This is a genomic window from Sphingomonas sp. AC522 (assembly GCF_979258125.1).
Genome location: NZ_OZ409836.1, coordinates 1,505,747 through 1,563,417 on the forward strand (window position 1 = coordinate 1,505,747; position 57,671 = coordinate 1,563,417).

The window sequence follows — 57,671 nt, forward strand, 5'->3', positions numbered from 1 at the left end:
AGCCGGGTGTTCGACCTGGGCGGGGAATGGCATGCGGGCGACCTGACGGTACGGGCGGAGGCCTCGCTGTCGACGTCCAAATCGGACTTCCCGAATTTCTCGACGACGCTGGATTTCATCAATCCAAGGGGGCCGCAGCCGGCCATCGGCAGGAGCATCGACAATGGCGTTCCGCTCGAGTTCGACCTGCGAGGTGGCACGCTGCAATTCGGCATCGACCAGTCTAGCCCGTTCGCGCCGACCACGGCTGAGCTGCTCAATCCGGCCAATTACGACCTGCAACAGGTCGCCCAGGGCGCCAACGCGACCGACAATAAGGAGAAAGCGGCGCGGCTCGACCTCTCTTATGATTTTTCCAACATCGTACCGTTCATCGCTTCGATCGACGCGGGCTATCGCTGGAACCGGACCTCGGCGGTCAACAGCGTCTTCTCGAACAATGTCAGCCTGACCAACACCACGACTTCTTGGAACCGACCCTCCGGCAACCTCTTCTCCGATATCCTGATCGCCGGTCCGAACAACTTCAATTCGGCGGACGGGCGCCGGCTGTTCTTCCCCGATTTCCTGCTGATCGACGGCGGCCGTGCGTTCCAGGATCCGGCGGGCGTGCTCAGTACGCTCAACGCTGCGATCGCGGCGAGCAATGCTGCCCGGACGACAGGCCCGGCAGTTGCACCGCTGACCACGCCGACCGAATCCTTCGCGGGCTTCTTCGGGATCCAAGAGACAACCAACGCCGCTTATTTCCAGGCGAATATCGATGGCGAGATCGGCAGCGTCCGGGTGCGTGGCAATGCCGGCGTGCGCTGGCTGAGTACCAAGCTTGCTTCGACCGGCAACAACATCGCCAATGGCGCGGTGACCGGGCAGAGCGTGACGAGCAGCGCGTATAATTTCTGGCTGCCGCGCTTCAGCCTGGTCGTGGAGCCGGCCGAAAAGGTCTTGGTCCGCGCGGGCGTGGCGCGGGACATTCGCCGGCCCAATTTCGACACGCTGTCCACCTCATTCTCGTTCGGCACAGGCGCGAACACGCCGGTTGCGGTCGGCAATCCTGGGCTGGTGCCCGAGGCGGTGTGGTCGTTCGATCTTTCGAGCGAATATTATTTCGCGCGATCGAGCCTGGTGAGCATCGGCATCTTCCACAAATCGCGGACGAACCTGTTTGCCGCGCGGCAGGAGGATCCGGCGCCCAATCTGGATTCGAGCGGCAACCTCAATATCGATATCACGCCGCCTTGCGAGAATGGCGGCATCTACAATCCCGTGGCCAATCGCAACATCAACAATCCGGTGCAGGGCGTCGGCATCTGCGTGCCTTTGCTCTCGACCTTCAACGTCGGCGGTACGACGACGCAGACTGGCATCGAGATCGCGTTCCAGCATGATCTGTCGGCATATGAAGACGCGCTCGGCTTCGCTTCGGGCTTTGGGTTTATCGGCAATTTCACCTACCAGAAGACCGGTGGATCGGCGCGTGAATATCGTGCGGCCGATGGCCCGCGGACGGTCTTCACGGCCCTGGGCAAGCCCAATTCCCAGGACCTGATCTCGCTGACCAACCTGTCGAAATTCTCGTACAACGCGACTTTGTTCTACGACAAATTCGGGCTGAACGCGCGAGCGCGTTATACCTGGCGCTCAAGCTTCGTTTCGAACGATCCGTTCTTCTTCGGCCTGCCGCTGATCAACGGCGCCCGGGGCCAGTTGAACGCCAGCATCAATTACGACATCACTAGGAACATCAATATCGGTGTCGAGGGCATCAATCTCCTCCGCGAGGACCAGAACCAATATTGCGTCAACGACAAGGCGCTGTTGTGCTTCCAGGGCCTTACCGATCGCCGGATCACGGCGGGGATCAGCGTGAAGTTCTAATCTGCCTGAAGACTAAGCCGCCCCGACGCAAGTCGCGCTTTACGGACCTTGCGTCGGGACGGCCTCGGGAATTGATTCCTATGATTACCAGTTCCCCGCCAGGGGCTTCGACCTGACCCCGCATAGCTGAGCTACCGGCACCTTGTGCCGTGGGCGCGGACTTGTCTCCGCTTCTGCCTGATCATCCGGAACCTATCCCGCAAAGGGCGGTTTTCGGATAAAGTAGCCGATATCAGGAGCTTAACTTAGGTAAGTCTGGCGGGCCGCGGCCTTCGCCGAGGCGCGCCGTGTCGCGGTGGCGCCCGCGCAACATCGAGGAAAAAGCATGCTGGCGATGGACTATCGCGGACCGTATCGCGTCCGCCTCTCGGAAAAGCCGATGCCGGAGATCCTGCATCCCCAAGACGCGATCGTGCGCGTGACGCGATCGTGCATCTGCGGATCGGACCTGCATCTCTATCACGGCATGGTGCCGGACACGCGGGTGGGCATGACCTTCGGCCACGAATTCTGCGGGATCGTCGAGGAAGTCGGCGAAAAGGTTCGCAACCTCAAGCCCGGCGATCATGTCCTGGTGCCATTCAACATCGCCTGCGGCCAGTGTCATTTCTGCCAGCAGGGGCTGTTCGGCAATTGCCACGAGTCCAACGCGCAGGCGACCGCTGTGGGCGGCATCTTCGGCTATTCGCACACGGCGGGCGGCTATGATGGCGGGCAGGCCGAATATGTCCGCGTGCCCTATGCCGATGTCGGGCCGACGATCATTCCCGACTGGATGGACCCCGACGATGCCGTGCTGCTGACCGACGTGGTCCCCACCGGATACCAGGCGGCGGAGATGGGCGGCATCCAGAAGGGCGATACCGTCGTGGTGTTCGGCGCCGGGCCGGTCGGGCTGATGGCGGCACGCTGTGCCTGGCTGTTCGGCGCGGGGCGCGTGATCGTGTTCGATCTGATCGACTATCGGCTTGAATTCGCGCGAACCTACTGCCCGGCGGAAGTCTATAATTTCCAGGAAGTCGACGATGTCGTGGTCTTCCTCAAGAAGACCACCGACGGCCTCGGCGCCGATGTGTGCATCGATGCTGTTGGCGGCGATGCCAAGGGCAATTTCCTCCATACGTTGTTCGGCACCAAGCTGAAGCTGGAGGCGGGATCGGCGATCCCGCTGCATTGGGCGATCAACGGCGTGAAGAAGGGGGGGATCGTCTCGGTCGTCGGCGTCTATGGCCCCACAGGCAACATGGTCCCGATGGGCAATGTCGTGAACAAGGGGCTGACAATCCGGGCCAACCAGGCCTCGGTCAAAAGGCTGCTGCCGCGCCTGATCGAGCATGTCCGCGTTGGTAATATCAATCCGAAGGCGATGATCACACACAAGGTGCCGCTCGCCGACGTGGCGGACGCCTATCACATCTTCGCCGCAAAGCTGGACGGCTGCATCAAGCCGGTGCTGGTGCCCAATGGCTGATCAGGAGGCCCGCATGAACCTTCCCGTAAAGACCCGCAGCCCGCATCTGGTCGATACCTCGGCGATCCCCGGTTGGGGCGTGGATGCCGACCGGGAGAACGATCCGACCTGGCCGATGCGCGACCAGACACAGGATCGCGGGCTGAGCAAGGACTGGGACCGGCCCGTGGTGCAGCGGCCCGACGTCGAGATACTCCAGTCGATCGAGCATATCCGCCAGCCCGCAGTGGTCGGCACTTCGACGCCGCCGCGCGGCGTGAGCGGCGTGCTGCGCCGCCTGGCCTTTCGCTGGAGCGAATCCAATTGGCTGCACTGGCTGATGCTGCTCGGCGCAGACCGGATCAACGTGGTCGAGGGCGTGGTCAGCGACCTGGCGCATGCTCGCATTCCGAACATCCCCGCCGAAATGGGCATCCGTTCCGAGCTCACGCACAACAAGGCGGGCTTCGCGAAGAAGGTCGCGGTCGTTGGCTTGGTCTCCGCCGTTGCGGTCGGCCTGCTGATGCGCCGGAACAATGCCAAGACGGACGCGGAAACCTGAATACGTCCGCATCGCGCAAAGAGTTCGACCTGGCACTCGTGCTGAGCGGCGGCAACGCGCTCGGCGCGTATCAGGCGGGCGCATATGAAGCATTGCACGCGCACGGGCTGGAGCCCGATTGGATCGCGGGCGCTTCTGTCGGCGCTATCAACGGCGCGTTGATATGCGGCAATCCTGCCGAGCAGCGGCTCGAATGCCTTCGAGAGTTGTGGACGCCGTCGTCGGATCGCGGAGAGGCGGCGATGCAGTCGCCTGCGATTATGGAAGAAGCGCGGCGCACCGCCGCAGTCGCGTGGAACATGGTGGGCGGGCGGCCGGATCTGTTCGTGCCGCGCAATTTGCTGGGGCCGTGGTGGAATCCGTTCGGCAATCCCGAGCCTTCGAGCCTTTATGATGCGACGCCGCTGCGTGCGACGCTCGAGCGGCTGATCGACTTCGACCTGCTCAATCGCGGAGCCCAGCGTTATTCGGCGACCGCGGTGGATGTGGAGACTGGCGAGGACGTGGTGTTCGACACGCAGGCGCAGCGGGTGGGCGCCGATCACATCCGCGCGAGTGCGGCGCTGCTTCCGGCTTTCTCACCCGTCGAAGTGAATGGGCGGCTGCTCGGGGATGCCGGCATTTCGGCCAATTTGCCGCTCGACAGCGTGCTGGGCGGCATATCCGAACGGCCGCTTCTGTGCATCGCCATCGACTTGCTGCCACTGCGCGCGCCGCGGCCGCAGACGCTGGGCGAGACCGTGACGCGGATGCAGGATCTGCTTTTCGCGACGCAAAGCCGGCGCGCGATCGCGGCATGGCAGGCGATTTTCGGCGAGCGTGCCGCGCGGGGCGGTTCCGCGTCGGTCACGCTGATTCATATCGCCTATTCTGACCATAGCCGCGAAGTGAGCGGCAAGGCCTTCGACTTTTCCCCGCAAACTTCCGCTGCGCGCTGGGAGTGCGGGCGGCGGGATCTCGCCGCGGCGCTGGCGCAGATCGATGCGGGCGACGTGCCGCTGGGGGGAGCGGGACTTTCGGTTCTGGCGCCGTCGCAGGCGGGCCCATTGGAGAAAGTGCATTGGCCGCTCGCGCCCGTCCAAGGCTGAACAATCCGGCACTATCGTCGCAGTTTGAGATAAACCTTCGTAATTGTACAAATAAATGAGATGACGCCTTCGTGCGCGTGCCCTAGAGGGCGCATAACCCGGGGGTGGGGCGCGTATCTTGTTTTGGGTAATGGCGGGACAGGATTCCGCCGCACAATCACAGCATGTTCAGACCGTGCCGACAGCCAAGCTGCCGACCGCCGAGGCGCGTCCGCTCGACATCGATTTCTCGCAGGACCCTGTGCTGGCGCTCCGCCGCCACCAGACCGACCGCGCGGGTTTCGAGGAACTGGTGGGCGCGACCGTGCGGCGGCATCCTGCTGCGATCGAGGCCGAGGCGCTTGAGGATGTCGCCGCTGTCCGCGTGCGGCAGGAACGCGCAGGGCTGTTGCCCTCGCTTGACGCGTCGGTGACCAGCTACCGGGTGCTTTCACGCGACTTCTCGAACGATCCGGACAATATCATCGAGCGTTCGCGCGCCAAGCAGCGCACCGATGCGAACCTGTCGCTTTCGCAGACGGTGCTCGATTTCGGGGCCACGACCAAGCGAATCGGCGCCGCCAAGGACCGCCGCGAGGCCGCGACCGCCGATACCGAATCCACCGAGGAGCGCGTCGCGCTCGACACGATCAGCGCCTGGTATCGCGTGTTTGGGATGCGCGCATTGGTGCGGCTGGCCGATGCCTTTGCCGCCAGCCAGCGCGATTTGCGCCAGGGCGTCGAACAGCGGGTGAAGGAAGGCGCTTCGGCCGAGGCCGATCTGGCGCGCGTCGACAGCTATATCGCCGATGCCGATCGCCAGCTCGCCGGGTTTCGCCGCGCGCTCGCCGATGCCGAGGCCCGGTTTCGCGAGCTGACCGGGATCGAAGCACCCGCGACGCTCGAACGCGCGCCGGTGCCCGACATATTGGTCTCGACGCGCGAAGAAGCGATCGAGGCCGCGCGCGACGTTCCCGACGTTCGCAGCGCGCAGGCGAGCGCACGCGCGGCACGCGGCGATACCGATGCGGTCAAGGCGAGCAAGCTTCCCAATGTCTCGGCGGGGATAGATGCCGGGCGTTATGGCGTGATCGAGAACGACCGCGATTATGACGTGCGCTTCCGCGTGACGATGCGGCAGCGGCTATTTGGCGGCACCGAGACGCGGACGGACGAATATCGTGCGCGCGCCCGCGCTGCCGATGCGCGATCGGATCGGGTGCGCGAGGAAGCGGCCCGCGATGCGGCGATCGCCTGGTCCGACGTCCAGGCGCTCGAACGCCAGCTCAGCGCGCTGGAGAATGCATATACCGCGGCGCGGCGTTCGCGCGATGTGATCGTCGAGCGCTTCCGCGCCTCGCGCGGGTCGTTGATCGACGTGCTGGACGCGCAGGGCGCCTATTTCGCCAGCGCAAGCAGCTACATCCAGGGCCTGACCGAGCTCGACGTCTCTCGTTACATCCTACTCGCGCGGACCGGAAAGCTATCGGCGGAAATCGGGCTCGAACCAAAGGAAAGCGCAAAGTGAGCGCGGATGAGCATGTGAAAATGCCGCGGCCGCGGCTGGCCGAGTGGCTGACCGCGCCGATGCGGCGCAACCGCGCGACCTATTGGAAAGTCGCGCTCGCCGCGGTTTTCATCAACGTCTTCAACCTGCTGACGTCGATCTTCTCAATGGTAGTGTATGATCGCGTGGTTCCGAACAATGCGATCAGCTCGCTTGTCGGCCTGTCGATTGGCATCGGGCTGATCATCGTCTTCGATTTCGTACTCAAGCTGCTGCGCGCCTATTTCGTCGATCTGGCGGGGGCGGATATCGATCGCGACGTGGGCGGGCATGTCTTCGCGCGGATGATCGCGATGCGGCTCGAACTGAAGAAGGGTTCGACCGGTTCGCTCTCCAGCCTGATGCGCGAGCTGGAGGGGCTGCGCGAATTCTTTGCCTCGGCGACGATGGTCGCGATTGTCGACGTGCCGTTCATCCTGATCACGCTGCTCGTCGTGTGGTTGATTGGCGGGGTGGTGGTGTTGGTGCCGATCGTGCTGGCGGTCCTCGTCATCCTGGTGGCGCTGTTCACCCATCCGGCGCTCGAGCGCCTTTCGGCGCGCACGCTGGGTGAAGGCATGGCCAAGCAATCGGTGCTGGTCGAGACGATCGGCAGCCTGGAAGTGGTCAAGGCGAGCGGGGCGGGGCCGATGCTGACGCGGCGCTGGCTGGGCGCGGTGAGCCAGCAATCCGACAGCTCGATGCGCCAGCGACTTATTGCATCCATCGGCATGACTTTCGCGGGATCTGCGGGGACGCTTTCCTATGCACTGGTGGTGGTCGTCGGCGTGTTCGAGATCGCCGCGGGCAACATGACTACCGGCGGGCTGATCGCCTGCTCGATCCTGGCCAGCCGGGCGATCGCGCCGCTGGCGCAGATCACGCAATTGCTGACGCGGATGACGGCGACGCGCACTGCCTATCGCCAGATCGACGAAATGATGGAGCATCCGATCGAGGGTCCGGCGAGCGGTGGGCTGCAGCTGGCCCGGGTCGAGGGCACGGTCGAGTTCCGCAACGTCAGCTTCCGCTATCCCGGCGCGCCCGAAAAGGTGCTCGACGGGATCAGCTTCCGGATCGAGCCCGGCGAGCATGTCGCAATCCTCGGCCGCGTCGGTTCGGGCAAGTCATCCTGTGCGCGGCTGCTGCTTGGGCTCTACCCGCCCGAGGACGGGCTGGTGATGATCGACGGCACCGACCTGCGCCAGTTCGAGCCGGCGAGCCTGCGCGCCGCAATGGGCGCGGCGATGCAGGAGAGCACTTTGTTCACCGGCAGCGTCCGCGAGAATATCGTGCTGGGCCGCGAGCATGTCGATGACGAGGAAATGCTGCGTGTCGCCGATCTTTCGGGCGCGCATCAGTTTCTCGGCCAGATCGCCAATGGCTATGATCTGCGCCTGTCCGACCGCGGCGAAGGACTTTCGGGCGGGCAGCGCCAAGCGATCGCGATCGCACGCGCGCTGGCGGGCCGGCCCCAGATCGTGCTCCTCGACGAGCCGACCAGCGCCATGGATCAGCAGACCGAAACGATGCTGATCGAGCGTCTATCGACCGAACTCAAGGACCGTACCCTCGTGCTGATCACGCATCGCCCCCAGCTCGTTCAGCTCGTCTCGCGCATCATCCTGCTCGACAAGGGCCGTGTCGTGGCAGACGGGCCGCGCGACGAAGTGATGGCGCGCCTCCAGCGCCCGCGGGCGGTGGCCTGAGATGGAGCATAACCGTCTCGAGGAGCTGACCGCCCGGGTTCGCCCGTCGACTGCGTCCAATGTCATGCTGTGGACGATCGTCGGCTTTGTCGTGATCTTCTTCGTCTGGGCTTCGCTCACCCAACTCGACCGCACCGTCCGCGCGATGGGCAAGGTGATGCCGAGCGCGCAGCTGCAGGTGGTGTCGAACCTCGAAGGCGGCATCGTCCAGGATATATTGGTCAAGGCAGGGCAGCAGGTGCCGAGCGGTGCCGAGCTGATCCGGCTGGACCCGACCCAGATGGGATCGGAGCTGGGCAGCGGCGAAGCGACCAGCAATGCGCTCCAGATCAAGATTGCGCGGCTCACCGCCGAGATCATGGGACGCGATCCGGTCTATCCGGCAGCGGCCAACCCGCAGACGCTCCAGCAGATCGAGATCGAGCGGGCGCTGCATCTCTCGCGGATGGGCGAGCTTGCCCGGGCCAGCGAAGCCGCGGCCGCGCGCACGCGCCAGGCCGAGCAGGCGGTGGCCGAGGCGGCGGCGAGCTATCAGGCGCGCGTAGCGGTGCGCGATTCACGCGTCTCGCAGCTGGCGACGATCCGCTCGCTGGTCGATCGCGGGATCGAGCCGCGCATGGCACTCATCCAGGCGCAGGGCGATGCCGATGCAGCGCGTGCCGATGCTGCCAGTGCCAACGAGTCGATCGGGCGGGCACGGGCGCAGGTTGCCGAGGCACGCGCACAGCTGGCGGTGACGCGGCAGGATTGGCGCGCCAAGGCGGCGGACGAACTGGCGACTGCGCAGGCCGAGCTTTCGGCGCGAAGCCAGACGCTTCCGGCGCTCGCCAATCGCGTCGAGCGCACCGTTATCCGTGCGCCGATGAAGGGGCGGGTCAACCGCGTCCTGATCGCGACGCGGGGAAGCGCCGTGCAGCCGGGGCAGCCCCTGGTCGAGATCGTTCCCGACGACAAGAGCCTGCTGGTCGAGGTTCATGTCCGCACGCAGGACGTTGCCGCGGTGCATATGGGGCAGCGCGCGAGCGTGGCCATCACTGCCTATGACCGCTCGGTCTATGGCACGCTGAGCGGGCGCGTGACGCAAATCTCGCCCGACGCGGTGACGCAGGAGCGGACCGGCGAGAGCTTCTATATCGTCCAGGTGCGGACCGACACGAGCGGGCTGCGCATGGCTGATGGCAGCACGCGCCCGATCAGCGCCGGCATGGGCGCCGAGGTTGATCTGCTTGGCGAAAAGCGCAGCGTTCTGGCGTACATCCTGACGCCGATCACCCGGCTCGGCGAGACGGCTCTGCGCGAGCACTAAGCGCTTGGATTGCTACCCTCGTAGCGGGCCGCGACTCGACTGCACGATTTTGCACAGATGAAGAGACGCATCCCATTTTGGGACCGGATCGATCAGAGCAATTACGGTTAAGCACTTATTTTCCCAACAGTAACGATCTTCCGAAAGCGCCGCTTGCGGGGGTTTTCGTCCAATTTGGGCATTTGCGCCGCTGGCTTGAGCGATGCTCGCCAGAAGATGCAGATAGTAATTGGTTTCAACACCAATAGCTCTGTGCGCACCAAATTATGACGGTGTTGTCAGTAAACGCACTAAGAAATCGCACATGATTTAAATCATAGGCTGGTAACCAGGCTTCTTTATTGTTGAAGACGAGGCAGTATTAGAGAATTGTAAGGAAACATGTCTGATATTTATTTTTACAGAAACACATTAGACTTGATTGACCCTGCGCGGCCTATCGCATTACAAGGCGACCACATTTTTGGGTGGGGTAAATCATGGCTACGTACAACGGCACCAACGGTGACGACGTAATCAACGCGTCTGCTGGCAACAACACGATCAATGCGGGCAACGGCAACAACCGGGTGACCACGACGGGGACGGGCAAGCAGAAGGTCACGGCCGGTACGGGCAACGACACCATCACCACGGGCGACGGCGACGATTCCATCAATGCTGGCGCCGGCAACAATGTGATCAACGCCGGGGGCGGCAAGAACGACATCACCACGCTGGGCGGCAACGACACGATCACCAGCGGATCGGGCGATGACGACATCGATGCGGGCGACGGGCGCAACCTGATCGACGCAGGCAATGGCGCAAACTGCGTCACGACGGGTTCGGGCGACGACCAGGTCAAGACGGGTACCGGCAACGACCAGATCTATGCCGGCGAGGGTCACAACCTAATCAACGCGGGCGACGGCACCAACACCGTCACTGCCGGTGCAGGCAACGACACGATCACCACCGGATCGGGCAACGACCAGATCAATGCCGGCAACGGCAACAACATCATCGACGCGGGCGCGGGCAACAACATCGTCAATGCCGGCACCGGCGACGACTGGATCCGCACCACTGCGGGCAATGACACGATCAACGCCGGCGATGGCCGCAACGACATCGACGCGGGCAACGGCACCAACATCGTCAACACTGGCAAGGGCGACGACACGATCGTCACCGGATCGGGCAAGGACACGATCAACGCGGGCGACGGCCGCAACGACATCGACGCGGGTGCAGGCGACAACCGCGTCAACACCGGCCGCGGCGATGACGACATCACCACCGGCGGCGGCAACGACGTGATCAATGCCGGCGACGGCATCAACATCATCCGCGCAGGCGATGGCGACAACGACATCACTTCGGGTTCGGGCGCCGACACGATCACCTCGGGCTCGGGCGACGACCAGATTCACGCCGGCGAAGGCGCCAACGTGATCAACGCCGGCGACGGCTGCAACGAAGTCACTACCGGTGCCGGCAACGATCAGATCACGACTGGTTCGGGCAACGACGCGATCTATGCCGGCGAAGGCAATAACGTCGTCAACGCGGGCAACGGCCACAATGCCGTCTATACCGGCGCGGGCAACGATCAGATCACGACCGGCTCGGGCAATGATGCGATCTACGCAGGCGAAGGCAATAACGTCATCAGCGCCGGCGACGGCATCAACCTGATCTATTCGGGCTCGGGCAACGACCGCATCATCACCGGCTCGGGCAGCGACATCGTCTATGCCGGCAATGGCGACGATTTCGTCGATCTCGGCGGCGGGAGCGACCTGGTCTATCTCGATGGCGGCAACGATACGTACCGCTATGTGATGAGCCAGCACACCAACACGATCGACGTGGCTTGGGGTGGCAGCGGCACCGACACGCTCCAGCTCGTGCTGACCGACGCCCAGGCGCGCGACACGCGCGTGCTCTCGGACATCCAGCGCTTCAACACCGATTCGGACGGCAATGGCCTGTGGGGCTGGATCTTCGGCTTCCAGTTCACGGCGTTCAACCTCTCGGTCCGCGACTTCGAGAATATCGACGTCATCGCGCCGGTCGATGCCATCAACGACGCCGCGACGGTGAACGAGGATTCGCAGGTCACGGTCAATGTGCTCGCGAACGATCTTGACCTTGGCGAGGCGAACAACAGCCAGCTTCGCGTGATCAGCTATGACGCAGCCGGCGTTCCCGGCACGCTGACGCTTGCCAACAACCAGTTCACCTTCGTCCCAGGCGCGGCCTATCAGTATCTGGCTGTCGGCCAGAGCACGACTGTCAGCTTCACCTACACAATCGGCGACAATGAAGGCTTCACCGATACCGCGACCGTCACGCTGACGATCGTCGGCAGCAATGACGGCCCCGTCGCCGTCGCCGATGTCGCCGCCATCACCGAGAACCAGGCCGTCACGGTCGACGTGCTTGCCAACGACACCGATGTCGACGCCAACCACGTCTTCACGCTGGTTTCGGCCGGCGCCCCTGCGGGCAAGGGCCTGGCCACCGTCGTCAACAACAAGCTGGTCTTCACGCCCGGCACTGCCTTCGATCACCTCGCGGCAGGCGCAACCGAAACCGTCGTCGTTACCTACACGATGAAGGACGATCAGGGCGCGACTTCGACTTCGACGCTGACGGTCACGGTTACCGGCACCAATGACGGTCCGGTCGCCGTTGCCGACGTTGCCGCGACCACTGAGAACGCAACGATCACCGTGAACGTGCTCGCGAACGATACCGACCTTGACGACGGCGCCGTGCTCACCCTGACCGGTGCTGCGGCTCCGGCCGGCAAGGGCTCGGCTTCGGTGGTCGGCAACAAGCTGGTCTTCACGCCCGGCACTGCATTCGATCATCTCGCCGCCGGTGCGATCGAAAAGGTCGTCGTCACCTATACGATGAAGGACGATCAGGGCGCGACTGCGACCTCGGCCCTTACGATAACCATTACGGGCACCAATGACGGCCCGGTTGCTGTCGCCGACTTCGCTGCGACCACCGAAAACGCTGCGATCACTGTGGATGTGCTCGCCAACGACACCGATCTCGACGATGGCCATGTCTTCACGCTGACCGGCGCAACCGCTCCGGCAGGCAAGGGCTCGGCTGCGGTTGTTGCCAACCAGCTGGTCTTCACGCCCGGCACTGCGTTCGATCATCTCGCCGCCGGCGCGACCGAAGTGGTCACGCTCAGCTATACGATGAAGGACGACCAGGGCGCGCAATCCGTGTCGACGGTCACTGTCACGATCACCGGCACCAATGATGGGCCCGTCGCAGTCGCCGACACTGCCGCGACGACCGAGAATGCGGCGATCACCGTTGACGTGCTCGCCAACGATACCGATCTCGATGACGGCCACGTGTTCACGCTGACCGGCGCAACCGCTCCGGTGGGCAAGGGCTCGGCTGCGGTTGTTGGCAACCAGCTGGTCTTCACGCCCGGCACTGCGTTCGATCATCTCGCCGCCGGCGCGACTGAAGTGGTCACGCTCAGCTACACGATGAAGGACGACCAAGGGGCGGAATCCGCCTCGACCGTGACTGTCACGATCACCGGCACCAATGACGGCCCGGTCGCAGTCGCCGACAGCGCCGCGACGACCGAGAATACTGCGATCACCGTCGATGTGCTCTCCAACGACACCGATCTCGACGATGGCCATGTCTTCACGCTGACCTCGGTCGCTGCCCCTGCGGGCAAGGGCGTCGCCTCGATCGTGGGCAACAAGCTGGTCTTCACGCCCGGCACTGCATTCGATCATCTCGCCGCCGGGGCCACCGAGGTGGTGACCGTGAGCTATGCGATGCGCGACGACCAGGGCGCTGTTTCGACTTCGACGCTGACCATCACGATCACCGGCACCAATGACGCGCCGGTCGCGGTGGCGGATGTGGCTGTGGCGATCGAGGACGGCGCAGTCGTCACCGGGTCGGTTGCGGCCAATGACAGCGACGTGGACGATGGAGCGACGCACAGCTTCGCGCTCGACGCACCGGTTGCGGGCCTGACGCTGAATGCGGACGGCAGCTACAGCTTCGATCCTTCGAACCCTGCCTATCAGGCGCTGGCCGCCGGCGAAGCGCTCGCCGTGGTCGCGCATTATACAGTCACCGACGATCAGGGCGCGACTGCGCAGGCGACGCTGACGATTTCGCTGACCGGCACCAACGACGCGCCGGTTGTAACCTCGACCGCTGGCGATGCCGCGGGCGCAGTGCGCGAAGCCGGCACGAACGACGCCGGGAATCCGTCTGCCGCAGGCCAGCTGGCCTCGTCGGATGTCGACCATGGCGCAACCGCGACCTGGTCGGGCTCAGCGAATGGCGCCTATGGTAGCTTCGCGATCAACGCTGTGGGTGCGTGGACGTACACGCTCGACAATGCGCGCGGCTCAACCGATGCGCTGGCGGCTGGCGAGACGATCACCGAGACCTTCCTCGCGACGATCACCGACGATCAGGGCGCGACTTCCACGCAGACCGTCACCATCACCGTAACGGGCACCAACGACGCACCGATCGCGGTTGCTGACGCGGCCGCCGGCACCGAGAACCAGGTGCTGACGATCGACGTGCTCGCCAATGACACCGACGTGGATCACGGCGCGAGCTTCACGCTCGTTTCGGCGGCCGCGCCTTCGGACAAGGGCGGTGCCGCGGTTGCGAACAACCAATTGGTCTTCACGCCCGGCATGAGCTTCGATCATCTGGCGGCGGGCGCGACCGAAACCGTCACGCTGACCTACACGATGCGCGACGAGCAGGGCGCGGAATCCGCCTCGACCGTGACTGTCACGATCACCGGCACCAATGACGGCCCGGTTGCGGTCGCCGACGTTGCTGCGACGACCGAAAACGCCGCAATCACGGTGGACGTGCTCGCGAACGATACCGATCTTGATGACGGCGCGGTCTTCACGCTGACTTCGGCAACTGCGCCTGCGGGCAAGGGTGCGGCTTCGGTGGTGAACAACCAGCTGGTCTTCACGCCGGGCATCGACTTCGATCATCTCGCCCTGGGCGCCACCGAGGTGGTGACCGTCGCCTATGCGATGACTGACGAACATGGCTCGGAATCCGTCTCGACGCTGACGATCACGATTACCGGCACCAACGACGGTCCGGTGGCTGTGGCGGACACCGCGGCAGGGACCGAGAACCAGAACTCTTACGATCAATGTTCTCGCGAACGATACCGATCTGGATGACGGCCACGTCTTCACGCTGACGGGCGCCGCTGCGCCGAACGGCAAGGGTCTCGCCGCGGTCGTCAACAACCGCCTGGTGTTTGCACCGGGCACCGATTTTGATCATCTGGCTGCGGGTGTCACCGAGACCGTAGTGCTCACCTACGTCATGACCGACGAGCATGGCGCGCAATCGGCCAGCACGGTCACCGTGACCGTCACCGGCACCAACGACGCGCCGGTCGCCGGCTTCGACGCCGCTGCCACCACCGAGAATGCTGCGATCACGATCAATGTGCTCGCCAACGATACCGATGTGGACGATGGCGCGGTGCTCACCGTCACCGGCGCACTGGTCCAGCCGGGCCAGGGCAGCGTTGCCGTGGTCGCCAATCAGCTGGTGTTCACGCCGGGTGCTGACTTCGACCATCTCGCTTTGGGCGACACCGCGGCGGTCATCGCATTCTACAGCATCAAGGACGACAAGGGCGGCCAGTCGGCTGCTACCGTGACGATCACCGTAACCGGCACCAACGACGCGCCGATTGCAGTCGCGGATACGGCAGCGGGCACCGAGAACCAAGTGCTGACCGTAGACGTGCTCGCCAACGATACCGATGTGGATGACAACCACGCCTTCACGCTGACCGCCGCCACTGCGCCTGCGGGCAAGGGCGCTGCTTCGGTGGCGAACAACCAGCTGGTGTTCACGCCGGGCACCGACTTCGACCATCTCGCCGCGGGCGCGACCGAAGTCGTCACGCTCAGCTACACGATGCAGGACGAGCATGGTGCGGCTTCGAGCTCGACGGTCACCGTCACGATCACGGGCACCAACGATGCGCCGGTTGCCGTCGCAGATACGGCAGCGACGACCGAGAATGCTTCGGTCACCGTCGACGTGCTGGCGAACGACACCGACGTTGATGACGGCCATGTCTTCACGCTGACTTCGGCGACTGCGCCTGCGGGCAAGGGCGCGGCTTCGGTGGTGAACAACAGCCTCGTCTTCACGCCGGGCACCGACTTCGATCATCTCGCTCTCGGCGCCACCGAAGTGGTGACCGTCGCTTATGCGATGCGCGACGAACATGGCTCGGAATCCGTCTCGACCGTCACGATCACGATTACCGGCACCAACGATGCGCCGGTAGCCGTGGCGGACACCGCTGCAGGGACCGAGAACCAGAACTCTGACGATCAACGTTCTCGCGAACGATACCGATGTGGATGACGGTCACGTCTTCACCCTGGTCGGCGCCGCCGCGCCTAGCGACAAGGGCCTCGCCGCGGTCGTCAACAACCGCCTGGTCTTCGCACCCGGCACCGACTTCGATCATCTCGCAGCAGGCGCAACCGAGACTGTCGTGCTCAGCTATGTGATGCGCGATGAGCACGGTGCGACTTCGGCCAGCACGGTTACCGTGACGGTCACCGGCACCAATGATGCGCCGGTCGCGGGCTTCGACGCTGCGAACACCACCGAGAACGCCTCGATCACGATCGATGTCCTCGCCAACGACACCGACGTGGACGATGGCGCAGTGCTCACCGTCACCGGCGCACTGGTCCAGCCGGGCCAGGGCAGCGTTGCCGTGGTCGCCAATCAGCTCGTGTTCACGCCAGGCGCGGATTTCGATCATCTCGCCGTCGGCGACACCGCTACGGTGATCGCATTCTACAGCATCAAGGACGAGAAGGGCGGTCAATCGGCGGCGACTGTGACGATCACCGTCACCGGCACCAATGACGGCCCGGTCGCAATTGCCGACACGGCAGCGGGCTATGAGAACCAGACACTCACCGTCGACGTGCTCGCCAACGACACCGATGTCGACGACAACCACGCCTTCACGCTGACTGCGGTCGGCGCGCCCGCGGGCAAGGGCTCGGTCTCGATCGTCAACAACCAGCTAGTCTTCAACCCCGGCACGTCGTTCGATCACCTGCGCGTCGGCGCAATCGAAGTGGTCGAGCTGACCTACACGATGCAGGACGAGCACGGCGCGACTTCTACTTCGACGGTCACCGTGACGATCACCGGCACCAACGATGCGCCGGTCGCCGTCGCGGATGTGGCTGCAGCAACCGAAGACACGGTCATCACCGGCACGGTTGCCGCGAACGATACCGATGTGGACGATTTCTCTAGCCGCACCTTTGCGCTCAATTCGCCGGTCGCTGGCCTGACGCTCAACAGCGACGGCACTTACAGCTTCGATGCGGGCAACGCCGCGTATCAGAACCTCGCACAGGGCGCGACGCGCGTCGTGACGGCGTTCTATACCGTCACCGACAATAATGGCCTCACCGATGCGACTTCGCTGACGATCACCGTCACCGGCACCAACGATGCCCCTGTGGCGGTCGCGGACGTCAATGCAGTGCTCGAGGACAGCAGTGTCAGCGGCAATCTGCGTACCAACGACGTGGACGTCGATACCGGCGCAGTGCTGACCTACAGCCTCAACGCACCGGTCGCCGGCCTGACTCTCAACGCCAATGGCACCTACAGCTTCAGCGCAGCAAATACCGCCTATCAGGCGCTGGCGCTCAATGAAGTCCAGATCGTGACCGCGGGCTACACCGTCACCGATCAGTTCGGCGCGACCTCGCAGTCGACGCTGACTATCACCGTCACCGGCCGCAACGATGCGCCGGTCGCGGTGGTCGATACCGCGACTGCCATCGAGGACGGCGCAATCGTCACCGGCAATGTCGGTGCCAATGACAGCGACGTCGATCATGGCGCAGTGCTGACCTATCAGGGTACCAACACCGTCGCCGGCCTGACGATCAATTCGGACGGCAGCTACAGCTTCGATCCGTCGGTCGCGGCTTATCAGAACCTCGGCGCAGGCGCGACGCGGGTGGTCACTGGCACGTACCGCGTGACCGATCAGAATGGTGCGATCGCCAATTCGCAGATCAACATCACTGTCACCGGCACCAATGACGCGCCCGTGGTGGGCAATGTCACGCTGCTCGCCAATCGCCTTGGCAATGGCGGCTTCGATGCCACGCCGAACTTCGCGGGCTGGACTGTCAACACCGGCTCGACCGGCACCGTCGGCGGGTTCACCAGCACCGCGACGATCGACCGCACCGGCAACGTGATCCCGGGCGACACTGCAGTGGCGGTGCTCAACTACAGCGCGACCACTTCGTCCTTCGGCACCGGCTATGGCCCGAGCATCAAGAGCGACGCCTTCGCGGGCAATGCCGGCGATACGGTGAGCTTCACCTACAAGCTCTCGGCAGGCGGCGACCAGGCGGTCGGCCGTGCCTATATCCGTGATGCGACGACCGGCGCGATCGTCCAGACGATCTTCAACTATCAGGTGCCCTTCGTCGGCTCGACCGGGGTCCAGACGGTCAATGTCGTGCTGGCCTCCAGCGGCAGCTACACGATCGACTTCCAGGTCGGTTCGTATGACGCGACCGGCGGCACCGCGATCGGCGCCCGCCTCGACATCGGCTTTGCCGGCATCCTGGCGAACGGGATTTCTGAAGACCAGGCGTTTACCTTCAGCAATGGCCGCAGCCTGCTGCTCGCCAACTCGACCGATGTCGACGTCGGCGACACGCTGACCGTCGCGCCGTTCACCACCACCAGCATGATGGGTGCAGTGGTGACCCTCGCGGCAGACGGTTCGCTGGTCGTCGATCCGCGCGGCTCGCTGCAGATCCAGGCGCTCAAGCAAGGCGAAAGCGCGACCGACAGCTTCACCTTCACCGTCTCCGACGGCAAGGGCGGCTTCACCACCGGTACTGCCAACGTTACGGTGACCGGCGCCAATGACGGTCCGGTCGCCAATGCCGATACCGCGACGACCAATGAGAACCAGGCCGTCACGGTCAACGCGCTGGCGAACGACACCGATGTCGATCACGACGCCGTCCTCACGCTCGTCTCGGCCGGCGTCACGCCGGGCAAGGGCAGTGTGGCAGTCGTCGGCAACCAGATCGTCTTCACCCCCGGCGCGGCATTCGATAACCTGGCGGCAGGTGCTTCCGAGGCCGTCGTCGTCACTTATGTGATCAAGGACGAGTTCGGCGCGACTTCAACGTCGATTGCGACGATCACCGTCATCGGCACCAACGACGCGCCGGTTGCCGTTGCAGACTTCGCGGCAGTCAGTGAAGATGCGACGATCACCGGTACCGTTGCCGCTAACGACACCGATGTGGACGACGGCGCGACCCGCACCTTCGCACTCAATGCACCGGTTGCCGGGCTGACGCTCAATGCCGACGGCAGCTACAGCTTCAACGCCGGCAACGCCGCCTATCAGCATCTCGCGCAGGGCGCGACGCAGCAGGTGACGGCGAACTACACCGTCACCGACGACAAGGGCGCCACCGCGACCTCGACGCTCACCATCACGGTCACCGGCACCAACGATGCTCCGGTTGCGCTGGCGGACACGAAGGCCGTCACGGAAGATATGACGGTCAACGGGTCGGTTGCGACCAATGACAGCGATGTGGATGACGGCGCGGCGCTCAGCTACGCGCTTAACGCGCCGGTTGCAGGCCTGAGCCTCAACAATGACGGCAGCTACAGCTTCAACGCAGGTAACGCCGCCTATCAGCACCTCGCGCAGGGCGCGACGCAGGTTGTCACGGCGAACTACACAGTTACCGACCAGCAGGGCACGAGCGCGACATCGACGCTGACGATCACGGTCACGGGCACCAATGATGGCCCGGTTGCCAATCCGGACACCGCCTCGAGCACTCCGGGTACGGGTGGGACGGTCACCGGCACTGGCGAAGCGACGCCAGTCGGTGATGATTTCCTGATCAGCACGGTGAACTATGGCGACGACAATCAGCCGTCTGTCACCAAGCTTGCCGATGGGGGCTTCGTCGTCACATGGCAGAATTATGATTACAATAACGGCCAGCAGACCATCCATGCGCAGCTGTTCAGCTCGGCAGGCACGAAGGTTGGCAGCGAGGTCGTTACCAATGGTGGCCAATATAGCTACGAGCCCGAAGTCGCGTCGCTTTCGACCGGCGGCTTCGTGATCGCTTGGTCGGGTTCCGACCCTTATACCGGCCAGCAGGTTATCCAGGCGCAGAGCTTCGACAGCTTGGGCCAGGAACTCGGCAACGCCGTCACCCTCGCGCCGCCTTCTGGCTATTATTATTACTATGAATCGCAGCAACAGCCGTCGATCACGGGCCTAGCCGGGGGGGGCTTCGTCGCGACCTGGTATGATTATGAGTATTACGGTTACAGCGGCGATCCGGATTCGATCCACGCTGTAATCTACGACGCTGCCGGCAATGCGGTCGGCGGCGAAATCCAGGTCAATACGACCACTACTTACACGCAGTACGAGCCGGCGATTACGGCACTGGCGGATGGCGGTTTTGTCGTAGTCTGGCGGGACGATAGCGGCCAGTCGCAAGGCAATCAGACCTATAGCGACATCCGCAGCCAGCGTTTCGATGCCAGCGGGAATGCGGTCGGTGGCGAGATGCTCGTCAACACCACCACCTATTACTCGCAGTATGAGCCCAGCGTGACGACGCTCAGCAACGGCGGATATGTCGTGCTGTGGAACGATGATTCGAATACCCAGAATTCGAACGTCAGCGGCCAGCTGTTCGATGCGAATGGCGCCAAGGTCGGCGGCGAATTCCTCGCCAACGCGACGACCGCCGAATATCAGGGCAGGTCTTCGGTAGCTGGGCTGCCCGGCGGCGGCTTCGTCGTCGCATGGCAGGACAACAGCTCTTATGCTCAGGCCAATTATACCCGCGGCGCCGATGTGCGCGCCCAGGTCTTCGATGCTGCCGGCAACAAGGTCGGCGGCGAGTTCCTGGTCAACACCGAGACGCTGTACGATCAGTATGATCCGTCGGTCAGTGCTGTCGGCAACGGTCAGTTCGTCATCACCTGGACCGGCAACGGCCAGGTGTTCGGCGACGGTGTCGGCAACTCCATCATCGGCCGCCTGTTCACGGTCGGCGTGACCGGCGACGATTCGGCCTCGACCGTGATCGATGTACTCGCCAACGACACCGACGTTGACGACGGCGCCGTGCTGACCGTGACCTCGGCGGCAGTTGCCGCCAACCATGGCAGCGTCTCGATCGTCGACAACAAGGTCTCGTTCAATCCCGGCACCGACTTTGCGCATCTGGCGCAGGGCGTTACGGAAACCGTCACGATCGTCTATTCGATCAAGGACGAGCATGGGGCGACTTCGAATTCGGTCGCAACGGTCACTGTCACCGGCAAGAATGATGGCCCGGTCGCAATCGCAGATACCAAGGCGGCTGCGGAAGACGCAGTGGTCACTGGCTCGGTCGCGACCAACGACAGCGACGTAGATGACGGCGCAATTCTGACTTACACGCTCGATACGCCGGTCGCGGGTCTCACGCTCAATGCCAATGGCAGCTACAGCTTCAACGCCGGGAACGCGGCGTATCAGTCGCTGGCGCAGGGCCAGATTCAGACCATTACGGCAAACTACACCGTCATCGACGAGTTTGGTGCGACCGCGTTCTCCACGCTGACCATCACGCTGACCGGAACCAACGATGCGCCGGTCGCAGTGGCCGATGTGCGCGCACTGAACGAGGATTCACTCCTCAGCGGCTCCGTTGCGACCAACGATAGCGACGTGGATGCAGGCGCGGTCCTGACCTATGCTCTTGTTTCGCCGGTTGCCGGCCTGACGTTTAGCGGCACCGGCGCCTACACCTTCAACGCAGCTCATTCCGCCTATCAGTCGCTGGCCGCCGGCCAGACGCAGGTCGTGACCGCGAACTATCTCGTTACCGATCAATATGGCGCGACTGCGGGTGCGACGCTGAAGATCACGGTCACCGGTGCCAACGATGCCCCGGTTGCCGTCGCGGACATCGCTTCGACCACCGAGAATTCCGCGGTCACGGTCAATGTGCTGGCGAACGACACCGACGTCGACGCCGGACACTATTATGTGCTGCTCACGGCGGCGGCCCCGGCCGGCAAGGGGGTGGCTTCGGTTCTGTTCAACGAGCTCGTCTTCACACCCGGAACCGATTTCGATCACCTCGCCGCTGGCGCGACCGAAAAGGTTGTCGTCAGCTATGCGATGCGAGACGAATTCGGCGCGACGTCGAACGCGACTGCGACCATCACCGTGACCGGCACCAACGATGCGCCGGTGGCAGTGGCGGACAGCAAGGCCGCGACCGAGGACACCATCGTCACCGGTTCGGTTGCGACCAACGACAGCGATGTCGATGACGGCGCGGTCCTGACCTACACCCTCAATGCACCGGTTGCGGGCCTGACGCTCAACAGCAATGGCAACTACAGCTTCAATGCCGGCAATGCGGCCTATCAGTCGCTCGCAGCGGGACAGGTGCAGGTCGTCAACGCGAGCTACAAGGTCACCGATCAGTTCGGCGCGACCTCGACCTCGACCCTGAGCATCACGGTGACGGGCACCAACGACGCACCAACCCTCAGCGCCAGCGCAAATGGCTCGGGCGCGGCCAGCTTCTATGCCGGCGAAGGCAATGTGCTCGACTCGAACGGCAACAATAACGGCACCAGCACCGGCGTCGCTTATTCCGCCGGCCATGATGGGCAGGGGTTCAACTTCACCGGAAACAACTACTTCACGATCGCCAACCAGCTGACGTCGAACTTCACGATTTCGGGCTGGATCCGCACCACGCAGACCTCGCCCACGGGCAGCGAATTCTACCAAGGTGCGGGCATCGTCTTTGGGGACGTGCCGTACGAAGCAAACGATCTCGCCGTGGTCTTCCTCAACAACCGCATCGCCTTCGGCACCGGCGGCGGCGGCGCGCACACGGTGATCTCGACTTCCGCGGTCAACACCGGTGAGTGGGTGAACTTCGCTGCGGTACGCAGCGGATCGGTCATCAGCGTCTATATCAATGGCGTTCTCGAAGCATCGATGGACACCGGCTATTCGGGCCTGCTCAACTCTCCGGCATCTTTCACGGTTGGCGCGAACACCCCCGGCGGTGCTTATCTCGTCGGCCAGATGGACGGTCTCGCCATCTACAACTATGCCCAGTCCGCAGCAGAGATTGCGCAAGCGCAGTCCCTAAGCACGGCGACCTTGCTCGAGCAGTCGGGCGTAACCGGTTCGACGGCTACCGACACCGCACAGGTTTCGATCGCTCTCAAGGATGTCGATCTGACCGACACGCACACCGTGGCGGTTTCCTCGCCGACGCTGACGCTGTCGGGGGGCGCGACCGCTCCTCCCGGCCTGTCCGCCGCGCTGCTGAACGCGGTGAGCACCACGCTCACCGACAGCACGGGCACCGGCGCCGGCTCGGTCAAGGCGACGTTCGCCGCACAGGATCAGCTGTTCGACTTCCTGGCCGCGGGCCAGTCGTTGACGGTCGCCTATTCGCTGACGGTTAGTGACGGTAAGGGCGGTACGTCCACCCAGCCGGTCAACTTCATCGTCACAGGCACCAACGACCGTCCGGTCGCGGTAGCGGACACCAGCGCCGCTACCGAAGACACGACGATCACGGGCTCGGTCGCGGCAAACGACAGCGATGTCGATACCGGCGCGGTCCTGACCTACACCCTCAACACACCGGTCGCGGGCCTGACGCTGAACAGCGACGGCACCTATAGCTTCAACGCCGGCATCGCCGCCTATCAGTCGCTGGCGCAGGGCCAGACGCAGGATGTCGTCGCCAATTACACGGTCACAGACGACAAGGGCGCGACCGCCACGACGGCGCTGACGATCACCGTTACTGGCACCAACGATGCGCCGGTGGTCACTTCGGCCGCAGCAGCGGCGCAGGGCTCGGTGGTCGAAGCGGGCGCGCTCAACAATGGCGGCACGCCTTCGGCAACCGGCACGCTCACGTCGAGCGACGTCGATCAGAATGCGACCGCTGCGTGGAGCGGCAATGCCGCCGGCGTTTATGGCAGCTTCGCGATCAACGCCGCGGGCGTGTGGACCTACACGCTCGACAACGATGCCGCCGCGACGCAGGCGCTGAGCGAAGGTCAGATCGTCACCGAGAGCTTCACCGCAACGGTCAGCGACGGCCTTGGCGGGACCGCGAGCCAGCTCATCTCGATCCAGGTGACGGGCGCAGTCGATAACCGTGCTCCGACGGCGGAGGCAGTCTCGGTCACGACCACCGAAGATACGGTGTCGCTGATGGGTCAATTCACGGCCACAGATCCCGATGCTGGCGACACGCTGATCTACGAAGTGCTCAGCCAGCCGACGCTTGGTACGGTGATCAACAACGGTAACGGCACCTTCGGCTTCCAGCCGGGTGCGGCGTTCCAGAGCCTCGCCGCCGGCGAGACTTCGGTACAGACCTTCACCTATCGCGCAGTCGATCAGGTCGGCGGCGCATCGGCACCGGCCACGGTTACCATCACCGTCACCGGCAGCAACGATACGCCGGTGATCACATCGTCGGCAGCGCTCGGCAATGCGGTCGAGGCGGGTAACCTGGACGACGGCACGGCGGTTGCGGGCAACGCGCTAAGCGGCTCCTTCGCTGCCAGCGACATGGACAATAACGCCACCCAGACTTGGAGCACGGTCGGCAGCACCGCGGGCACTTACGGCAATTTCGCACTGGGTGCGGATGGACAGTGGGCCTACACGCTCGACAACGCCAAGGCGGCAACGCAGGCGCTGGCCGAAGGCCAGACCGGCACCGAGAGCTTCACGGTGCGCGTCACCGACGATCAGGGTGCATCCGTCAACCAGATTGTGACGCTGAACGTGATCGGCACCAACGACTCACCGGTCGCGGTCGCGGACATCATTGCCGGCGGCACCGGCGCAGCGACGGCGCTGACCGGCGAAATTCTGGTCAATACCGCCACCAACAGCCAGCAATATTTGAGCGCGGTCACGGCATTGTCGAACGGCAATTTCGTAGTCACTTGGGCGGACGCCAGCCTTGTGGGCGGCGACGCCTCGGGCTTGGGTATCAAGGCGCAGCTGTTCGACGCGGCAGGCTTGAAGATCGGCGGCGAGTTCATGGTCAATACCCAGACCACCAGCACCCAATATCAGCCGCAGATCAGTTCGCTGGCGAATGGCGGGTTCGTAGTGAGCTGGAGCGACTCGAGCACGATCGGAGGCGATGTCTCCGGCTACGGCATCAAGGCGCAGATGTATTCGGCTGCGGGCGCGAAGGTCGGTGTTGAGTTCCTGGTCAACACGAACACCACGAACAGCCAGTACGAGTCGTCGATCACCGGCCTTTCCACCGGCGGCTTCGTTGTCACCTGGACCGACGCCAGCCTTGCCGGCGGCGACGCGAGCGGCAGTGCCGTCAAGGCGCAGATCTACGATGCCGCGGGCGTCAAGGTCGGCTCTGAGTTCCTGGTCAACACGATCACGGCGGGCGCGCAGGCCACAGCGACCACGACCGCATTGGCGAGCGGCAATTTCGTGGTGACCTGGGCCGACTCCAGCCTGACCGCACCGGACACCAGCAGCCAGGCGATACGGGCGCAGATCTTTACTGCCACGGGCGCGAAGGTGGGCAGCGAGTTCCTGGTCAACACCGCGATCTTCAACACGCAGAATCAGCCCGCGATCACTGCGCTTGCCTCGGGTGGATTTGCGATCACCTGGAGCGACGCGTCCGCCACTGCGCCCGATACGAGCAGCTACGGCGTGCGCGCCGCGGTGTACGACGCGGCCGGCACCAAAATAGTGAGCGACTTCCTGGTCAATGCCAACACTGCCAATGTTCAGATACAGCCCGCGATCACCGCAGTTGCCGGTGGCGGGTTCATGATCACCTGGCAGGACAGTAGCGCGATCGGCGGTGATACCAGCAGTTATGGCGTGAAGGCACAGGTCTTCACCGCTGCCGGCGTCAAGGTAGGCAACGAATTCCTGATCAACACCGCGGTCACGAACGATCAAAGCGATTCCGCGATCACGACACTCGCCGGCGGCAGCACCGTCGTGGTCTGGACCGATAACAGCTTTCAGGGTGGCGACGCCTCGTCGAGCGGCATCAAGATGCGTCTCTACTCGACCGGTCAGCAGACTAGCGAGAATAGCGTCGTCACTGCCGATGTGCTCGCCAACGATACCGACGTGGACACCGGCAAGGTGCTGACATTGATCAGCGCTACCACGCCGGCGGGCCATGGCACCGCCAGCATCGTCGCGGGCAAGCTGGTGTTCAATCCGGGCACCGACTTCGATCACCTCGCACAGGGCGCGACCGAGACGGTGGTGGTCAGCTACACGATCAGCGACGAGAAGGGCGCAACCGCGACCGGAACCGCGACCCTGACCGTGATCGGCACCAATGACGTGCCGGTCATCACCTCGCCTGCTTCGGCAGCGACGGGTGCGGTCGCCGAAGACGGCACCGCAACGGCTACCGGCACACTCACGAGCAGCGATCTGGATGACGGCGCCACCGCGACCTGGGGCATGGTCTCGAACTCGACCGGCACCTATGGCAGCCTGACGATCAACGCCGCGGGCGTGTGGAGCTACACGCTCAACAATGCTTCCGCAGTGGTGCAGGGCCTCGATGGCGGTGAAACCGTGGTCGACAGCTTCACGGTCAAGGTTACCGATGACAAGGGCGGGGTCACCAACCAGGTGATTGCAGTCAACGTCACCGGCGCCAACGATGGGCCGGTCGTGTCGGGTGCGGCTGCCCTGCCGGGCAACTTCACGCTCGTGGCGAACCGCCTGACCAATGGCGACTTCTCCGCGACGCCCGACCTGACCGGCTGGACGGTCAACACGACTTCGACGGGCACCACGGGCGTCAGCACGTCCAACGTCGTCATCAACCGGGCGGGCACGATCATTCCGGGTGACGCCGCCGTGGCGCAGTTCAACTACTCGGCAAGCGTCACTTATGGCGGCGCGGCGCCGTATCAGAGCGGGTTCGGCCCCTCGATCAAGAGTCAGGCTTTCGTTGGGAATGCCGGCGACACGATCAGGTTCGTCTACGTCCTGGCCTCTGGGGGGGATCAGGCGATCGGCACCGGCTATATTCGCGATGCATCGACGGGAGCGATCGTTCAGACCATCTTCAATTATCAGGTGCCGGTCGTCGGCACGACCGGGGTCCAGACGGTCGAGCTGACGCTGGCGAACTCGGGCAATTATACGATCGAGTTCCGGGTTGGCTCTTACGACGCGACCAATGGCGGCGCGATCGGCGCAACGCTCTATATCGGCACTGCCCAGATCACTTCGACCGGCATTTCGGAAGATGTGGCCTATGCCAACGTCAATGGCCGCACGCTGCTGCTTGCGAACGCAACCGACGCCGATGGCGACACGCTGGTCATCGCGCCGTTCACCACCACGACCGCCAATGGCGCCGCGGTAAGCTATCTGGCGAACGGCACGCTGACGATCGATCCGCGCTTTGCTCCGCTTGCGCAGGCGCTGTCCGATGGCGAGAAGCTGACCGACAGCTTCACCTATACCATCTCGGATGGGCATGGCGGCTCGGTCACGGCTTCGGCGACTTACACGTTGGTGGGCATCAACGATGCGCCGGTCGCAGTCGCGGACTTCGCCAACACCGGCCAGAGCCAGTCAGTGACGGTCAATGTGCTGGCGAACGACTATGACGTGGATCACAGCTCGGTGATGACGCTCAGCGCAGTCGGCGCGCCGGCAGGCAAGGGGACGGTCTCGATCGTCAACAACCAGCTGGTGTTCAATCCGGGTTCGGCATTCGCAGGCCTAGGCGCAGGCCAGTCGGAAGACGTGGTGGTCAGCTACACGGTGAAGGACCAGTTCAACCTGACCTCCACCTCGACTGCGACGATCCATGTGACAGGCCCTGCGGCGGCAGGCTTCGCGGCCGGTGGCAGCGAAGATCACCTTGCGGTGATGTCAATCTACGACGACAGCATGGTGACGACGGACGACGGCAGCGTTGGCGTGGCGAGCAACCAGTCGGGCGGGGGCAGTGCAGCGACGCTCGAGGAGAACCTCGCCTCGGTGTCGATCGCGACACTGTTCAATGCGGACGAAGCACCGAGCCTCAACCTGCCTTCGGTGGAAGCACCGGCAGCGGGCGATCTCGGCCGGCCGACGCTGGACGGTACGCGCATCCAGTCGGCTGCCGGCGTCGACACGCTGCACGGTACCGATGGCGACGATGTGTTCGTCTTCCACGCCGGCACGGCGGACGGCGATCATGTCCTCGACTTCTCGGGCCTCGCCTCGGGTGGCGGCGACAAGATCGAGTTCATCGGTTTTGGCGAGGAAGCGATATTCACCCAGATCGACGGCACGCATTGGCAGCTCGATTATAATGGTGGCGCGCAGCACGAAGTGATCACCTTCGAGAATGCGGTGCCGATCAACACGCAGGATTTCACCTTCGTTTGATATAGGTTAGGGGTCGTTCTTAGCCGAACGGCCCCTGTTAATCCCGACACTGGAAAGCATCTGGAGAAGTCCTTGCCGATGCCCAATCCTGATCGAGAACTCACCCGTTGATCGAGAGCGGCACCCACACGCCCGGCATTCCTCCGGAGGTCTTCGAAGGCCCGCCGGGCTCGGGCTTGCGCCTGGAGCGGCCCGATCCGCGCGTCGCCGATTTCGTCAGCGAATATTACGTCCACGACTCCGAAGGGCCGGGGGTGATTGGCGCGATCGAATGGTCCATGCCCGGATCGGCCAATCTACGCTTCTATTTCGGCGATCGGCCCTACAATGTGTGGATGGGTCCGCGCGCGTTCACGCCCGTGCCGGTGGCCGCACTCTACGGCCCGACCAGCCGCGCCTCACGCTTCGAAGTGTTCGGCGGGGCGACGGTGGGGATGAGCCTCACGGCGCTGGGCTGGGCGCGGCTGATGCGCAAGCCCGCGCAGCAATATTGCGACCGGATCGTGCCGGTTGCGGAGGCGATACCCGGCGATTTCGGCCAACGCCTGTTCGATACGCTAGCGGCATCCGACAAGGGTCCGGAAGTGAAGGGCGTGCTCGACGCGTTCTTCCTGGAAAATCTGGGCGTGCCCAATCCCGATGAGCCGATGATCGCACGCATCATGGCGCTGATCGTCGATGAGACCGTGGATGGGCTCACGGAGATTGCCGAGCGGGTCGAGCTGACGCCGCAGCAGTTGCGGACGCTGTCGCTGCGCTATTTCGGCTTCCCGCCCAAGCGGCTGCTGCGGCGCGCGCGCTTCCTGCGCTCGCTGCTGCGCATGTATGCCGCCGGGGGCGAGGCGGATTACAGCCTGCGCGCGCACAGCTATTTCGATGTGTCGCACTTCCTGCGCGATGCCGACGAGTTTTTGGGGACCACGCCGCGGCGGTTCATGGGCATGCAGGCGCCGTATCTGCGCCACGTCATCCGCGCGCGGACCGCCATGTTTGGCGTGCCGGCGCAGGCGCTGATCCCGATCGGGGCGGATCTGCCGGAAACGGACGACGGCTAGGCTGCGCCCTGCCGGCCCCGCGGTGCGGCCGCCACGACGAAGGCGATGGCCGTGCCGATGCAGAGCTGGAACGGGAAGGCGAGGTGGCGGAACGCCTCGGGCAGGCCGATCATCGTCGCGATCGCGGGCTGGAGCAGCAGCACGGTCACGAAGCCGGCGATCAGCGAGGCGATCACCGATCCGCTGGTGCCGCGGGGCGTGAAAATCGCAGTCAGATACACGCCGAGCAGTCCGGCATAGGCGAAGACCATCACGCTGAGCGCAAATTCGAGCAGGCCCATCTTGGCATAATGCTGCCAATAGAAGGACAGGACGGCGACGATCAGCATCGCGACCCCGATCACCCCCATGCCGGCGCGTCCCGCCTGAACATAATGATGTTCGGGCGCCGATCCGCGCTTCTCGCGCCAGGGGCGGTAGAAATCCTCGATCAGCACCGAGCTCATCGCATTGAGCGCCGAATTGGTGGTCGCGACCGCCGCGGCCATGATCCCGGCGGTGACCAGCCCGCGCAGCCCCGGCGGCAGCTGGGTCAGGATATAGTGCATGAAGATGCTGATCTTCTCGCCATCGAACGCCTTACCCGCGCTCGCCGTGGCGCCGCCCATCAGCTCGGGGCGATCGTAGAAGACGTGGAGCAGCAGCCCGATGCTGATGAAGATGCTCACCACCGGCACCGTGGCGATGACCGAGACATAGAGGCTGCGCGCGCCGGTCTTGGCGTCCTTGCAGGCGAGCAGCCGCTGGGTGGTGTCCTGATCGAGCCCGGACGACGCGATGTAGAGCAGGGCGATGCCGGTCACGATCGCGAGCAGCGAGAAGGGCTTGGAGAGATCGGTCGTGAAATCGAACAGCCGTAATTTGTCGATCTCGCCCGGCGCATTCGCCAGCCCGGAGAGGATCTCGGCATTGGAGGCGGGGATAGAAAGGCGGAGGAAGATCAGCACCGTGATCGCCGATCCGACCATGATGACGAATTGCACCAGATCGATCCACAAGACCGATTTGAGTCCGCCGACAAAGGTGGACAGGAATGCCGCGGCGACGAGGAGGGCTGCGGCAATGAAGATGCCCTGCGCGCTGACCGTGGATGCCATCACCATCGCCACCGCGATCGCCGCAAGGTAGATGCGCGCGCCGCCGGCAAGCACGCGGCCGAACAGGAACATGCCGCCGGTCCATTTTGTAGCGCGCGTGCCGAAGCGGAGCGCCAGCAACTCGTACACCGTGGTCACTCGCGCGGCATAGAAACGCGGGATCAGCACATGCGCGACGACGATCGCGCCGAGCAGCCCGCCCAGATTGGTGCCGAGATAAGTGAAGTCGCCGTGATAACCGAAGTCCGGTCCGCCGAGGAAGGTGGCGGCGGATTGGGTGGCGGAAAGCACCGAAATCGCGGCGAGCCAGACCGGCACGTTGCCGCCCGCGAGGAAATACTCCTTCGAGGTGCCCGTATGCTTGGGGGTGAACAGCCACGCACCTGCGGCGAGCAGACCGAGATAGAGGAGGATCACCACCCAATCGGTGGTGCTGAAGGGCAGGTACATCGCCGGTCCCCTAGTAAAGCAGATAGCGCGCGCGGCGGGCTTTGAAGCGTTTGAGCTCGGCCTGCCAGCCTGCAGCGATCGCGCGCGGATCGTCGCCGGCCTTGATACGGTCGAGCACCGCGCGGTTGCGGAGCAGGCGATCGACCTTTTCGATCTGGAAGGTCTCGCCATAAAGCTTCCAGAGTGCGGCTACTGCCTCCACGCCCAAGGCGGGCGCGTCGAGCTTGGCCCGATCATGGATGATCACTTCGACGCCCTCGATCCGCTGGCCGGCAAAGGGATAAAGCTTGTCGCTGGCGGCGACATAGGTGACCGGCAGGAACCTCACGCCCGCGATGCGCCGGGCATTAAGGTGTCCGGCCAGTTGCCGCCCCTTGATCCATGGCGCGCCGAAGCGGAGGAAGGGCGCCTCGGCGGGCCCCTTGATGTTGATATTGGTGCCTTCGAGCAAAGCCGTGCCGGCATAAGCGGTGGCCTGGGTCAGGCTGCGCAGATTGGGTGAGGGATTGATCCACAGCAGCCCGGTCGCGTCATACCAGTCGGTGCGTTTCCACCCTGTCATGCGGATCACGGTAAGCCGTGAGCCGATCCGGTCCTCGGCATTGAACATGGTCGCCAGTTCGCCCAGCGTCATGCCCGGGCGCATCGGTTCGGAATGCGGGTTGGTGTAATCTTCGCGGCCGGGGGTCGAGACCGGGCCCTGGACCGCCATGCCGCCGAGCGGATTCGGCCGATCGAGGATGATTACTTCAACGTTGTTCGCAGCGGCGGCCCGGAGGAAATATTTGGTCAGCGTCTGGAAGGTCCAGTAGCGCACGCCCGCGTCCTGCAGGTCGATCACCACGGCGTCCACGTCCGCAAGCTGCGCTGCGCTGGGGCGCTTGTCGGCGTCGGTGCGGCCATAGAGGCTGTGGATCGGCAGGCCGCTCTTGCTGTCGATCTTGTCGTCGATGTCCATGTCGTCGGTGAGAGCATTGATGCCGTGCTCGCCGCTGAACAGCTTGATCACTTCGACGCCGGGGATCGCGGCTTCGCGCAGCACATCGATAGTGCGGCGGCCATTGCCGTCCACGCTGATCGGATTAGCGAGGATTCCTAGCCGCAGCCGCCCGCCATGGCGTGCCGCGATTTCGCGCAGCGGCTTGAAGCTCTGATCCTGGAGCACATCGATCCCGGTGCGGACCTGGGCGGAGGCGGGAAGGGCGGCGAAGAGGGCCAGCACCAAGAGGAGGAACCGGATCATTGCTTCGTCTCTCCATCGAGCGCCGCCAGCACTGCATTGTGGACGGCAGGCCGGGCCTGGTTGATCAGCAGATTTTCGCGCGTCGGGTTCACGCGATTGGTGAGCAGGATGACGAAAGCGTCGCGGTCCGGATCGATATAGATCGAGGTGCCGGTGAAGCCGGTATGGATGATCGCGCGCGGCGAGGCGTGCGAGCCAGCCCAGCCAGAAGGTGCGGGCATGTCCCAGCCCAAAGCGCGGGTGCTGCCTGCGGGCATACCCTGAGGCGAGCGGAACAGCGCGACGGTGCTGGCGCGTAGTAGGCGCTTGCCGCGATAGGCGCCGCCACCCAGATAGAGTTGCGCCAGCCTGGCGAGGTCGCTCGCGGTCGAGAACAATCCGGCATGTCCGGCGACACCGCCCATCAGATAGGCGTTCTCGTCATGGACGACACCGCGGACCAGCGCGTGGCGGAGATTGTCGTCCTGCTCGGTGGGGGCGATGCGCGGCGAAAGGCGGGGATTGAAGCCGGTGTCGCGCATGCCGAGCGGGCCGAATATCTCGCGCTCGACGAAGCGGTCGAGTGGCTGCTTCGAGACGCGTGCGACGATTTCGCCGAGCAGGATGATGTTGATGTCCTGATATTTGGCGGCGGTGCCCGGCGGAGTGCCGACCGGCATGGTGTAGATCTGCTGGAGGATGCCCTGCCGATCATGGGCATGCTGCCAGAGGACGCCCGAGGGCTTGAGGCCCGAGCTGTGGGTGAGGAGGTGGCGGATTGTGATGCCTTCATGCCCGGCCCCCGCGAATTCGGGAAGATAGCGGGCGACCGGCGCGTCGAGATCGAGCTTGTGGCGGTCGTAGAGGATTGCGGCGGCAGTGGTGGTGGCTATGACCTTGGTGAGCGAGGCCAAGTCGAAGATCGCGTCTACCGGCATGCGCGGCGCTCCTTCCGACACATCGAGCCGGCCGAAGGATTTGAGCGCGACCAGCCGGCCATGTTGCCCCACTGCGAGCACTGCGCCCGGAAAGGCCTTTTGCGCGATCCAGCCGTCCACTTCGGCAAAGGCGCCCGCAAAGCGCGCGTCCTGCTGCGCGTTCGCGGTCTGCGCCACGACCGAGCAGGGCTGGACGCACAGGAGCAGTGCGCCCGCGACCATTGCCCATGCCTTTGCGACCTTTTCGTGCTGCATCCGCCTCTCTCGCTAGCCTGCAGCATGGCCGCCGGGCGGGCGCGGTCAAGGGGATGGGCTTCGGTGCCCTATTCCCTGACGCTATTTGACCGGGCGCTTCTCGAGCTTTCGTGCAAGCGTCCGCCGATGCATGCCAAGCCGGCGCGCGGTTTCCGAGATGTTGAAGTCGGTCGCGGCCAGCGTTTCGTTGATCATTTCCCACTCATGCGTCTTGAGCGAGGAGGGGCGGTGGCCGAGCGGCACGTCGGGATTGCCCGGCGCCTTGCCGAATGCGGCTTCGATATCGTCGGTATTGGAGGGCTTCACCAGATAGTGCGACGCGCCGAGCTTGATCGCCTCGACCGCTGTGGCGATGCTGGCATAGCCGGTAAGTACGACGATCAGCATGGCCGGATCGTGCGCGTGGAGCTTCGCCACGCAGGGGAGGCCCGATGCCGTGCCGAGCTTGAGATCGACGACCGCACGATCGGGCGTGCCCTTCTCCAGCAGGGTGTCGAGTTCGGCGGGGCTGGCGGCAACGCGGACGCTGTATCCGCGTCGTTCGAACGAGCGCTGGAGCGTGCGGGCGAAAGTCGCGTCATCCTCGACGATGATCAGGCTGGGTTCGTCCATCTCAGCGCTCCGCTTTGGCCAGTGGAAGCAGGATCCGCACCTCGGCGCCGCCCAATTCGCGGTTGCGGGCTTCCAGCCGGCCACCGAGCCTGCGCGCGACGTTCACCGCCAGGAACAGGCCGAGGCCATGGCCGGCGCCCTTGGTCGACTGGTAGATCTGCCCGACGCGGCCGAGCGCTTCGGGGGCGAAGCCGGGTCCGCTGTCGCGCACCGCAATGGCGAGCATGCCGTCCTCGATTGCCGCGCTGAGGCCGATGCCGGCGGGTGATGCTTCGGCGGCGTTGTCGAGCAAATTCCAGATCGCCTGGCGCAGCGCGGGATCGACTGCGATCACCGCGGTGCCGGCGCCGGAGCCGTCATAGTCGAAAGCCAGATGCGGATGGGTCGGCTGCCATTCCTCGGCGACCGTGTCGAGGAATGCAGCCGCGGGCATGCTCGCCATTTCCTCGCCGCGAGGCTGTCCCGCCGAGTGGAGGATATCCGAGACGATTGCCTTGCAGCGCTGCACCTCGGCCTGCATCTCCTGCACCTCGGCGGCCAGCTCGGGATCGTCGGCGATCTCGGGGATGCGGCGCCAGTCGGCGAGGATCACCGAGAGCGTGCCGAGCGGCGTGCCGAGCTCATGCGCCGCGCCCGATGCGAACAGGCCCATCCGGACGATGCCTTCCTCCTCGGCTGCGTGCTGGCGCATGTCGGCGAGGTGGGTGTCGCGCGCGCGCAAATTTCGGCTGATCCGGGTGATGAACAGCACCAGCAGCCCGGCGACCATGATGAAGGCGATCCAGCGGCCGATGGCGAAGAGGTGCGCAGTCTCGGCGATGAGGCCCGCGGGGAATACTAGCGGCAAATACCGCACGCTGAGCAGTGCGTAGCTGAGCGCGCTTGCCGCAGCGAGGAGTGCGGCGGCAGTGGGCGGCAACAGGATCGCGCCGAGCACGACCTGGAGCAGATATAGCGACACGAATGGATTGGTCGCGCCGCCGCTGAAATAGAGCTGGAGCGTGAGCGCAGCCATATCGACCAGCAAGGCGATCACGACTTCGCCGCGCTGGACGCGGTGGCGGGGCAAAGCGAGGGTGGCGAACAGGTTGGCCGCGGCGAGCGTGAAGGCGACCCCGAGCATCTCGACGAGCGGCAGCGGCACGCCCAGCCCGAAATGGACTGCGAGGATCGCGAGTGTCTGTCCGGCGACGGCGATCCAGCGCAGCTGGATGAGCTGGCGCATGTTCTGCGCGGCGGCGCTCTCGGCGGAGGGGCCGCTTGGCGCGCCGGCGCGCCTGCGGGTGAGGGCGAGGAGGGGGGTGTCCATCAGCTGCGCCCCGGCTTGCGCAGGAGCAGGATCGTGCCGGCGAGGCTCAGTGCGGCTAGGCCGAACCAGGTGATGGCGTAGATCAGATGGCTGTTGGGAAAGCGCACGACGGTAAGCCCGCCGATCGGATAGTCCCCGGCTGCTTCGGCATCAATGAAGAAGGGTGCGACCGGGCCAAGGCTGCGCGCGCGGGCAATCGCTTCGACGTCGCGCGAATACCATCGATTCTGAGCGGGGGCGTTGGCGCGGAGGAAACCGCCTCCGGGTTCGCTGACGCGGAGCAGGCCTGTGACGGTCACCGGGCCTTCCCTCTGATAGCTTGCGCGGGTTTCGGGCGCGCGCTTCTCGGGAGGCACGAAGCCGCGATTGATCAGGACAATGCCCGCGGAGGTGCGCAGCGGCGCCAGCACCCAGAAGCCGGCGCCGCGCGCAGTCAGCGCCTGTACGAAGGTCTCGTGCGCATGGTCGAAAACCCCGCTCGCCTGCACGCGCCGATATTCCTCGGCGCGCGGATCGGCATGCATCGGCAGGGGGACCGGCGGCGCGTGAACCCGCGCATCGACGCGCGCGATCAGGTCGCGCTTCCAGCCCAGCCGATCGACCTGCCACACCCCCAAAGCGGCGAAACCCGCGGCGAGGACCAGCGTCAACGCCAGCAGCAGGCGGCGCTTCAGGATGGCGCCCCCATTTCGGCCATCGGCATCATGTTCGCATCCAGATGGTACATGATCCACAAGGACCCCGCGATCACGATCAGCACGATCACCGCGGTGAAGGCATAGGCCAGCAATGTCCACCCGCCCTCCGAACTGGTGTTGACGTGGAGGAAGCATATGGTGTGGACCAGGATCTGGACCACCGCGAAGGCGACGATCACCGCCGCGGTGACCTGTGCGGTGAGCGGCCCGGTCATCACCAGCCAGAACGGGATCGCAGTGAGCACCACCGACAGGAGGAAGCCGATCAGATAGGTACGGCGCGAGCCGTGGGCATGGGGTTCGCCGTGATGGACAGCGTCGCTCATCGCAGGACTCCGAGCAGGTAGACGAAGGTGAAGACACCGATCCAGACGATGTCGAGGAAGTGCCAGAACATGCTGAGGCACATCAGCCGGCGTTGGTTGTCGGGGTGGAGCCCGCGCTGGCCGAGCTGGAAGAGCATCACCACCAACCAGATGATCCCGAAGGTGACGTGCAGCCCGTGGGTGGCGACCAAGGTGAAGAAGGCGGAGAGATAGGCGCTGGTCTGCGGCGTCGCGCCTTCGTGGATCAGCTCGCTGAACTCATAGAGCTCGACCCCGACGAAGGCCGCGCCGAGCAGGCCGGTGACCACCAGCCAGAAGCGCACGCCGTTGAGCTTGCCCTCCTGCATCGCGATCATCGCGAAGCCATAGGTGATCGACGAGACCAGCAGGATCGCGGTGTTGAGCGCGACGATCGGCAGCGCGAAGATCTCGCGCGGCTCGGGTCCGCCGGCAAAGCTTCCGCTCAACACGCCATAAGTGGCAAACAGCGTCGCGAAGATCAGCGCGTCGCTCATCAGATAGATCCAGAAGCCGAGCATCGTCGCGCCGCCGGGCTCGTGATGCTCCTCTTCCTCCACGTAGAAGACGGGCGCTTCTTCCAATGCTTGTGCGGCCATGATCAGGCTCCAGCCGCGAGCAGCTTGGTGCGCGCGTCCTCTAGGGCGGCGACTTCTTCCGCAGGGATGAAATAGTCGCGATTGTAATTGAAGGTGTGGCCGATTGCGACGACGAACAGCCCGATCGCGGCGAGTGCTGCGAGCCACCACATATACCAGACCATGCCGAAGCCGAGGACCAGCGCCAGACCGGAGAGGATCACTCCCGCGCCGGTGTTGCGCGGCATGTGAATCGCCCGGTAGCCGCTGGTCGGGCGCTCTGCGCTGCGGTCCTTCATATCGTACCACGCATCGAGATCGTGGACCTGCGGCGTGAAGGCGAAATTATAGTTAGGCGGCGGCGACGAGGTCGCCCATTCGAGCGTACGGCCGTCCCAGGGATCGCCGGTCAGGTCGAGATGATCCTTGCGGCGGACATAGCCCATGACAATGCTCATCACGAAGCCGAGGATACCGACCAAGATGATGACGGCGCCGATCATCGCGATCACGAACCAGATCTGCAGGCTGGGATCCTCGAAGTGGCGCACGCGGCGCGTGGTGCCCATCAGCCCGACCACGTAAATCGGCGTCCATGCGACCCAGTATCCGATCACCCAGCCCCAGAAGCCGACCCGGCCCCACCATTCGTCGAGCTTCCAGCCGAAAGCCTTGGGGAACCAGTAGATCATGCCGGCAAACAGCCCGAACACGACGCCACCGATGATCACGTTGTGGAAGTGGGCAACCAGGAACAGCGAATTGTGGAGCACGAAATCGGCAGGCGGCACGGCGAGCAGCACGCCGGTCATCCCGCCGACCACGAAGGTGATCATGAAGGCGATCACCCACATCATCGGCAGCTCGAAGCGGATGCGGCCGCGGTACATCGTGAACAACCAGTTGAAGATCTTTGCGCCGGTCGGGATCGAGATGACCATCGTGGCGATGCCGAAGAAGGAATTGACGCTCGCGCCCGATCCCATCGTGAAGAAGTGGTGGAGCCAGACGAGATAGCTCAGGATCGTGATGACGACCGTGGCATAGACCATGGACGAATAGCCGAAGAGGCGCTTGCCGGTGAAGGTCGAAGTGATCTCGGAATAGATGCCGAAGACGGGCAGGATCAGGACGTACACTTCCGGGTGGCCCCAGATCCACACCAGGTTCCAATACATCATCGGATTGCCGCCGAGATCATTGGTGAAGAAATTGGTGCCGGCGTAGCGATCGAGCATCAGCAGCGCGAGCGCGCCGGTGAGCACCGGGAAGATCGCGATCGCAAGGACGTTGCTGCAAAGCGCGGTCCAGCAGAAGATCGGCATCTTCATCATGCCCATGCCCGGCGCACGCATCTTGATGATCGTCACGACCATGTTGATCGCCGACAAGGTCGTGCCGACCCCGGCTATCTGTAGCGCCCATAGATAATAATCGGGCCCGGTATCGGGGCTGTTCTGGAGGTTGGTGACCGGCACGTAATTGAGCCAGCCGCCGCGCGAGAATTCGCCGACGAACAGCGAGATCATCACCAGCAGCGCGCCCGCGACGGTCAACCAGAAGCTGAGATTGTTGAGATAGGGGAAGGCCACGTCGCGCGCGCCGATCTGGAGCGGCATGACATAATTGACGAGCCCCACGACCAGCGGGATCGCGACGAAGAAGATCATGATCGTACCGTGCGCCGAGAAGATCTGATCGTAATGGTGCGCGTTCAGATAGCCCTCGTTTGCGCCGAAGGCCATCGACTGCTGGAGCCGCATCATCAGCGCATCGGCAAAGCCCCTGAGCAACATGATGATGCCCAGGATCAGGTACATGATGCCGATCTTCTTGTGGTCCACCGTGGTGAACCACTCGCGCCATAGCCAGCCCCACAGGCCAAACTTGGTGACCGCGCCCACCAGCCCGAGGCCGAGCAGGGCGACCACGGCGAAGGTCACGAGCAGAATCGGCTCGTGGATCGGGAAGGATTCGAAGGTCAGGCGGCCGAAGATCGTGCGCGCCAGCGATTCGTTGAACATTTAACGCTCCTGGTGCGAATGCGGTGCGGGGCTGGGCGCGGCGCCGGGATTGGGTGTGACGCTCTCGCCGCGGCCCTTCTCCTCGCCCTGCTTCATCAGCGCGCCCTCAGGCTTGCCCTGTTCTGGATGGCGGCCGCCATGCATTCCGCTCAGGCAGGGTGTGCCGGGCTTTACGCAGCGCTTGTAGATGCGGTCGAACAGGCTGGTGTCCGCGGCGGCGAAATACATCGGCGGCACCTTCTCGCTCGGCTTTTCGAGCTCGAGGAAGCGATTGGTGTCGAGCGCCTGGCCGCTGGCCTTTACGCGGCCAACCCAGCCGTCGAACCCGGCCTGGTCGACCCCGTACAGCTTGAAGCGCATGCTCGAGAAACCGGCGCCGCTATAGTTTGCGGACATGCCATCGAACTTGCCCTGGCGGTTGAGCACTGCGTGCAGCGTCGAGCGCATACCCGGCATGGTGTAGATCATCCCGGCCAGCGTCGGCGCGTAGAAGGTGTTCATCATGTTGGTCGAAGTCAGATCGAAGCGCACCGGGCGATCGACCGGCAGTGCCAGCTCATTGACCGTCGCCACACCCTGCTCGGGATAGATGAACAGCCATTTCCAATCGAGCGAGACAACTTGGACAACCAGCGGCTTGACGTTGGGATCGACGGGCTTGCCCGCCGAGATGCGGTTCACCGGGCGAAACGGATCGAGGAGGTGCGTGCTCCACCAGGTCAGCGCGCCCAGGCAAATGATGATCAGCAGCGGCGCGGACCAGATGACCAGCTCCAGCGAAGTCGAATGGTCGAACTTCGGATCATAGGTCGCGTCCTTGTTGCTCGCGCGATAGCGCCAGGCGAACACGATAATCAGCGCGATCACCGGGACGATGATCAGCAACATCAGTGCCGTCGAGATATAGATGATGTCGCGCTGCTGGAGGGCGATATCGCCCGCGGGATCGAGCACGGCGCGGTCGCAGGCCGAAAGCAAGGCGGCGAGCGGCAGCAGCGGGAGCATCCGGCGTACAATGGACAGTGGCGTGTCTTTGCGCATGGTCTCCGCCTATCCCGACGCGCCCCCGCGCCGACATTGGACATTTTGTCCTATCCCCGCCGCGGCGCTTTTCTGGTGCAAGGGGCGTTGAAACGCAATAACATCAGCCCAGGCTGCCGGAGCGAAACGCATGAGTGCACCGATCGCCGCGTCCAATTCGACGCCTCTTGAACGCGACGCGCGTCTCGTCACTGCGCGCGAGCACCGCGTCGCGCCGGGCGAAATCGCCATCGGCGTGATCGTCGGGCGGACAAGCGAATTCTTCGATTTCTTCGTGTTCGCACTGGCCTCGGTGCTGGTCTTCCCGTCGCTGCTTTTCCCGTTCGTCGATGCCGTTACCGGCACGCTCTATTCGTTCACCCTGTTTGCGCTTGCCTTCGTCGCGCGGCCGTTCGGCACGCTGATCTTCATGTGGATCGATCGCCATCACGGCCGTGGCGTCAAGCTCACCATCGCTCTGTTCCTGCTCGGCGGGTCGACCATGTCGATGGCCTTCCTGCCCGGATATGCCGATATCGGGATCACTGCGGTGTGGGTGCTCGCCCTGCTGCGCATCGGCCAGGGCGTGGCCCTGGGCGGCGCCTGGGACGGACTGCCGTCGCTATTGTCGCTCAACGCGCCTTATGAGCGCCGCGGCTGGTATGCGATGATCCCGCAGCTCGGCGCTCCACTCGGGCTGATCGTCGCGGCCGCGCTGTTTGCCTTCTTCCTCTCGACGCTTTCGCCGCAGGATTTCTTCTCCTGGGGCTGGCGCTATCCCTTCTTCGTGGCATTCGCGATCAACGTGGTGGCGCTGTTCGCGCGGCTGCGCCTGGTCGCCACCCCCGAATTCCAGGAGTTATTCGAGAATCGCGAGCTCCAGCCCTCGCCGGCTTTCGCGACTTTGTTTAGCCAGTGGCGGACGATCGTGCTCGGCGCTTTCGCCCCGCTTGCCAGCTTCGCGCTATTCCACCTCGTCACGGTGTTCCCGCTGTCCTGGGTGACCTTGTTCAGCAGCGAGGAGCCGGTGCGCTTCCTGGTGATCGAGATCGTCGGCGCAGTAGTCTGCGTGCTCGCCATCCTCGCTTCGGGGCTGATCGCGGATCGCGTCGGTCGTCGCGCGGTGCTTGGCGTCTCGGCGGTGCTGATCGGCGCCTATAGCGGCTTCGCGCCCCAATTGCTGGGCGCGGGGAGCTTCGGCGAGACAGTCTATATGCTCGGCGGATTCGTGTTGCTTGGTCTCGCTTTCGGCCAGTCCTCAGGGGCGGTGAACGCATCGTTCCCAAGCGAATATCGCTATACCGGTGCCGCCATCGTTGCCAATTCGGCCTGGCTGCTGGGCGCGGGCTTCGCGCCGCTGGTGGCACTGTTCCTTGCCAGCCGCTTCGGGCTCTGGTCGGTTGGCGCGTATCTGCTCTCGGGCGCGATCTGCACGCTGGCGGCGCTCGGCATCAACAAGGAATGGGCCAAGCAGGTCGAGGCGGCGCCCGTAGAGCCTGCGCCTCAGCGCTAACCCCGCGTACGACAGCAATCCCTCACCCGTTCGCAGGGACGATGGACCAGCCCTTGACCTCACCCTGTTGCTGTACTAGTGTTCCGGTACAGCGGTTGGGAACCACAGTTGCAGCTCATTATCGATCCTCGGGCAGCCAGGCCCATCTACGTCCAGATCATGGACGAAGTGCGCCGGCTGATCGTGACCGGCGAACTCCGTGCCGACGAACTCGCTGCCCTCGGTCCGCCAGCTCGCGGCTGACCTTCGCGTCAATCACAACACCATCGTCCAAGCGTATCGCGAGCTCGAGCGCGAGGAGGCCATCTATGTGCGCCGCGGCCAGGGCACCTTCGTCGCGGCACAGCGCACACCCCAGGTGCAGCGTGAACGCGTGCTTGCCGAAGTGGCCGAGCGCGCCGCCAGCGATGCGCGGCGGCACGGCATCGCGATCGAGGAACTGGTCGTGGCGCTCAACAGCAAGGATGCGAAGAATGGATAGCGCCGAACCGCAGGCGATGGCGGTGCAGACCGAATGGCTGGTGAAGCGCTACGGGCGCGAGACCGCGCTTGCCGGGATCAATCTCGCGGTGCCGGAAGGCGGCGTATATCTGCTCGCGGGCACCAATGGCGCCGGCAAGAGCACCTTGCTGCGGACGCTGCTCAACCTTGAGGCAGCCGATCACGGCACCAGCACGGTGCTCGGGCTAGACACCCGCACCAACGGGCCTGCGATCCGCGCGCGCACCGGCTATGTGCCTGAGACCGGCGCCAGCAATTATCGCTGGATGCGGGTCGGCCGCTTCCTCGCCCACCAAGCGAGCTTCTATCCCGGCTGGGACGCGCAATATGCCGCGCATCTGGCGAGCGTGCTCGAAGTACGGCTCGAAAGCCGGCTAGGGTCGCTATCGAAAGGCCAGGCGCGCCGCGTTCAGATCGTCGCCGCGCTCGCGCATCGTCCGGCGCTGCTGCTGCTCGACGAATTGACCGACGGGCTCGATCCGCTCGCACGCGACGAAGTGCTTTCGCTCCTCGCCAGCCATTTCGCGGACACCAGCTGCACTGCCATCCTCTCGACGCACCTTGTCAGCGAAGTCGAGACGCTGATCGACCAGATCGGCGTGCTCCGCGCCGGCAGGCTGGTGGCGCAGGCCCCGACCGAGCGGCTGCTCGAACGGCTGCAACGCTATCACCTCGATGCGCCGGAGGGCTGGTCCGCGGCGCCGCTGGAAGCATTTACCGTGCGCAGCGAGGCCGGGCTGGGCAGGGCGGCAAGGCTGGTTGCCAGCGGCGACGAAGCCGAAATCCGCGCCGCGATCCAGGCCGCAGGCGCTGAAGTGCGCGAAGTATCGCGCCTCAGCCTCGCCGAAGCCGTGCCTATCCTGCTCCGTTCGGAGAAAAATCATGCATTCGCCTGAAACGCTCCACCAGTCCTTCCGCGCGCTGTTCGCCGAACAGGTGCGCATCATGACGCTGGCGCTCCGGCGCGAGGCCATCCTTGCGGCGGCAGCACTGGCAGGGGTGTGCCTGCTTACCATGATGATGGGACTCAGATATAACGAGCAACTCGACCTGACGCCGGACATCCTCCTGCCAACCCTGCTGGTAGCGCTATTGCTGCCGTTCGCTGTGTGGAAGGGCGATCCGGTCTTCGGTGGCGCGTTCCTGTGGACGATGCCTGTCCGCCGGCAGACCGCGGCGCTCGCCAAGATTCTCGCGGGCGCCTTCTGGCTGATGGCAGCGATGCTGGTGACACTGGTGGCGCTCGCGCTGGCGGCATCGACAACGGGGGGCACTATCGGCGTTTCGGTGGTCCGCCTGGTCGGCAGTGATCTCCACAGTGCCGCGCAAGTTCCCTGGACGACTCCCCATTGGAGTTGGCTGTTGCCGTTCGTCGGTGCCTTGCTGCTCTATTTGCTAAGCAGCGCAGCAGTGCTCGGGCTTCGTCATCCGATCCGGTGGCTTGCCGGTGTGGCGGTGATTGCAATCCTGCTGATGTTCATCGGCGTAGCGTTCGGGCCTGACGGAGCATTCGAGCGCATGATCGAACAGGTGAGCGATCCCTTGCTGCACGGCAAATATGGGTTGGAAATTGCGCTGACGGGTGAGTCATCGAGCCTGATTCACGAAATTCGCAAGCCCGATCGCGGATCTTGGTTAGTGTGGACTTCATTGCCCGACTTCGGCCGGTGGGCGATGGCGGCCTCCGCCTGGCTGTGCGGCGTGCTTCTCGTGCTGGGGCTGGCGATCCGACGACACTGGGAACGCTGACCTAGGGCTTCAGCCGGCGGCAGGGCCCTTGCGCCCATAGCCAGGTGAGGCGGTGCATTAAAACACTATTACACTATTTCGTTTTCAGGCGTATTTCATCAAGGCCTCACCGATCGCTCATGCCGCTCATCTTCGAGTGCGTCAGCAGGGAAGGGTCAGTTTTCAAAGGGCGGGACGACCAATGTACCTCAATCAATTCCACCTCCGCAGTTCGACGATCGCAGTGGCGGCATCGCTGCTCGCGCCGGGCCTTGCGCACGCACAGAGCACGCCGGCGCAGCCCGCGCCGCAGACTGCGCCCGCGCCCAAGGCGGGCGACAATGTCGTCGTTACCGGCACCCGCTCCGATGTGAGCTCGGCGCCGGATCGGCTGAGCTTCAACGTGGCGAATGATCTCAATGCGCAGACCGGTACGGTGGCCGACGCGCTGCGCGGTGTACCGGGAGTGGAAGTCGATCTGGAGGGGCGCGTGAGCCTGCGCGGCGATTCCAACGTCACCATCCTGATCGACGGACGCCCGTCGGCGATGATGAAAGGAGAATCGCGCGGAGACGTATTGCTGGCGATGCCCGCGGGGTCGCTCGAGCGCGTCGAAGTGATCACCAATCCTTCCGCGGCGATGAGCCCCGAAGGATCGGGCGGAGTCATCAACCTTGTCAGCAAGCAGGCGCGCAAGGACACCACTTCGGGCACCGTCCGCGCGACGATCGGCGAGCATGGCCGCGGCTCGGTCAATCTCAACGGCGCGCATTCGCGCTCGGGCCTGACGGTGACCGGCGACCTCGGCTATCGCCGCTTCAAGGGAGAGGCCGAGGGAATCCAGGAGCGCTCGCGCCTCGATCCCCTTACCTCGACGTTCGTTTCGACGCGCCAGGATACGCTTCGCGAGATCGTCCAATCGGGCAAGAGCGCGCGCGCGGCGATCGACTATGATATCGACAAGAAAATCGCCTCAGCACCGAATTCGGCTTCCGCAAGGCTAATGTGGACATCGACCAGCGCGACGTGTTCGCCGGCCAGACCGCGGCTTCGTCCTACGTCCGCAATTCGGACGCGGACATCAGCAATCGCGGCATTTCGGGCCGGGCCTCGTGGCGCCGCAATTTCGGGAGCGAGCACGAGCTCGTCGCCGATCTCGAATATGAGAATAGCCGCTTCGAGCGCGAGATCGATGCGGTCACCACCTTCGGCGGCCCGGCCGCGCCGAGCTATGAGCGCATCACCAATATCGGCGTCCGCGACGAATATGGCTTCAAGCTCGATTACAAGCGTCCGATGGGCGAGGGGCAGTCGCTGAACGCCGGATATGAGCTCGATCTCAACCGCAACGACTTCAACTTCACCGGCGCTCGCGGGACGAGCTTCGCCGCATTGGTGCCGGTCGCCGCGCTCACCAACGTCTTCGAATATGATCAGACCATCCATGCCCTGTACGGCACCTATCAGGCCGATCTCGGCAAGTTCGACGTGCAACCGGGGCTCCGCCTCGAGCAGGTCGAAAACACGATCGCACAACCCGCCGCCGGACCGCCCGTGCACAGCGATTATTTCCGCGTCTATCCGACGCTGCATGTCGGCTACGAGCTGAGCAACACGCAGAAATTGCGGAGCAGCTACAGCCGCCGTATCCAGCGCCCCTCGCCGCAGGATCTCAACCCGTACACGCTGTATATCGACCCGCTGAACCAGCGCCGCGGCAACCCCAATCTGCGCCCCGAGGTTACTGACTCGTTCGAGTTGGCCTGGCAGATGCGCGACAAGGGCACCTTCTATTCGCTGACGGGCTTCTATCGTCAATCGCGCGGCGGCGTGACCGATGTCGTCACCGATCTCGGCGGCGGCGTGTTCCTCTCGACGCGCGCCAATCTTGCCGCTGCCAAGCGCGCCGGAGTCGAGGCGATCGCCAATGGCAAGCTTGGCAAGACGCTGGGATATAATATCTCGGGCGGCTTCCTGTGGAACGAGATCGACCCGCGCGCCGCCGGCATCTTCGCGCGGCGTTCGGGCACGACCGGCTCGGTGCGCGCCAACTTCACCTGGCAGCCGACTCCCAAGGATTTCTTCCAGGTCAGCGGTTTCTATTCGGGCAAGCAGCTGATCGCCCAGGGCTATCGCGAGTCCGGGGGGATGTTGAATCTCGGCTATCGCCGCAAGTTCAACGATCGCTTCAGCCTCGTCCTGACCGCGCAGAATGTACTCGACACGGCCAAGCAGCGCGTTGTGATCGACACGCCGACGATCCGCGACCGCATCACCCAAAAGGGTCCGGGGCAGATTTTCTTCGTGGGCGTGACTTATAACCTCGGCAGCCAGGGCGGCCGCAAGCGGTCCGATGCACCCATTGACTTCGATCCCGGCGCGGGCGCGGTGCCGCAATGATGTGAGCGTGCGCGGGGTTTGCTCAGGTGAGCTTCGCGCGCACTTCGCGGACCAGCGCTTCGGCCATCGCGGCGTAGGTCTGCGCGCCTTCCTGCGCGCTCGCGGCGGCTGGGTCGCCGAAATAGGCGTCCGGGCCCCCGGCTTCGGTGAAGGTCGTGGCGCCCGCCGCGAAGGCAGTGACCAGGCTCGCGGGGTTGGCGGCAAGCGCTTTGCCTCCCTCGCGGACCGTTTCCGGGCGGTCGGCCAGCACGAGGCTCGTCTCGAACTGGCCGGCGTGGCACGCGCCCGACTGGAATTCCTCGGTGAGCGTTTGCGCCAGCGCGCGCCGCGTGAAATCGGGGAAGGCGACCGGCAGTCCCAGCGCTTCGATCTCGGGCACCGCAGCGCGCAGCATCGCGACGTTGGCGGGGTCGAAATGGCTGTTGGCAAGCGCCAAACAGGCAAAGCCCTGCGCCTTGAGGCTGGCGGCGATATCCACCAGCAGCGCCTTTGCGGTTTCCGAGCGGATCGAAATCGTGCCCGCGAACTCGGCGGCATATTCGGCCGGGGCATAAGCGAGCGTGGGGAGCACGAAGGCGCGGACGCCGCTGGCCTCGAGATCGGCAGCGGCACGCTTGGCCATGCCGTCACTGATGATCATATCGGTGCCGAGCGGCAGATGCGGGCCATGCGCTTCGACGGCCCCCAGTGGCATGATCGCCACCACCGGCGCACCGCCTGCGAGCGCGTCGCGGATCTCGGTCCAGGGCAGGTCGGCGTACATCAAATCTCCCCCCGCAGCCGCTTGCGATCGATCTTGTCGCGGTCGTTGCGCGGCAGCGCGTCCTCGCGAAACAGGATCGCGTGCGGCACCTTGTAGCGCGCCAGCCGCGCCTTGGCGAAGGCGATGAGCTCGGCTTCCAGGGCTTGCCGGTCGTGCTCGCCCGAGGGCACCACCAGCGCCATCGGCTTTTCGAGCCCGTTGGCATCGGCCTTGCCGAGCACGCAGCATTCGCCGACGGCAGGATGCTCGGTTAGGCAGGCTTCGACCTCGACCGGGCTGACATAGATGCCGCCGCTCTTGATCAGATCGTCGCCCCGGCCTTCGAAATACCAATAGCCCTGCTCGTCCTGCCGGAACTTGTCGCCGCTGACGATCCAGCCGCCGCGCAAATGCTCGACCGATTTGGCGTAATCGGCGTGATAATAGAGCGCCGCGCTGTCGCCGCGGACGTGAAGCGTACCGACGCCGCCCGCGGGCACCGGTGCGCCGTCATCGTCGAGCAGCTTGGCTTCATAGCCGGGGACGAGCTTGCCGAGACTGCCCGGGCGGATATCGCCGGGGCGGTTGCTGATATAGATATGAAAGCTCTCGGCGCTGCCGATCCCGTCGATGATCGGCACGCCGAACGCGGCATCCCAGCGCGCATGCAAGTCGCGGGGCAGGGCCTCGCCCGCGCTCCAGGCGAAGCGGATGCTGGAAAGATCGGGCGGGGCATCGCCTGCGCCTTCGAGCATCTTGTTGATGAGCGTGGGAACGGCGGTGAGCACGGTCGGCTTGTGGCGTTCGATCAGCGCGAACAGCCGCTCGGCGCTGGGGGCTTCGCGAAACAGCACTGTCGTCGCGCCGACCGAAAAGGGGAACATCAGGTTCGTGCCGGTCGCATAGCCGAAATAGAGCCGCGCGCCGGAGAGCGTGACGTCGTCCTCGCTGATGCCGACGAAGTCCTTCGCATAGACTTGGGTGTTGAACGGGAAATGCGCATGGCTGTGAACGGCGCCCTTGCTCTGCCCGGTGCTACCACTGGTGAACAGCCACACAGCCGGATCGTCGGCGCGGGTCGGCCAGGGTTCCGGGTCTTCCAAAGTCTCGGCGAGCCATGCGTCCAAGTCATCCGCGGCAATCAGTTCGGGTTTGAAGCGCGACGCAGCCCGCGCGGTTTGGAATGCATTGTCGCTCGCTTCATCGAGGAACGCGAATTGCGGCTTCACATAGTCGAGATAATATTCGTAATCCGCCACTGGCAGCAGCGGATTGACCTGGGTCACCACTGCGCCGGCCTTGATCGCCCCAAACCATGCATAGGCGAATTCGGGCCGGTCCTGCATGCAGAGCAATACGCGCTGCTCGGGGAGCAGCCCGCCCGCGATCAGCCGTGCGGCGACTGCGTTGACCTTGCCCGCGACCTCGGCATAGGTGATCGCCTGGTCCTCGAACAGGATCGCAGTCTTAGCCCCGCGGCCGGCTTCTATGTTCGAGAAGACGTAATAATCGGCGAGGTTGAAGAGCTCAGCCATTGGGGATCACCGCGGTGGTTTCGATCTCGATCTTCGCGGCGGCCTCCATCAGCGCGACGACCTGCACCACGGCCATTGCGGGGAAGTTCTTGCCGATGATCTCGCGATAGGCGGCGCCGATGGCGGGGAGGCTATCGAGATATTCCTCCCGGTCGGTGACGTACCAGGTCATCCGCACGATATGCTCGGGGCCCGCGCCGCCCTCGGCGATGATCGCGACGGTGTTTTGGAGGACGCGGCGGAACTGCCCGGCCATGTCCTTGTCGGGAAAAGTCTCGTTTTCGTCCCAGCCGACGACGCCGCCGGTCCAGACGGCGCGGCCCTCGGCGAGGATGCCATTGGCATAGCCCTTGGGCCGCGGCCAGCCGGGGGGAGGAGCGTGCGGTGCGTTGTCATGCGAGCGCCTCCAGCCGGGTCCGCCATTCCTGCGGCCAGGGCGCGGCCTTCATCGTCGCCAAGTCCATCAGCACGATCTTGAGCCGCGCCGCGAAGCGCGGTTCGCCGCTGCTGGTGACGTTCGCTTCCAGAATCAGCGATGTACGCCCGATCGCGCCCGCTGCGATCGCCACATCGAGCAAATCGCCGTGGCGCGAGATCGCAGTGAAGCTGGCGTTCAGCTCCACCGCCGGCGTGCCCAGCGCCATGTCGCGGTGCATCGCCGCGCGCGAGACGCCTAGCGCGACGTGGGTCCAGTCCTCGACCGCGGCATCGACGATTTCGAAATAGCGGGGATAATAAGCGATCCCCGCCGGGTCGCAGTGCGCGAAGCGGAGCGGGGTCTGCATGGTGAAGGTCATTGCGCGCCCTTCAGATGCTGGCGCGCGATCACCATTTTCTGGACTTCGGATGCGCCTTCATAGATGCGGAGTGCGCGGATCTCGCGGTACAATGCCTCGACCGGCACGCCGCGCACCACGCCCATCCCGCCGAACATCTGGACTGCCTTGTCGATCACGCCTTGCGCGGCTTCGGTCGCGTGGAGCTTGGCCATCGCGGCTTCGCGCGTGTTGGCGCGGCCCTCGACATCGCGGACCCAGCCGGCGCGGTAGATAAGCAACGCCGACGCGTCGATGTCGAGCGCCATTTCGGCCAAGTACGACTGCATCACCGCATTGTCCGCGAGCATGCCGCTGCCCTGCTTGCGGGCCAGCACACGCGAAGTCGCCTCGTCGAGCGCCCGCCGCGCAAAGCCCAAGGCGGCGGCGCCGACGCTGGTGCGGAAGATGTCGAGCGTCGCCATGGCCTGCGCGAAGCCGCGACCCGCCTCGCCGAGCAGTGCGTCGGCGGGGAGCCGCATGTTCGTGAAGCGCAGGGTGGCCAGCGGGTGTGGCGCGATCACTTCGATCCGCTCGCTGGCATCGAGCCCGGGCGTGCCCGTCTCGACGATGAAAGCGGAAATGCCCTTCGCCCCCGGCGCCTCGCCGGTGCGCGCGAACAACACGTAGAAATCTGCGATGCCGCCGTTGGAGATCAAGGTCTTGACGCCATTGATCACCCAGCCATCGCCATCTCGGGTCGCGGTGGTGGTCATCGAAGCGACATCGGATCCCGAATCCGGCTCAGTCAGCGCGAAGGCGGCGATCCGTTCGCCGGTAGCAACGCCGAACAGCCATTCGCGCTTCTGCGCATCGGTGCCGAACAGGCTGATCGCGCCCGATCCCAACCCCTGCATTGCAAATACGAAATCGGCCAGTCCCGAATAGCGCGCCAGCGTTTCGCGGATGATGCACAAAGAGCGGACGTCGAGCCTCTCGTGAATGCCGCCAAAAGCTGCGGGCACGCAATAATTCAGCCAGCCGCCGGCGCCTAGACGCATCGCAAGATCCACGCACTCTGCGTCGACATTGTCAGCATGCACCTCGGTCAGCTCGGCGCGGCTCCAGGCATCGAGCCGCTCGGCAAGATCGCGATGCCCGTCGTCGAAGAACGGCCAGGCGAGGAAGCTGCGGTCGGCCATCAATCGCCCTCGAACATTGGGGTCTGCTTCGCTGCGAACGCTTCGAATGCGCGGCGGAAGTCGTTGGTCTGCATGCAGATCGCCTGCGCCTGCGCTTCCATCTCGATCGCCACGTCGAGGCTCACCGCCCATTCCATGTCGAGCTGGGTCTTGGTGATGCCATGCGCGAAGGTCGGACCTTCGGCCAGGCTGCGCGCCAGTGCCTGCGCCTCGCCGATCAGCGCGTCGGGCTCGACCAATCGGTTGTGGAAGCCCCAGCGTTCGCCTTCCTCCGCAGTCATCACGCGCCCGGTGAAAAGCAGTTCGGCGGCGCGGCCCTGACCGATGATCCGCGGCAGGATCGCGCACGCGCCCATGTCACTGCCCGCCAGCCCGACGCGGGTGAACAGGAACGCCGTCTTGGCGCGTGTCGTGGCGATGCGCAGGTCGGATGCCATCGCTACGATCGCGCCCGCGCCCGCGCAGATTCCGTCGATCGCGGCGATTACCGGCTGCGGGCACTGCCGGATCGACTTGACCAGATCGCCGGTCATCCGCGTGAAGGCGAGCAATTCGGGCATCGTCATCCTGGTGAGCGGCCCGATGATTTCGTGCACGTCGCCGCCCGAGCTGAAATTGCCGCCCGCGCCGGTGACGATTACGGCCTTTACCTCCGGGGCGGTTACAAGATTGCGGAAGGTATCGCGCAATTCGGCATAGGATTCGAAGGTCAGCGGGTTCTTGCGGTCGGGCCGGTTGAGCGTGATCGTCGCGACGCGATCGGCATAATGCCAGCCGAAATGCTCGGGCGCGAAAGTCTCGGGGTTCATGCGGGTTCCTTGGCGGTTGCGAGCGAAGTCTTGAGGGCGCCGAGCGCGGCATAGAGCAGGGCATGGTCCTCGCCGCCAAGCGCGGCAAACAGCGTGTCGATGCGGTGGTGATGCGCGGCGGCGAGCTGGGCAAAGTGGCTGTGGCCCGATTCAGTAAGGCGGGCGCGAGATACTCGGCGATCCTTGGGATCGGGCGCTACCTGCACCAGATCGTCCGCCGCGAGCTTCTGGACCAGCTGAGTGACATTGCCGTTCGAGACGAGCAGCGCCTGTGAGAGCTCGCTCATCGTCAGGCCGTCCGCGGCGCGTTCGAGCGCGGCCATCACATCGAAGCGGGGCAGGGTCGTCCCGCGCTCGGCGAGCACCCGCTGCACCGATTTCTCGATCGTCATCGTGCAGCTCAGCAGGCGCAGCCAAAGCCGCACATCGGCATGGTCGCCCAGCGCGCCATCGTGCTTCTCGGCGATGGCGAGCGCTTTGCTCATGCGATCTCCACCGCTTCGCCATTGCGGTCAGACAGCACCAGCGCCACCAGCGCCTCGGCAATCTCCTCGGGCTCGGTCAGCCGTCCGCCAGGATTGAAACGGGCAAGCTCGGCGCGGGCATCTTGCTCGCTGCGCCCGGTCTTCTCGCTGATATTGCGCGCCGCGGTGGCGACGATCTCGGTATCGGCATATCCGGGGCAGATCGCGTTGGCGGTGATGCCCTTGCCTCCCAGCTCGGCGGCCAGCGCGCGCATCAGCCCGACCGCGCCGTGCTTCGCGGCGACATAGGGCGCAGTGTAGGCCGATCCGCGCAGCCCTGCGATCGAGGCGATGGTGACGATCCGCCCGTGCCGCGCCTCTATCATTCCTGGCAACGCCGCCTGGCTGCAGTGGAACACCGCGTCGAGGTTGACGGCCAACACCTGGCGCCACGCCGCTTCCGTCACCCTGGCGAAGGGCGCGCTTTCGGCCAATCCGGCATTGTTGACGAGGATGGAGATCGCGCCATTTTCCGCACTTGCTTCGGCAAAAGCGCGGTCCACTGCGCTGCGATCGGTCACGTCGGCGGCGATGGCCAGGCCGCCGATCTCGCCGGCGACCTGCTCGATCGGCTCCAGCCGCCGGCCCACCAGGCTTAGCTTCGCCCCCTCAGCCGCGAGCGCGCGGGCAATCGCCGCGCCGATGCCGGTGCCGCCGCCAGTGACCAGTGCGTGTTGTCCGGCGAGCCTCATGCCAGCAATTCCTGCTCGCGCTGCAGGTTGCGCGCGAGCTGCGCCTGGCCGCTAAGATAGGGCAGGGGCACCGCGACATCGCGATAGCCCTGCTGCGCCGCGGCGCGCAGTGTCCAGCTCGGGTCGATCAGGTGCGGGCGAGCGAGCGCGACCAGGTCGGCGCGGCCTGCCGCCAGGATTGAATTGGCATGGTCCGCCTCGAAGATATTGCCGACCGCCATCGTCGTCAGCCGCGCTTCGTTGCGGATCTGGTCGGCGAAGGGCGTCTGGAACATGCGGCCATAGATGGGCTTGCAATCCGCCCAGGTCTGCCCGGCCGAGACGTCGATCAGATCCGCGCCCACTTGGGCAAAGGCCTGCGCGATCTCGACCGCCATTTCCGGGGTAACCCCCGCATCGCCCATCCAGTCGTTTGCTGAGATGCGCACCGACATCGGCCGCTCGGCGGGCCAGGCGGCACGCATTGCGGCGAATATTTCGAGCGGGAAGCGGAGGCGGTTTTCCAAGCACCCGCCATATTCGTCAGTGCGACGGTTGGTCAGCGGGGTGATGAAACTGGAGAGCAGATAACCGTGCGCGGCGTGAAGTTCGATCATGTCGAACCCCGCCTCAATTGCGGCGGATACCCCCGCGACGAACTGGTCGCGCACCGCATCCATGTCCGCGCACGTCATTGGACGGGGCACCTGGTTGTCAGCGCTCCACGGCACATCGGACGCCGCCATCAATGGCCAGTTGCCCGCCTCCAGCGGCACGTCATAGCCTTCCCAGCCGACCTTGGTGGAGCCCTTCGGCCCCGAATGACCGAGCTGGAGGCAAAAGCGCGCGCGGCTGTTGGCGTGGACGAAATCGACGATACGCTTCCACGCGGCGACCTGCTCGGGCGTGTAGATCCCCGCGCATCCTGGCGTGATCCGGCCTTCCGCCGAGACGCAGGTCATTTCGGTGAACACCAGCCCCGCGCCGCCCTGTGCTCGGGCGCCGTAATGGACGAGGTGGAAGTCGGTCGGGCGGCCGTCTTCCGCCGAATAGGTCGCCATCGGCGAGACAGTGATGCGGTTCTCCAGCGTCATTTCGCGCAGACGGAACGGCGCAAACATCGGCGGCGCGGCCTTCTCGCCGCCCTGGAACCAACGTTCCAACCCCTCCAGCCATTCGGGATCGCGCAGCCGCAAATTCTCGTGGCTCACTCGCTGTGACCGCGTCAGCAGCGAATAGGCGAATTGGATCGGCTCGAAATCGAGATAGCGCTCCAGCGTCTCGAACCATTCGGTCGAATTGCGCGCGCTGTTCTGGAGCTTGAGCACCTCCAGATTGCGCTCGTCGCGATACTCGATCAGCGCCGCCTCGCGGTCGAGGCCCGGCCGATTGAGCACTTCGGCTAGCTTGATCGCGTCCTCAAGCGCCAGCTTGGTCCCCGACCCGATCGAGAAGTGCGCGGTATGCGCGGCATCGCCCAGCAGCACCAGGTTGCGATAGTGCCAGTGATCGCAGATGATCCGGCGGAAATTGAGCCACGCCTGCGGCCCTGGCAGGTGCTTTGCGCTGGACATCAGCGCATTGCCGTCCAGATACTTCGCGAAGATCGCCTCGCACTTGGCGATGGCCTGCTCCTGGCTCATCCGGTCGAAGCCCAGCCCAGCCCAGGTCTCGGGCTCGCATTCGACGATGAAGGTCGAGAGCCCATCGCCGAAGCGATAGGCGTGCGCCCAGATCCAGCCCGCCTCGGTCTGTTCGAAGGCGAAGGTGAAAGCCTCGAACACCTTGTGCGTGCCGAACCAGAAGAACTTGTTCTTCCGCATTTGGATGTCGATGCCGAAATGCGCGTCGTAGCGCGTGCGAATTTGGCTGTTGGCGCCGTCTGCGGCAACGACCAGATCATAGTCCGACCAGTCGTCGAGATCGGCGCTCCCCTCGTGCTCGAAATGCAGGTTCACCCCAAGTTCGCGGGCGCGGTCCTGCAAGATTCGCAGCAGCCGCTTGCGGCCGATGCCGATAAAGCCGTGCCCGGAGCTGCGGATGCACTCGCCGTGGATGTGAACGTCGATATCGTCCCAATGCGCGAACTCATCGCGGATCGTGCTCCCGCTGACGGGATCGTTCGCCATGAGGTTTTCGACGGTCTGGTCCGAGAAGACCACGCCCCAGCCGAAGGTGCTGTCGGCAGCATTGCGCTCGAACAAATCGATCTGATGCGCCGCGTCACGCAGCTTCATCGATATGGCGAAATAGAGCCCGGCGGGGCCGCCGCCGAGGCAGGCAATGCGCATCCGATCCTCCCAATTGCTTTAGGAGTAAAATATCTCGGTGCCGTCCGCAATGGCTAGCTGTCGAGCAGGTCCCGCACCCGGGTCGCCAGCGAGACGAACGTGAACGGCTTGGAGAGCAAGTCCACGCCCGGCTCCAGCCTGCCGTCCTGCATCATCACGTCGCGCGTATAGCCCGAAGTGAAGAGCACGGCGATCTCCGGTTGCACAACGCGGGCGGCATCCGCCAGCTCGCGGCCGGACATCTCCGGCATCACTACGTCGGTCAGCAGCAAGTGGATGGGCCGTTCCTGGCGTTCGAGCAGCCGCAGCGCCGTTGCGCCGTCTTGCGCCTCGATCACGCGATAGCCGAGCTCGCGCAGGATTTCGACCGTGTAGCTGCGAACATCGTCATCATCCTCAACGACGAGAATGCTCTCGGCGCCGCTCGCACGCGCCGCCTGGGTGCGATGCTCCTCGACCTCTTCGCCCGCAGCATGGGTCACCCGCGGCAGGTAGAGCCGCACAATCGTTCCTGCGCCCAGTTCGGATTCGATCGTGATGTGCCCGCCCGATTGCTTGGCGAAGCCATAGACCATCGACAACCCAAGCCCGGTGCCCTTGCCGACTTCTTTGGTCGTGAAGAACGGATCGAAGACCCGGCCGATCGTCTCGGCGCTCATTCCCGAGCCGGTATCGGCGACCGAGATGACGACATAGGAGCCGGGGGCAAGCTCGCCCCTCGCCTCGCCAGCAGCGATCATGGTGTTGGAAGCGCGGATCGAAAGATCGCCGCCGTCCGGCATCGCGTCGCGGGCATTGACCGCAAGATTGAGCACGGCGTTTTCGAGCTGGTGCTGATCGACTTCGATTGCCCACAGGCCTGAATCCGGCTGGACGAGCACCGCGATCGCCTCGCTGATCGAGCGGGTCAGCAAATCCGACATTCCCGCCAGCAGCCGCGCGACATCTGTTTGCTTGGGATCCAGCGGCTGGCGGCGCGAGAAAGCGAGCAGGCGCTGGGTAAGCGCGGAGGCACGTTCGGCCCCCTTCAATGCGTTTTCCAGCGAACGCTGCATCCGCGGTTCGGATCCAGGCTCGAGCCGCCGTATCACCGTATCGATATTGCCGATGATGATCGTCAGCAGATTGTTGAAATCATGCGCAATTCCGCCCGTCAGCTGGCCGACCGCCTCCATCTTCTGGGCCTGGCGCAGCGTTTCCTCGGTCTGCTGCCGCTCGAGGATCTCCGCCGCAACGCGCGCCTCCAGCGTTTCGTTGAGCTCGCGCAGCCGCTCCTCGGCGAGCTTCGAGGCCGTGACATCATAGATCACCCCGATGAAGCGGTAGCCGCTGGTCTCGCTATCACGCACCACTTCGCCGCGCCGCGCGATCCAGCGGGGTTCGCCATCATCGCTGCGCTCGATGCGGAATTCCCGATCGAGCTCCACCATCGCCGCCGCCCCGTCGCGGTCGCTGTCCGGGATGATCGGCAGGCCGCCTTCGCAGACCACGCCGTTGATCGTTCCGATCGGCAGCACGCGCGCCGGATGCAGCCCCAGCAGGCGACAGAATTCGCTCGATACCGAGGCTGTCGCGAACCCGTCATTATATTCGAATGTGCCGATGCCGCCAGCGCTCTGGGCAATGCGCAGCCGCTCCTCGGTACGCTTGCGCTCGGTGACGTCGACGAGCAGCCCGGTGAAGCGAACCGGGCGATCATGGGCATCGAGATGCCCCTGGCCGCGGCCATGCATCCACAGGACATTGCCGTCGGGCGCGCGAACGCGGAATTCCTTGGAAAACAGCTCGGCGCCGCCAAGGATACCGGCCACGGCAATCCGCATCCGCGCGCGATCGTCGGGATGAATTGCAGAGAAGAAGGCCGCGGTCGCGCAGCCCTGGGTGCCGGGCTCGGGATCGAGTCCATAGAGTTCGGCGAAACGCTCGTCGAAATGCAGCCGGTCCCCGGTGATGTCCCAGTCCCAAGTGCCGCTCGCGCCGGCTGCGGCGAGGACGGCGCGCAGCCGGTCCTCGGTCTCGGTCAGCCGCGTGTCAGCCATCTTCCCCGACTACCCGCTCGATGAATTCGCCGAGCAATTCCTTGAGGGTGGCGAGCGACGGCAAGTCCATCAGCATCGCGATATAGCCGCGGATGTCGCGCTTGCGGACCGCGAAATCGATATAGAGGAACAGCACCAGGCCTTCCTCTTCGCCGTCGCTGATCTCGAACAGCGAGGCGCCGGTGCCGCGCACGACTTCCGGAATGGTCATCGTCAGCGAGCGCTTGAGCATGTTCGCCATGGTAGCGAGGCACGAATTGAGGATGACGTTGCCCGTCTCGCCCAGCGCCTCCTGCTCCATTTCCAGCACTTCTTCCGGGCTCAACTCGTCCCCGGTAACTGCGCGGACGAGCTCCAGGCTATTGGCCTCGGGGAAGATCAGCAGCGCCCGCCCTGAGAAAACGCCCGCGAACCCCTGACGCACGGCGATCAGTTCGCTCACTTCGCGCTCGCTGATCAGACGCGCGGCGCGGCGCTGCGTCACCACTTCGATCGACGGGACCGAGAGGTGGACTTGGTCGCCGATCATTTTCCGCAGGTTCGAAGCGGCGCGGCTGACTCCGATATTGACGATTTCGGTGAGCGCGTCGGATTCGAGCTCGTTCAGAGCCACGTCCTGCGGGATCATGCCTTGGGTCTGAGCCGCAGCGCCGCGCCCGACAGGAAACCCTGGAGCCCCTCCGCAGTGACCGGCTTGGGCACGAAGGCGGCGCCGATTTCGCGCGCGCGCGAAACGACTTCGTCCTGAATGTTGGCGGTGATGATCGCGAGCGGCAGTTCGGGATGCAGCGCCCGCAGCTCGCCTGCCAGCTCCAGCCCGTCTTTCTCCGCCATGTTGAAATCGATCAGCGCGACGTGGATTTGCTGCTCGGCAACGATCTCGAGCGCCTGCGCGGCGCTGCCCGCCTCGACGCGCTGCCACTCAGGCTGAAGCTGCGCCAGCGCCTTTCCGGCAACGATCCGCGCCAGCTTGCTGTCATCCACGATCAGGACGGTAACGGACATTCTCTACTCCGGCTCGGAAAGGCTGGTCATTGAATCGGCGGCCAGGTCCGCGATCGTTCCGGTAAAGGTACTTTCCGCCCCTGCGTCAAGCACATGGGGTACCACCCACTGGGCGGCGAACGAATTGAGCGGACTGCCGAGCACCGGGCGGCGCGCGGCGATAAGGATCTGCGCGACTGCGGTGTGGAGCCGTCCGCAGGCGGAAAGATCGATGGGGAGCGCTGGCGCCTGGACGAGCAGACCCAGCAAGGTCTCGGCTTCC

Annotated in this window: 38 protein-coding genes and 2 pseudogenes (2 of these 40 running past the window's edge); 17 read left to right on the forward strand and 23 right to left on the reverse strand. The window is 64.5% G+C overall.

Annotated elements, in window-relative coordinates; all coding sequences use genetic code 11:
• The 11 genes from ACZZZM_RS07405 to ACZZZM_RS07455 all read left to right on the forward strand — a co-directional run.
• On the forward strand, positions 1-1,878 hold the 3' portion of the coding sequence (locus ACZZZM_RS07405) for a TonB-dependent receptor (protein WP_463594466.1). It extends 1,158 nt beyond the left edge of the window; only the last 1,878 of its 3,036 coding nucleotides appear in the window; the start codon falls outside the window, past its left edge; its stop codon occupies positions 1,876-1,878.
• Positions 1,879-2,203: 325 nt separating this feature from the next.
• Positions 2,204-3,349 carry a zinc-dependent alcohol dehydrogenase gene (locus tag ACZZZM_RS07410; protein ID WP_463594467.1) on the forward strand — a complete coding sequence of 382 codons (1,146 nt, stop codon included), beginning with the start codon at positions 2,204-2,206 and terminating at the stop codon, positions 3,347-3,349.
• A 13-nt stretch (positions 3,350-3,362) separates the two neighbouring features.
• The gene (locus ACZZZM_RS07415; protein ID WP_463594468.1) at positions 3,363-3,890 is read left to right on the forward strand and encodes a hypothetical protein; all 528 of its coding nucleotides are present in this window, start codon (positions 3,363-3,365) and stop codon (positions 3,888-3,890) included.
• Positions 3,891-3,928: 38 nt separating this feature from the next.
• Complete coding sequence (locus ACZZZM_RS07420) at positions 3,929-4,978, forward strand: patatin-like phospholipase family protein (RefSeq protein WP_463594469.1); 1,050 nt, start codon at positions 3,929-3,931, stop codon at positions 4,976-4,978.
• A 130-nt stretch (positions 4,979-5,108) separates the two neighbouring features.
• Positions 5,109-6,485, forward strand: a complete 1,377-nt coding sequence (locus tag ACZZZM_RS07425; RefSeq protein WP_463594470.1) for a TolC family protein — start codon at positions 5,109-5,111, stop codon at positions 6,483-6,485.
• Positions 6,482-8,212: a type I secretion system permease/ATPase gene (locus tag ACZZZM_RS07430; protein WP_463594471.1), complete on the forward strand. Its 1,731-nt coding sequence runs from the start codon at positions 6,482-6,484 to the stop codon at positions 8,210-8,212. Before ACZZZM_RS07425 ends, ACZZZM_RS07430 begins: the two co-directional genes overlap by 4 nt.
• A gap of 1 nt (position 8,213) precedes the next feature.
• Complete coding sequence (locus tag ACZZZM_RS07435) at positions 8,214-9,518, forward strand: HlyD family type I secretion periplasmic adaptor subunit (RefSeq protein WP_463594472.1); 1,305 nt, start codon at positions 8,214-8,216, stop codon at positions 9,516-9,518.
• Between the two features lie 479 nt (positions 9,519-9,997).
• The gene (locus ACZZZM_RS07440; protein WP_463594473.1) at positions 9,998-14,734 is read left to right on the forward strand and encodes a beta strand repeat-containing protein; all 4,737 of its coding nucleotides are present in this window, start codon (positions 9,998-10,000) and stop codon (positions 14,732-14,734) included.
• Positions 14,727-15,947 (forward strand): Ig-like domain-containing protein, encoded by a 1,221-nt coding sequence (locus ACZZZM_RS07445; RefSeq protein WP_463596403.1) that lies wholly within the window; start codon positions 14,727-14,729, stop codon positions 15,945-15,947. Before ACZZZM_RS07440 ends, ACZZZM_RS07445 begins: the two co-directional genes overlap by 8 nt.
• Positions 15,940-28,092, forward strand: coding sequence for an Ig-like domain-containing protein (locus ACZZZM_RS07450; RefSeq protein ID WP_463594474.1), 12,153 nt, complete (start codon positions 15,940-15,942; stop codon positions 28,090-28,092). Before ACZZZM_RS07445 ends, ACZZZM_RS07450 begins: the two co-directional genes overlap by 8 nt.
• Positions 28,093-28,199: 107 nt before the next feature.
• The gene (locus ACZZZM_RS07455) at positions 28,200-29,147 is read left to right on the forward strand and encodes a hypothetical protein (protein WP_463594475.1); all 948 of its coding nucleotides are present in this window, start codon (positions 28,200-28,202) and stop codon (positions 29,145-29,147) included.
• Here the strand turns inward: ACZZZM_RS07455 and ACZZZM_RS07460 are convergent.
• The 10 genes from ACZZZM_RS07460 to cyoA form a co-directional block, all read right to left on the reverse strand.
• Positions 29,144-30,694: a sodium:solute symporter family transporter gene (locus tag ACZZZM_RS07460; RefSeq protein WP_463594476.1), complete on the reverse strand. Its 1,551-nt coding sequence runs from the start codon at positions 30,692-30,694 to the stop codon at positions 29,144-29,146. The two genes, ACZZZM_RS07455 and ACZZZM_RS07460, sit on opposite strands and share 4 nt — an antisense overlap.
• Positions 30,695-30,704: 10 nt before the next feature.
• Complete coding sequence (locus ACZZZM_RS07465; RefSeq protein ID WP_463594477.1) at positions 30,705-31,937, reverse strand: exo-beta-N-acetylmuramidase NamZ family protein; 1,233 nt, start codon at positions 31,935-31,937, stop codon at positions 30,705-30,707.
• Positions 31,934-33,109 (reverse strand): serine hydrolase domain-containing protein, encoded by a 1,176-nt coding sequence (locus ACZZZM_RS07470; protein ID WP_463594478.1) that lies wholly within the window; start codon positions 33,107-33,109, stop codon positions 31,934-31,936. The genes ACZZZM_RS07465 and ACZZZM_RS07470 overlap by 4 nt, the downstream gene beginning before the upstream one ends.
• A gap of 81 nt (positions 33,110-33,190) precedes the next feature.
• Complete coding sequence (locus tag ACZZZM_RS07475) at positions 33,191-33,721, reverse strand: response regulator transcription factor (RefSeq protein ID WP_463594479.1); 531 nt, start codon at positions 33,719-33,721, stop codon at positions 33,191-33,193.
• 1 nt (position 33,722) lies between these two features.
• The gene (locus ACZZZM_RS07480) at positions 33,723-35,030 is read right to left on the reverse strand and encodes an ATP-binding protein (protein ID WP_463594480.1); all 1,308 of its coding nucleotides are present in this window, start codon (positions 35,028-35,030) and stop codon (positions 33,723-33,725) included.
• Positions 35,030-35,689, reverse strand: coding sequence for an SURF1 family protein (locus ACZZZM_RS07485; RefSeq protein ID WP_463596404.1), 660 nt, complete (start codon positions 35,687-35,689; stop codon positions 35,030-35,032). The genes ACZZZM_RS07480 and ACZZZM_RS07485 overlap by 1 nt, the downstream gene beginning before the upstream one ends.
• Positions 35,690-35,700: 11 nt before the next feature.
• A complete protein-coding gene (gene cyoD / locus ACZZZM_RS07490; RefSeq protein WP_463594481.1) occupies positions 35,701-36,054 on the reverse strand; it encodes a cytochrome o ubiquinol oxidase subunit IV in 354 nt (117 codons plus the stop codon).
• Positions 36,051-36,671: a cytochrome o ubiquinol oxidase subunit III gene (gene cyoC, locus ACZZZM_RS07495; RefSeq protein WP_463594482.1), complete on the reverse strand. Its 621-nt coding sequence runs from the start codon at positions 36,669-36,671 to the stop codon at positions 36,051-36,053. Before cyoC ends, cyoD begins: the two co-directional genes overlap by 4 nt.
• A 2-nt stretch (positions 36,672-36,673) precedes the next feature.
• Positions 36,674-38,674, reverse strand: coding sequence for a cytochrome o ubiquinol oxidase subunit I (gene cyoB, locus ACZZZM_RS07500; RefSeq protein WP_463594483.1), 2,001 nt, complete (start codon positions 38,672-38,674; stop codon positions 36,674-36,676).
• Positions 38,675-39,715: a ubiquinol oxidase subunit II gene (gene cyoA / locus ACZZZM_RS07505; RefSeq protein WP_463594484.1), complete on the reverse strand. Its 1,041-nt coding sequence runs from the start codon at positions 39,713-39,715 to the stop codon at positions 38,675-38,677.
• A 130-nt stretch (positions 39,716-39,845) separates the two neighbouring features.
• On the opposite strand from cyoA, the gene ACZZZM_RS07510 reads away from it, so the two are divergent.
• The 6 genes and pseudogenes from ACZZZM_RS07510 to ACZZZM_RS07535 all read left to right on the forward strand — a co-directional run bounded on the left by ACZZZM_RS07510 (position 39,846) and on the right by ACZZZM_RS07535 (position 45,836).
• Positions 39,846-41,207, forward strand: coding sequence for an MFS transporter (locus ACZZZM_RS07510; protein WP_463594485.1), 1,362 nt, complete (start codon positions 39,846-39,848; stop codon positions 41,205-41,207).
• A 199-nt stretch (positions 41,208-41,406) separates the two neighbouring features.
• A complete protein-coding gene (locus tag ACZZZM_RS07515) occupies positions 41,407-41,688 on the forward strand; it encodes a GntR family transcriptional regulator (protein ID WP_463594486.1) in 282 nt (93 codons plus the stop codon).
• Entirely contained in the window at positions 41,681-42,604 is a 924-nt protein-coding gene (locus ACZZZM_RS07520) for an ABC transporter ATP-binding protein (RefSeq protein ID WP_463594487.1), read from the forward strand. Before ACZZZM_RS07515 ends, ACZZZM_RS07520 begins: the two co-directional genes overlap by 8 nt.
• Positions 42,591-43,457, forward strand: coding sequence for a hypothetical protein (locus ACZZZM_RS07525; RefSeq protein WP_463594488.1), 867 nt, complete (start codon positions 42,591-42,593; stop codon positions 43,455-43,457). Before ACZZZM_RS07520 ends, ACZZZM_RS07525 begins: the two co-directional genes overlap by 14 nt.
• Before the next feature lie 181 nt (positions 43,458-43,638).
• Positions 43,639-44,088: pseudogene (locus tag ACZZZM_RS07530) on the forward strand (TonB-dependent receptor plug domain-containing protein); the annotation flags it as partial.
• A gap of 353 nt (positions 44,089-44,441) precedes the next feature.
• A complete protein-coding gene (locus tag ACZZZM_RS07535; protein WP_463594489.1) occupies positions 44,442-45,836 on the forward strand; it encodes an outer membrane beta-barrel family protein in 1,395 nt (464 codons plus the stop codon).
• A 22-nt stretch (positions 45,837-45,858) separates the two neighbouring features.
• On the opposite strand, the gene ACZZZM_RS07540 is transcribed toward ACZZZM_RS07535, so the two are convergent.
• The 13 genes and pseudogenes from ACZZZM_RS07540 to ACZZZM_RS07600 form a co-directional block, all read right to left on the reverse strand.
• The gene (locus tag ACZZZM_RS07540; RefSeq protein WP_463594490.1) at positions 45,859-46,599 is read right to left on the reverse strand and encodes a creatininase family protein; all 741 of its coding nucleotides are present in this window, start codon (positions 46,597-46,599) and stop codon (positions 45,859-45,861) included.
• The gene (locus ACZZZM_RS07545; protein WP_463594491.1) at positions 46,599-48,113 is read right to left on the reverse strand and encodes a benzoate-CoA ligase family protein; all 1,515 of its coding nucleotides are present in this window, start codon (positions 48,111-48,113) and stop codon (positions 46,599-46,601) included. Before ACZZZM_RS07545 ends, ACZZZM_RS07540 begins: the two co-directional genes overlap by 1 nt.
• Positions 48,106-48,450: pseudogene (locus tag ACZZZM_RS07550) on the reverse strand (RidA family protein); the annotation flags it as partial. The pseudogene ACZZZM_RS07550 and the gene ACZZZM_RS07545, both read right to left, overlap by 8 nt.
• A gap of 55 nt (positions 48,451-48,505) precedes the next feature.
• Positions 48,506-48,910: an acyl-CoA thioesterase gene (locus ACZZZM_RS07555; protein ID WP_463594492.1), complete on the reverse strand. Its 405-nt coding sequence runs from the start codon at positions 48,908-48,910 to the stop codon at positions 48,506-48,508.
• Positions 48,907-50,070 (reverse strand): acyl-CoA dehydrogenase family protein, encoded by a 1,164-nt coding sequence (locus ACZZZM_RS07560; protein WP_463594493.1) that lies wholly within the window; start codon positions 50,068-50,070, stop codon positions 48,907-48,909. Before ACZZZM_RS07560 ends, ACZZZM_RS07555 begins: the two co-directional genes overlap by 4 nt.
• Positions 50,070-50,879 (reverse strand): enoyl-CoA hydratase family protein, encoded by an 810-nt coding sequence (locus tag ACZZZM_RS07565; RefSeq protein ID WP_463594494.1) that lies wholly within the window; start codon positions 50,877-50,879, stop codon positions 50,070-50,072. Before ACZZZM_RS07565 ends, ACZZZM_RS07560 begins: the two co-directional genes overlap by 1 nt.
• Positions 50,876-51,364: a MarR family winged helix-turn-helix transcriptional regulator gene (locus ACZZZM_RS07570; RefSeq protein ID WP_463594495.1), complete on the reverse strand. Its 489-nt coding sequence runs from the start codon at positions 51,362-51,364 to the stop codon at positions 50,876-50,878. The genes ACZZZM_RS07565 and ACZZZM_RS07570 overlap by 4 nt, the downstream gene beginning before the upstream one ends.
• Positions 51,361-52,095, reverse strand: a complete 735-nt coding sequence (locus tag ACZZZM_RS07575) for an SDR family NAD(P)-dependent oxidoreductase (RefSeq protein WP_463594496.1) — start codon at positions 52,093-52,095, stop codon at positions 51,361-51,363. Before ACZZZM_RS07575 ends, ACZZZM_RS07570 begins: the two co-directional genes overlap by 4 nt.
• Positions 52,092-54,365 carry a bifunctional salicylyl-CoA 5-hydroxylase/oxidoreductase gene (locus ACZZZM_RS07580; RefSeq protein ID WP_463594497.1) on the reverse strand — a complete coding sequence of 758 codons (2,274 nt, stop codon included), beginning with the start codon at positions 54,363-54,365 and terminating at the stop codon, positions 52,092-52,094. Before ACZZZM_RS07580 ends, ACZZZM_RS07575 begins: the two co-directional genes overlap by 4 nt.
• Positions 54,366-54,418: 53 nt before the next feature.
• Positions 54,419-56,404 carry a PAS domain-containing protein gene (locus ACZZZM_RS07585; RefSeq protein ID WP_463594498.1) on the reverse strand — a complete coding sequence of 662 codons (1,986 nt, stop codon included), beginning with the start codon at positions 56,402-56,404 and terminating at the stop codon, positions 54,419-54,421.
• On the reverse strand, positions 56,397-57,032 hold the full coding sequence (locus ACZZZM_RS07590) for a chemotaxis protein CheX (RefSeq protein ID WP_463594499.1): 636 nt from the start codon (positions 57,030-57,032) through the stop codon (positions 56,397-56,399). Before ACZZZM_RS07590 ends, ACZZZM_RS07585 begins: the two co-directional genes overlap by 8 nt.
• Positions 57,029-57,409, reverse strand: coding sequence for a response regulator transcription factor (locus ACZZZM_RS07595; RefSeq protein ID WP_463594500.1), 381 nt, complete (start codon positions 57,407-57,409; stop codon positions 57,029-57,031). The genes ACZZZM_RS07590 and ACZZZM_RS07595 overlap by 4 nt, the downstream gene beginning before the upstream one ends.
• A 3-nt stretch (positions 57,410-57,412) precedes the next feature.
• Positions 57,413-57,671 carry the 3' portion of a hypothetical protein gene (locus ACZZZM_RS07600; RefSeq protein WP_463594501.1) on the reverse strand. The gene runs 56 nt beyond the window's last position, so 259 of the gene's 315 nt are visible here — the last part of the coding sequence; its start codon lies beyond the right edge, outside the window — the gene reads right to left on this strand; it ends in the stop codon at positions 57,413-57,415.

Bases quoted from the DNA above. Each gene is read 5' to 3' on its own strand.
- ACZZZM_RS07565 (WP_463594494.1), bottom strand. From the start codon at position 50,879: ATGAACCCCGAGACTTTCGCGCCCGAGCATTTCGGCTGGCATTATGCC.
- ACZZZM_RS07480 (WP_463594480.1), bottom strand. From the start codon at position 35,030: ATGGACACCCCCCTCCTCGCCCTCACCCGCAGGCGCGCCGGCGCGCCA.
- ACZZZM_RS07520 (WP_463594487.1), top strand. From the start codon at position 41,681: ATGGATAGCGCCGAACCGCAGGCGATGGCGGTGCAGACCGAATGGCTG.
- ACZZZM_RS07570 (WP_463594495.1), bottom strand. From the start codon at position 51,364: ATGAGCAAAGCGCTCGCCATCGCCGAGAAGCACGATGGCGCGCTGGGC.
- ACZZZM_RS07540 (WP_463594490.1), bottom strand. From the start codon at position 46,599: ATGTACGCCGACCTGCCCTGGACCGAGATCCGCGACGCGCTCGCAGGC.
- ACZZZM_RS07470 (WP_463594478.1), bottom strand. From the start codon at position 33,109: ATGCAGCACGAAAAGGTCGCAAAGGCATGGGCAATGGTCGCGGGCGCA.
- cyoC (WP_463594482.1), bottom strand. From the start codon at position 36,671: ATGGCCGCACAAGCATTGGAAGAAGCGCCCGTCTTCTACGTGGAGGAA.
- ACZZZM_RS07410 (WP_463594467.1), top strand. From the start codon at position 2,204: ATGCTGGCGATGGACTATCGCGGACCGTATCGCGTCCGCCTCTCGGAA.
- ACZZZM_RS07580 (WP_463594497.1), bottom strand. From the start codon at position 54,365: ATGCGCATTGCCTGCCTCGGCGGCGGCCCCGCCGGGCTCTATTTCGCC.
- ACZZZM_RS07590 (WP_463594499.1), bottom strand. From the start codon at position 57,032: ATGATCCCGCAGGACGTGGCTCTGAACGAGCTCGAATCCGACGCGCTC.
- ACZZZM_RS07595 (WP_463594500.1), bottom strand. From the start codon at position 57,409: ATGTCCGTTACCGTCCTGATCGTGGATGACAGCAAGCTGGCGCGGATC.
- ACZZZM_RS07525 (WP_463594488.1), top strand. From the start codon at position 42,591: ATGCATTCGCCTGAAACGCTCCACCAGTCCTTCCGCGCGCTGTTCGCC.
- ACZZZM_RS07465 (WP_463594477.1), bottom strand. From the start codon at position 31,937: ATGATCCGGTTCCTCCTCTTGGTGCTGGCCCTCTTCGCCGCCCTTCCC.
- cyoA (WP_463594484.1), bottom strand. From the start codon at position 39,715: ATGCGCAAAGACACGCCACTGTCCATTGTACGCCGGATGCTCCCGCTG.
- cyoB (WP_463594483.1), bottom strand. From the start codon at position 38,674: ATGTTCAACGAATCGCTGGCGCGCACGATCTTCGGCCGCCTGACCTTC.
- ACZZZM_RS07435 (WP_463594472.1), top strand. From the start codon at position 8,214: ATGGAGCATAACCGTCTCGAGGAGCTGACCGCCCGGGTTCGCCCGTCG.
- ACZZZM_RS07460 (WP_463594476.1), bottom strand. From the start codon at position 30,694: ATGTACCTGCCCTTCAGCACCACCGATTGGGTGGTGATCCTCCTCTAT.
- ACZZZM_RS07545 (WP_463594491.1), bottom strand. From the start codon at position 48,113: ATGGCTGAGCTCTTCAACCTCGCCGATTATTACGTCTTCTCGAACATA.
- ACZZZM_RS07415 (WP_463594468.1), top strand. From the start codon at position 3,363: ATGAACCTTCCCGTAAAGACCCGCAGCCCGCATCTGGTCGATACCTCG.
- ACZZZM_RS07555 (WP_463594492.1), bottom strand. From the start codon at position 48,910: ATGACCTTCACCATGCAGACCCCGCTCCGCTTCGCGCACTGCGACCCG.
- ACZZZM_RS07585 (WP_463594498.1), bottom strand. From the start codon at position 56,404: ATGGCTGACACGCGGCTGACCGAGACCGAGGACCGGCTGCGCGCCGTC.
- ACZZZM_RS07425 (WP_463594470.1), top strand. From the start codon at position 5,109: ATGGCGGGACAGGATTCCGCCGCACAATCACAGCATGTTCAGACCGTG.
- ACZZZM_RS07560 (WP_463594493.1), bottom strand. From the start codon at position 50,070: ATGGCCGACCGCAGCTTCCTCGCCTGGCCGTTCTTCGACGACGGGCAT.
- ACZZZM_RS07510 (WP_463594485.1), top strand. From the start codon at position 39,846: ATGAGTGCACCGATCGCCGCGTCCAATTCGACGCCTCTTGAACGCGAC.
- ACZZZM_RS07575 (WP_463594496.1), bottom strand. From the start codon at position 52,095: ATGAGGCTCGCCGGACAACACGCACTGGTCACTGGCGGCGGCACCGGC.
- cyoD (WP_463594481.1), bottom strand. From the start codon at position 36,054: ATGAGCGACGCTGTCCATCACGGCGAACCCCATGCCCACGGCTCGCGC.
- ACZZZM_RS07440 (WP_463594473.1), top strand. From the start codon at position 9,998: ATGGCTACGTACAACGGCACCAACGGTGACGACGTAATCAACGCGTCT.
- ACZZZM_RS07475 (WP_463594479.1), bottom strand. From the start codon at position 33,721: ATGGACGAACCCAGCCTGATCATCGTCGAGGATGACGCGACTTTCGCC.